Origin of the sequence: Streptomyces lanatus, assembly GCF_014655715.1 — a bacterium.
Lineage (GTDB): Bacteria > Actinomycetota > Actinomycetes > Streptomycetales > Streptomycetaceae > Streptomyces > Streptomyces lanatus.
On record NZ_BNBM01000007.1, the window covers coordinates 285,320 to 342,094 of the forward strand.

The window sequence follows — 56,775 nt, forward strand, 5'->3', positions numbered from 1 at the left end:
TGGTGGGGTTCACGCTCATCGCGGGCGGCGGGGTGCTGATCGGGCTGGCGCTGATTCCCTTCGGGGCGTTCCCGGCGGCGGAGGCATGGCCGTATCTGCTGGCCTCCGGGTTCGTCCACATCGTCTACTTCGCCCTGCTGATGAGGTCGTTCAGGCTGGGCGACTTCGGCCAGGCCTACCCCATCGCGCGCGGCACCGCTCCGCTGGTGGTCGCGCTGCTCGCCGCCGTGTTCGCGCACGAGGTGCCGGACGGCTGGGCGGCCGCCGGTATCGCCCTGTCCTGCGCGGGACTCACCGGCGTAGCGCTGTGGGGGCTGCGCGGGCGCCGGCCCAACTGGGCGGCGATCGGCGCCGCGTTGGCGACGGGGCTGAGCATCGCGGTGTACACCGTCCTGGACGGGCTCGGCGTCCGGGCCTCCGGGTCGTCCCTCGGGTACATCGCCTGGCTGATGGTGATCGAGGGCCTCGTCATCCCGCTGTACGCGATCCGGCGCTGGCGGGGCGACACGCTCACCGTGCTACGGCCGTTCGCCGGGCTGGGACTGCTGGGTGCCGCGCTGTCCGTGGCCGCGTACGCGCTGGTGCTGTGGGCCCAGACGAAGGCGGAGCTGGCGCCGATCGCCGCGCTGCGGGAATCGTCGATCATCGTGGGGGCCGCGATCGGGGCGGTGTTCTTCAAGGAGCGCTTCGGCGTGGGCCGGATCGCCGCGGCGGCGCTGCTGGTGGTGGGCATCGGGCTGATGCTGCACGCCGGCTGACACCGCGACGGGCGGCCGGCCATGCGCCGACCGCCCGTCGCCCGCTACTAGAACGCGGTGTTGCTGCAGCCCATCGTCGAACCGAGGTGGTTGCTCTGGGCGCCCGAGTTGCCCTCGCCGTTGAGGCCGTTGCCGAGCACGCCGTTGAGGATGCCGACGACGCCGAGGATGTCGAGGTTCAGGTCGTGCGACTTGCACTGGGTGCTCTGCGTGACGCTGTAGTTGTTGCCCCCGGGGCCCTGGTCGGCGTGGGCGGTGCCCGCGCCGACGAGTCCGACGGTGCCGAGAGCGGCGACCAGGACGGCCGCCTTGCGAAGCTTGTGCATGTCATCTCCGGTGGAGTGGGTGGATGCGACGAAGGGAGATTAAGTAGGAAATGCTCCAAATAATCCCGTGGCGCGCCGAGTTTCGTGATCCTGCACCGGGATGATGGTGTGCGGCAGCCCGAACACCCGGACTGTCCTAGCCGTGTGCCGTTTTGCGCACGCGGAACGCGAACTGGCCGCAGTACGTCAGTTTCCGCAGGTTCACCAGGGCGGTTCTGCGGCGGCCGTCGCTCGCCCACTGGTCGATCTCGGTGTTGAGCGGGGACTGTTCGTCCCAGTAGCGGCTGTACTCCGGTGGCCGGCCGAGATAACTGCGCATGATCAGCGCCACCCCGTCCAGCGAGGGCCGGATCTCCTCCAGCGCCAGTCCCGCCTCCTCGACCAGCACCCGGAACCCGTACGGCGTGTAGTTCCACAGGCTGAAGGAGTGGTACGGCTCGAACTGGGATGTAGATCCGATGAAATGGCCGCCGGGTGCCAGCACCCGGGCGATCTCCGCGAGGAGTTCGCGCGGACGGGCCACATGTTCGAAGACCTGGTGGGAGTAGACCAGCGGGGTCGAGCCCGAGCCGAGCGGGAGGTGCACGCCGTCGTAGTGCACCACCGGATCACCGCCGGGGGTGCGCTGGCCGGCCTCCGGTGAGTCACGGATGTCGACGCCGACCCACCGCACCTCGGGGGCGTGCCTGCGGAACAGCGCGGCCGAGGTGCCGCGGCCGCACCCCAGGTCGACGACCAGGCCGGGCGCGCCCGGGGCGGCCATCACCTCGTCGACGTAGTAGCGCGAGGTGACCTGCCGGGCGTGGTCGTCGGGGATGCAGTCCTGCATGAGGTCCCACAGGGTGGCCATGCTTCGAGGCTACGAGCACGCACGGTGACGCGCTATTCGCGGCCTGTGACACCCGACAGGTCATGTGCTCGCATGCTGTTGCGGTCCGTGACCGAGCGGCCCAGCGCGTGATGCGGCCACAGCCCCGCGGCGACCCGCCGGCTGCGCTCGCTCCACTGCCGCGCCGCCATGTCGCCGGCCTTGTAGTGGTTGAGGGCGTAGCCGCCGGAGTGGATGCGCAGCAGGGTGAATCCGCCGGGGTACTCCTTGGCGGCGGCGACCTCCTGATGGGTGACGTGCGGGGCGCGCGTCAGCACGGTGCGCTTGTTGCGGTGGGTGTGGCCGGCGTGATGGAGGAAGACACCGGGCGCGGCGGCGTAGGCGTCGACGATCGCGCGGGCCTGGCGGCGGTCCAGCTGCTGGCCGCGCGTCACCGGGAACACCGAGTCCCGCACGGTCAGCGGATGGTGCCCGAAGACGACGGTCGGCTGGTCCGGCGCCTCTCTCAACTTCCCCCGGAACCAGGCGAGTTGCTCGTCGCCGAGCCCGCCCGCGTCGGCGCCGTTGCCGGACTTGGCGTAGGTGTCGAGGCCGATGACGCGCAGGCCGCCGAGGTCGTGGGAGAAGTGGCCCTGCCCACTCGGGAACGCCGTCAGGAAGGAGCCGTCCGGTGAGCGGTCGTGGTTGCCGCGTACGACGAAGTAGTCCTGTCCGTGGGTGCCGAAACCGTCCAGGATCCGCCGGGCCTCGCCCAGGTCGTGCGCGCCTCCGCCCGCCGAGATGTCGCCGCCCGCCAGCAGCAGGTCCGCCCCGCGGCGCCGGGCCTCCGCCACCAGGGCGCGGCTCATCAGCTCCGGGTACGGCGCCCGGCCCGGCTGCTGGACCACACCGCGCAGCAGGGGCAGGCCGCCCACGAGACCGGCGGTGGTCTCGCCCAGGTGCAGGTCGTTGCAGAGCGCGACGGACAGCAGATGCCGGCCGGGCGGGGGCTGCGGGGTGGTGAAGGAGTACGGTCCGCCGGCCGAGCCCAGCCCGAAGGCCGAGGTGCCGAACGCGTTGCCGCGCACCAGGTGCAGGGGGGTGGGCGAGGCGGCCACGCCGCGTGAACGGGCCTGGTAGTAGTACGTCTGCCCCGGCTCCAGGTCGGTCAGTTCGACCTGGTGGTGGGCGGTGCGCCGGCCCTCGGAGGCGGTGCGGTTGAGGCGGGCGGGGTGGGTGCCGTAGACGATCTCGCCCTCGGTGAGCGCGGGGAGGGGGTGGCCGAGGCCGTCGTGAGTGCCCGGGATGCCGGTGAACCAGGTGATGACGGCGCGGTCCTCGGTCAGCGTGACCAGTTCCAGATCAACGGCGGCCAGATCGTCGGGGTGCGCGGAGGCCGCCCGGCGCATGGCGGCCGAGGCCGACCGCAGCAGGGCGGGGGCGAGGCGCGCACCGGAGCGCAGCACCTCGCAGGGGCCGGGGAAGGCCGAGAGTGCCGCCAGAGCGGGGAGATGGGCGGAGAAGCAGCAGCGCATGTCCTTCTCATGGCCCGGAGGGGTTAACGGGGGACGTGGCCGTGGCGGCGGGGCCAGGGCCGGCGCGCGACATCTCCATGGAAGCAGGGCGGAAGCGGTCATCGCGGGGAGTGTGCCGAGTCTCACCTGATCCCGAGTCGCGGTGTTCGTCCCGACCTGGGTACCCGACTAGGCGCGGGTGCCCCTGAGGGAGCACCCTGGAAGCAGTCGTTCCGGAGGTGATCGTCATGATGCAGACCGCAGTGGGATGGCATGTCGAGCTGGAGTTCCTGGAGGACGCCGAGCACACCCGGGCGGCCGCGATGGTGCGGCTGCCCGACGGCACCGAGGTACGGGCCCACGGACACGCCACACGCCACCACACCGACTCCAATCAGCCACGTGTGGGGGAGGAGATAGCCGCTGCCCGCGCCCTGAACGAGCTGGCGATGCAGATGCTCACCAAGGCGCACGGCGAGATCGACGCGGCGTCAGGACGCACGTCCCACCCGATCCACGTGTGAACGTGAACCGGCCCTCCTAACCGGCGAGGGACGCCCTCACCGCCCGCACCAGCGCCTGCGCCCTCGGATCCGCCGTCACCGTCTTGCGGAAGCCGTTCGTCACATAGCCGAACGCGATTCCCGTCTCCGGGTCGGCGAAGCCGAGGGCGCCGCCGCGGCCGGGGTGGCCGAAGGAGCCAGGGCCGAGCAGCGGGGACGCGGTGCCGTGCAGCATGTAGCCGAGGCCGAAGCGGGTGTTCACGACCAGGACGCGGTCCGGTCCCGCCGACTCCTGCGTCCGCGCCAGCTCCACCGTCTCCGGGTCGAACAGCCGGACGCCGTCGACCTCGCCGATCAGCGCCGCGTAGACACGGGCCAGACCGTCGGCCGTGGCGATGCCGTTCGTCGCGGGGAGGGCGGCGGCGCGGTAGGCGGGGTCGTTCTGGTCGGGGAACGGGGTGATCGCGGCGAAGGCGCGGCGGGTGAGGGAGTCCGGGTCCTCGTAGGCCTCGGTGACCGAGCGCTTCGGGCGCGCACGCAGCCCGCCGGCGGGCTCGGGGCCGTCGACCCGGCCGGCCCGGCCCACCCGGGGCACCTCCGACTCCGGCAGCCCCAGCCACAGGTCCGCGCCCAGCGGTCCGGCGACCTCCGCCGCGAGCCACTCGCCGGCCCAGCGTCCCGTCACCCGCCGCACCAGCTCGTCAAGGAGCCAGCCGTACGTCAGCGCGTGATAGCCGTGGTCGGTGCCCGGCTCCCACGTAGGCGTCTGCGCGGCGACCGCCGCCGGTCCGCGGTGCGGGTCCAGCGCGGCCTCGGGCGTGAGCGGGCGGTCCAGGACCGGCAGCCCGGCGCGATGGTTCAGCACGTGCCGCACCAGCAGCCGCTCCTTGCCGTGCGCCTTGAACTCCGGCCAGTACTCGCCGACCGGTGCGTCCAGGTCCAGCTCCCCGCGCTGGTGCAGGATCAGGGGTACGGCGGCGGCGACGCCCTTGGTCGCCGAGCGCACGACCTGTGCGGTGCCGTGCTGCCAGGGCTCGGTGCCGTCGACGTCCTTGGTGCCGGCCCACAGGTCGACGACCTTGCGTCCGCCGAGGTACACGGCGACGGCGGCACCCCGCTCGCCGAGCGCGTCGAAGTTCTTCGCGAACGCTTCCCCGACCGGCTCGAAGCCCTCGGCGACCACGCCGTTCACGTCCACGTCCGTCTCCTCGTCCTGCCTCGTGCGGGTGCCCTTCTACCCAAGCAGGATGGTGACGTCGATGTTCCCGCGGGTCGCGTTGGAGTACGGGCAGATCTCGTGCGCGGCGTCCACCAGCTTGGCCGCGAGGTCGGCGTCCAGCACCGGCAGGGAGACGCTGAGGGCTACCGCGAGGCCGTAGCCGCGGTGCTTGTTGGGGCCGATGCCGACCTTCGCGGCGACCGTCGATCCGGTCAGGTCGTAGCCCTCGCGGTTGCCGACGAGGATCAGCGCGTTGTGGAAGCAGGAGCTGTACCCGGCGGCGAACAACTGCTCGGGATTGGTGCCGTTGCCGTCGCCGCCCAGCTCCAGCGGCATCGCGACCTTCAGCTCGATCTGGCCGTCCTGACTGGTGACATAGCCGTCCCGACCGCCGTGCGCGGTGGCCTCGGCGACATACATGATCTTCGTCGGACGGGTGTCGACGACGACGCCCTCGTCGGTCATGGGTGGCCCTCCCCCCGGAACGGTGCGCCCCCAGGAAAGGTGCGCACAAGTACATCGTGCACAAGGTACTGGGCGGTAGGTCGGTCGCCGTTACCAGGGGGTAGCAACCGTGGGTAACCCGAGTTCAGGGGGTGTGGCCCGCGGCGGGATGCGCTTGATGTGCGAGACGCCACAGTTCCTCGCGCAGCCGCGCGACCTCCGCGGCGTCCAGCCCCGTCGCGGTGAGCAGCGAGCCCGGCACGCACTTCGCGCGCTCCCGCAGCTCCGCCCCGCGCCCGGTCGCGGCCACGAGCACGGACCGCTCGTCGTGCGCGGACCGCTCCCGGCGCACCAGCCCCGCCGACTCCAGCCGCTTGAGCAGCGGCGAGACGGTGCCGTAGTCCAGCTTCAGCGCGCCCGCCAGCTCCTTCACCGTCGTCTCGCCGCGCTCCCAGAGGACCAGCAGCACCAGGTACTGCGGGTAGGTGAGGCCGAGTTCGTCGAGAAGCGGGCGGTAGGCCGCCGTCACCGCGCGCTGGGCGGCGTACAGAGCGAAGCAGAGCTGGTCGTCCAGGAACAGCGACCCCGCGTCCTCTTGATGCGTCACGCGCCCTCCCCCACGCTCGAACCGGCTTCGCTCGGCTCGCGCGGGGGCACCCCCATCACGGAACGCGGATCGAAGCCGAACGGCAGCTCCAGTCGATGGGCGCGCATCAGGTCGTCGTCCGCGAGGAGTTCGCCGGTCCTGCCGTCCGCCGCGATCACGCCCTCGCTGAGGATCAGGGAGCGCGGGCACAGCTCCAGGGCGTACGGCAGGTCGTGGGTGACCATCAGGACGGTCACGTCCAACGAGCGCAGGATGTCGGCCAGTTCACGGCGGGAGGCCGGGTCGAGGTTGGAGGACGGCTCGTCCAGGACGAGGATCTCCGGCTCCATGGCCAGTACGGTCGCCACGGCCACCCTGCGACGCTGGCCGAAGGAGAGGTGGTGCGGCGGACGGTCCTTGAACTCCGCCATGCCGACCCGCGCGAGGGCCTCCTCGACCCGCCGCTCCAGCTCCGGGCCCTTCAGTCCGGCCGCCGCGGGACCGAAGGCCACGTCCTCCCGGACCGTCGGCATGAACAACTGGTCGTCCGGGTCCTGGAACACGATGCCGACCCGGCGCCGGATCTCGGCCATGTGCCGCTTGCCCACGGGCAGCCCGGCGACCGTCACCGTCCCGGCGCCGCCGGTCAGGATGCCGTTGAGGTGCAGCACCAGCGTCGTCTTGCCGGCGCCGTTCGGGCCGAGCAGCGCGACCCGCTCACCGCGCGCGATGGTGAAGTCCACGCCGAACAGGGCCTGATGACCGTCGGGGTAGGCGAAGGCGAGGCCCGAGACCTCAAGGGAAGCGGTGCTCATAGGGTCCATCCCAACACGCAGACGACAAGGGCGGCGACCGGCAGCGCGAAGGCGTACGACCACTGCGCCCGGGACGCGGTCACCTCGTCGATCACCGGCATCGAACCGGCGTACCCCCGGCTGACCATGGCCAGATGCACCCGCTCGCCGCGCTCGTAGGACCGGATGAACAGGGCGCCCGCCGACTTCGCGAGCACGCCCCAGTGCCGTACGCCCTTCGCCTCGAAGCCGCGCGACTCCCGCGCGATCCGCATCCGCCGCATCTCGTCCGCGATGACATCGCCGTAGCGGATCATGAAGGAGGCGATCTGCACGAGCAGCGGCGGCAGCTTCAGCCGCTGCAACCCCAGCAGGAGTTCCCGCAGTTCCGTCGTGGAGGCGAGGAGCACGGACGCGGCGACGCCCAGGGTCCCCTTCGCCAGCACGTTCCACGCGCCCCACAGTCCGCTGACGCTCAGCGACATCCCCAGCACCTCGACCCGTTCGCCCTCCGCGACGAACGGCATCAGCACGGCGAACGCGACGAACGGCACCTCGATCAGCAGCCGCTTCAGCAGAAACCCGGCGGGCACACGGGCCGCGTACGCGACGAGCGCGAGCAGCACGGCGTACAGGCCGAACGCCCACATCGCCTCCCGCGGCGTCGACACCACGACCACCACGAAGGCGAACGTCGCGGCCAGCTTGGTGTGCGGCGGCAGACCGTGCACGGGCGAGTGCCCGTGCCGGTAGAGCCTGTGCGCGTGCCCGGCCCCCATGCCGTCAGACGTTCTCTACGACGGTGGGTGACGCGTCGTCCGTACGGCGCCTGCGCACCGCCCAGAAGACGCCGGTGCCCGCGACCACCGTCACGCCGACACCGATCACCCCCGCGAGACCGCCGGACAGCCGGGCGTCCGTGATGTCCTTCACGCCGTAGTCGGCCAGCGGCGAGTCGGCGTTGGCGTGGTCCTCGGTCTTCTTGTCGATGCCCTGGTCGGCGGCGACCTTCTCCAGCCCGTCGGGGCTCGCGGAGGCGTAGAAGCTGACGAACCCGGCGAGCACCAGCGAGGTGACGAGGCCCACGGCCCACACCTTGCGGGAGGAGCGGGCGGCGACCGGGACGGCCGGCTCGGCGGCGGGCGCGTCGACCAGCTCGCCGCCCACCCGCAGCTGGAGCCGCTGGCGCAGATCGCGGGCGCCGTACACGAGGTCCGGGCGTACGGCGACGACCGCGCCGACGGTCAGCGCGGTGATCGCTGCCTCGCCGATGCCGATCAGGATGTGCACCCCGACCATGGCGGTGGCGACCTTGCCGATGGAGACGTCGGTGGTGCCGCCGACCGCGTACATGAGGGTGAAGGCCAGCGCCGCCGCCGGTACGGACAGCAGGGCGGCGACGAAGGAGGCGACGGTGATCGAACGACGGCTGCGGGGGAGGATCTTCACCAGGCCGCGGAAGACGGCGTAGGCGACGACGGTCGTGACGATCGCCATGTTGGTGATGTTCACGCCGAGGGCGGTCAGACCGCCGTCCGCGAACAGGATGCCCTGCATCAGCAGGACCACCGACACGCACAGGACACCTGTGTAGGGGCCGACGAGGATGGCGGCGAGGGCGCCGCCCAGGAGATGGCCGCTCGTCCCCGCCGCGACGGGGAAGTTCAGCATCTGCACCGCGAAGATGAACGCCGCCACCAGTCCCGCCAGCGGCGCCGTCCGCTCGTCGAGCTCACGGCGCGCGCCGCGCAGGCTCACGGCGACGGCGGCAGCGGCGACCACGCCGGTCGCGACCGAGGTGGGGGCGTCTATGAATCCGTCAGGTACGTGCACCGTTCGATGATAGTGGCTTGTTGCGAACCCCTTGCAAGAGCGAGGAGCTCGGAACTGCGTCCGGACTTCTTGTGCCCGAAGGGGCGGTATCCGGGAAATATGCGACATTGGAGGGGGAGCGGAAGCACAGCTTTCGCACAGGTTGCGCAGCGTAAGGGGTCGACCGATGTCCGTAGTCGAGCAGTACGCGCGAGCCCATATCGTCACCGACGCGGACAGCCTCGCGCAGGACCAGGACGCGGTACCGGTGGTGCTGCGGTACGACCCGGACTCCGATCCGCGCGCGGTGCGGGTGCGGTTGCCCGGGCATGAGACGCATGAGTGGACGTTCTCCCGATCCCTGCTGGAGCAGGGGCTGCGGGCGCCGGCCGAGAGCGGCGAGATCCGGGTGTGGCCCTGTGGCCGGGTGCAGGCCGTCGTGGAGTTCCACTCGGCACAGGGCGTTGCCGTGGTGCAGTTCGAGACGAAGGCGTTGATGCGGTTCCTGCGGCGGACCTATCTGGCCGCCGCGCAACCCGTGGCCCGCTGAGGCTCAGCCGCCCATCTTCAGCAGCGCCGCCACGATCGGCCCCGCCGTGTCGCCGCCGTGGCCGCCCGCCTGGACCACGCCCGCCGCCGCCAGGTCGCCCCGGTACGCGGTGAACCAGCCGTTGGGCTTCTTCTGGCCGTCGACCTCCGCCGAGCCGGTCTTGGCACCGACGTTCCCGGTGACCCCGGACATCGCCTCGGCCGCCGTGCCGTAGGCCGCCGTGTAGGCCATCAGCTCGCGCAGCTGGGACAGCGCCGACGCGGACATGGTGCGCGAGGCAGTCGCCAGCTGCCGTCCGTCGACCTCCGGGGAGACCAGGTACGGCTGCTTGAAGGTGCCCGTCTGCACGGTCGCCGACACCGACGCCATGTTCAGCGGGTTCATCCGGACCGCGCCCTGGCCGATGAGCGAGGCCGCCATCTGGGCCTGCGACTGGACCGGGACGGCGCCGTCGAAGGTGGGGACGCCGACGGACCAGTTGTTCAGGGCGAGGCCGAAGACCTGCTGGGCCTGCTTGGTCAGGCTGTCGTCGTCCAGCTCGGGCGCCTGGCTGATGAAGGCGGTGTTGCAGGAGCGGGCGAAGCTCGCCTTGAAGGTGCCGTTCTTGATCTCGAACTTGTCGTCGTTCTGGAACTTCCAGTGCCCGTAGGTGAAGTACTTCGGGCAGGGGTGCTCCTTGTCCGCCGACGCCAGGCCCTTCTCCAGCAGCAGCGAGGAGGTGATGACCTTCATCGTGGAGCCGGGCGCGAGGGAGCCCTGGAAGGCGGTGTTGAAGCCGTGCGAGGAGTTGGCGACCGCGAGGATCTCACCGGTCGAGGGCCGCAGCAGGACCACGGACGCCTTCTCCTTCGAGGCGACCTGCTTCTCCGCGGCGGCCTGCATCGCCGGGCTGAGCGTCGTCTTCACCGTGCCCGGCGTGCCCTTGCTCAGCTCCAGCAGGGTCTTGTCGGACAGCTCGGCCTTCTTGGACTCCTCGCCCCGGATCACCTGGAGCTCGACGCCCGCCTTGCCGCCGGCCTTCTCGCCGTACTTCTCCCGCAGTCCGTCCAGGACCGAGCCCAGCGACGGGTACTCCTTCTCCGTCAGCTCGCCCCCGTCCCGGTCCAGGGCCTTGACCGGCGGGGTGCCGGACTCGCCGGTGACCAGGGTGTCGCCGTCCTTGAGGTCGGGGTGGACGACCGCCGAGTGCCACTGGACCAGCGGCTTGCCGTCCTCCGCGCGCCGTACGACGGTCAGCGAACTGTCGTACGCCAGCGGCTTGGTGGTGCCCTTGTACGACACCGTGCCCTTCACGGAGAAGGGGACCTCGGCGCCGGTGCGGGTGCCGGCGGTCACGGTGACGTCCTTGATGTGGGCGTCCTTGGTGTAGCCGGTCAGCAGGGCCTTCGCGGCCGCCGTGTCGTCGGTGACGGCGGCCGCCTCGGTGACCTTGCCCTGCTGCCAGGCGGTGAGGAACGTCTCGGCCGCGCCGGTGACCTCCTTGGCGGACAGCGGGCCGGTCTTGACGGCCTTGGCCTTGTCGTCACTGCTGGACGACGTCGACCCCGTGCCGTTCTCCGCCGCCGCGCCGCTGCCGAGCAGGGCGTAGACGCCGAGCCCGGCGCCACCGATGACCACGGCGATCATCCCGCCGAGCATGGCGGGGTTGGTCTTCCGTCGCTCGGCGACGCGCCTTCTGTTACCCACTGCTTTCCGTTCCCTCGCGTATTTCCGGGGCCCCCGCCCACCCCACCGACCTCACCCACACCAACGACGACGACCACCCTAGAGTCCCGTGCCGCGAGGGATAAGTTCAGCCGGACGCTCGTAGCACGGCTGCGACAATCGGGCCGGCCGCGTCGCCGCCGTGGCCGCCCTTCTCGGTCATGGCCGCCGCCGCCACATCATCACGGAAACCCGTGAACCAGCTGTCGGAGGTGGCCTGTCCGTCGACCTCCGCCGAACCGGTCTTGGCGCCGATGTCGCCGCCCAGCCCGGACATGACCCCGACGGCGGTGCCCTGGGCCGAGGTCGCGGTCAGCCGCATCATCTGCTTGAGCTGGGCCGAGGTGCTCGACGTGAGCCCCTTGGCGGTGGCCAGTTGGCGGTCGTCCAGGTCGGGCGAGACGAGATACGGCTGGCGGAAGTCGCCGGTGATGGCGGTGGCCGTCACCGACGCCATGTTCAGCGGGCTCATCTGGACCTGTCCCTGCCCGATGGCGTTGGCCGCGCGATCCGGGCCCGCGGAGGCGGGGACGCTGCCGTCGAACGAGACGATGCCGGTCTTCCAGTCACCGCGGCCGAGCCCGAACCGCTCCTCGGCCTCCGCCGTCAGCGAGGCGTCCGTGAGCGGATCCTCGTCGACGAGCTTGATGAAGGCCGTGTTGCAGGAGCGCATGAAGCCGGCCGCGAGGGTGGCGTTCGCGCTCTCGTCGGGCTCCATGCCCTTGAGGTTCTTGAAGGTCTGGCTCCGCCACACGGCGCTCGGCGGACAGGGCGCCGGGCCGTTCATCGTGGTCACGCCGTTGTCGATGAGCATCGCCGCGGTGATGATCTTCATCGTGGAGCCGGGGGCGACGCGTCCCTCGAAGGCCGCGTTGAAGGCGTCCTCGCGGTGGTTGGCCACGGCCAGCACCTCGCCGGTGCCGGTCTTGAGGGCCACGACGGAGGAGTTGGCGTATTTGCCCACGGCCTTCTCGGCCGCCGCCTGCACACTCGCGCTCAGCGTCGTCTCCAGCTTGCCCGGCCTGCCCTTGGCCAGGGTCAGCAGCGAGGTGTCCGGTGAGTCGTCGGCATGCCGGATCGACAGCTCGATGCCGGCCTCGCCGCCCGCCTTGTCGCCGTACCGCTCGCGCAGCGTGTCCAGGATCGGGCCGAGCGAGGGGTACTTCTCCTTCGTCAGCACGGTGCCGTCACGGTCGACGGCCTCGATGGGCGGGCTCGCCGCCTCGCCGGTGACGAGGGTGTCGTTCCGCCTCAGCTGCGGATGGATCACGGTGGGCTGCCAGTCGACGAGGGCCCGCCCGGTGGTGCGCCCCCTGACGACCTTCAGCTCGCTCTTGTAGGTGAGCGGCTTGGACTTCCCTTCGTACGACACCTTGGCGCTGACGGTGAAGGGCACGGTGGCGCCCTTCACCGCGCCGGGCGTGATCTTCACGCCGGTGATGTGGGCGTCCTGGCCGTAGGAGGACAGCACGGCCTGGGCCGCCGCGTCGTTGTTGGTGAACGTCGAGGCCTGTGCCGCCTCGCCCTTCTCCCAGGCCGCGAAGAACTTCTTCGTGGTGTCCTCGACCTCGTCCGCGTCCGGCGGCCCGGTCCTCGCGGGCGCGGGCCCCGCCGCCCCCGTAACGCCGCCCCCGTTCAAAGCGGAGACGATGTTGTAGGCGCCGTACCCGGCCCCACCCACCATCACCGCGAACACGCCGCCTATGACGGCGACTCTGACCCCCTTGGCCATGGTCCCCTCCCCGTTAAGTCCCCCGCACTGTAAGTGACAGGTGGGAAACCTGGCGGAGTTGTTTTCTTTTGTTGTCCGAATGTGTGACCGATTCTTGGCCGAACGGTCGGGAAATGCGGACAGGGTGGGGCGGGCAACCCGGCGTGGATGCCGTGAGTCGGATGTGTCGTCGGACACCACCTCCGGAGGTCAGCCGTGTCCTCTCCGTTCACCGGACGCCGTACGTTTCGCGTCGCGTCCGCAGTTGGCCTGGCGCTGGCCACGGCTCTTGCGCTCGCGGTGGTGCTGAGCCCTGGGCGGGGGTATGAGGGGCCACCTGCCACGGCCGGTGGCGGGAACAACGTCGGGTACCGGGCGGCCCCGGGCCAGAACAACAGGGTGACGGTCACCGAGTCGTCGGCCGGTCGGTACGCCATCAGGTATGTGATCGACGACGTGGTTCCCATCGACCCGGGGAAGGGCTGTGCCTACGTCAGCGACGCTGATCACACCAAGGTCTCCTGCATCGCCCGGTACCACGAGATGACCACGGACCCGGTCCGCACACTGTTCGTGGAACTCGGCGACGGTGAGGACACCATCAAGGGTCACCGGACCGGCGAAGCCGGCTTGGGCTACTCCGTGTTCAGCCTCGGCTCCGGCAACGACACCTGGACCGGCACCTCGGAAGAGGCCATGACGGTCTACGGCGGCCCCGGCGACGACACCCTCACATCGCGCTACGTCACGACGATCTGGGGCAATGACGGTGACGACACCCTCACGGCGATGAACGGGGGCTCTGTCGACGGCAACGACGGCGACGACACGATCCACGCCGGCCCCAAGGTCACAGCCGTGGGCGGCCACGGGAACGACGTGCTCCAGGGGGACGAGGGAACCCAGATCCTCCTCGGCGAACTGGGCGATGACACGATCCACGGCGGCCTGGGCGACGACCGGCTGTACGGCAACGAGGGCAATGACCTCCTGTACGGCGACGACGGTGACGACGCGATCTGGGGCGAGGACGAAGACCTGTCGGTGGGCGAGAAGCTCGGCAAGAAACGCGACGACAAGCTCTACGGCGGCCCCGGCACCGACAACCTCCAGGGCGGCCCGGGCCCCGACGAGTTGTACGGCGGCCCGGGTACCGATCAGCTGGACGGCGGGACCAGTCCGAACACCCTCGTCCAGGACTGATCCCCGCCCGCTAGACCCACGTATCCAGCCACATCCGTGACCGCCAGTCATCGATCGGGATCGCCGTGCCGGTGTGGATCGGCCAGAAGTAGATGAAGTTCCAGGCGATCAGCAGCACCAGTACGCCCGCGCCCGTGGCCCCCGCGACCCGGCGGGTGTCGCCGGAGCCCGGTGGGCCGATGATCGCGCCTAGGAGCATGGCGACGGCCAGGCAGAGGAAGGGGAGGAAGACGACGGCGTAGAAGAAGAAGATGGTGCGTTCCTGGTAGAGGAACCAGGGGAGGTAGCCGGCGGCGACGGCGCAGGCGATGGCGCCCGCGCGCCAGTCGCGGCGGAAGAGCCAGCGCCAGAGGATGTAGAGGACGGCGAAGGCGGCCACCCACCAGAGGAGCGGGGTGCCGAGGGCCAGGACCTCACGGGCGCACTTCTCGCCCGCGTCGGCGGGGCAGCCGTCCTTGCCGGGGGTGGGGGACTCGTAGAAGTACGAGACCGGGCGGCCGACGACCAGCCAGCTCCAGGGGTTGGACTGGTACGTGTGCGGGGACGACAGGCCGACGTGGAACTCGTACACCTGGTGTTCGTAGTGCCACAGGCTCAGCCACCAGTCGGGGAACAGCCAGGACCAGCTGCTGCTGCGGCCGTTCGCGGTCGCCCAGTCGCGGTAGTAGCCGCCGCTGCCGTCCGTGGCGGAGAGGATCCAGCCGGTCCAGGACGCGATGTACGTGACGATCGCGACCGGGACCGTGGCCAGGAAGGCCAGGCCGAGGTCGTGCCTGAGCACCGCCGTGTAGGGGTGGCGGGCGCCGGCCACCCTGCGCGCGCCCACGTCCCACAGCACCGTCATCAGGCCGAAGGCGACCAGGAAGTACAGGCCGTTCCACTTGGTGCCGAAGGCCAGGCCCAGCATCAGCCCGGCGAGCCAGCGGTAGGGGCGCCAGCCGAGGCGGAGGGTCTCGGCGATCTCGGCGTTGGGGCGGACCAGGCCGTCCGGGTCGGCCGGCAGTGCGGCGGCGAGTTTCGCACGGGCCCGGTCCCGGTCGAGGACGAGGCAGCCGAACGCCGCCAGCACGAAGAACATCAGCACCCCGTCGAGCAGCGAGGTGCGCGCCATCACGAAGGCCAGCCCGTCCACCGCCATCAGCGTGCCCGCGAGACAGCCGAGGAACGTCGAGCGGAAGATACGGCGGCCGATGCGGCACAGGAGCAGGACCGCCAGGGTGCCCAGCAGTGCCGTCATGAAGCGCCAGCCGAACGGGTTGAACCCGAACATCAGCTCGCCCAGGCCGATGACGTACTTGCCGACCGGCGGATGCACCACGTACGCCGCGTCCGTCGGGATCTGTACCTGGTCGCCGAGCTTCAGGACCATGTCGTTGGCGTTCTTGTCCCAGCTGACCTCGAAGCCGCGGTGGACCAGCGCCCAGGCGTCCTTGGCGTAGTACGTCTCGTCGAATATCACCGCCTTGGGGCTGCCCAGGTTCCAGAACCGCAGCACCCCGGCGAGCAGCGTGACCAGCAGCGGACCGACCCAGGCCGACCAGCGCGCGATCCGCTCGGCGAGCGGCCCGGGGACGCCGAGGAACTGCCACATCCGCGGGCTGGGCTCGACGTACGGCGGCACGAGCCGGTCGCGTACGTCGCTTCTCGGCGCCGCCACGTGGCCGAATCGGCGCAGCCGCTGCTGCCACGACGGCCGCTGGTCGTGGGGTGCCTGGCCCTGCCGGGTGTCCGTGGAGTCCATGGACGACGCTGTACTGGTCACCGCGCCATCGTAGGGAACACGTCTGTGACAGTCGCGTGGATGCGCCCTGCGAGGATGGAAACGTGACAGGAACCCTTGTTTTGGCAGGCACCCCCATCGGCGACGTCAAGGACGCCCCGCCGCGGCTGGTCGAGGAACTCGCCGGCGCGGATGTGATCGCCGCCGAGGACACGCGCCGGCTCAAGCGCCTCACCCAGGCGCTGGACGTGCAGCCGACGGGGCGGGTCGTGTCGTACTTCGAGGGCAACGAGTCGGCGCGGACGCCCGAGCTGGTCGAGGCGCTGCTCAACGGTTCGCGGGTGCTGCTGGTGACCGACGCGGGGATGCCGTCGGTGTCCGACCCCGGGTACCGGCTGGTCGCGGCGGCCGTCGAGAAGGACATCAAGGTCACCGCGGTGCCCGGTCCTTCCGCCGTGCTGACCGCGCTCGCACTGTCCGGGCTGCCCGTCGACCGGTTCTGCTTCGAGGGGTTCCCGCCGCGCAAGGCGGGGGAGCGGATCTCGCGCCTGAAGGAGGTCGCGGAGGAGCGGCGCACGCTCGTGTACTTCGAGTCGACCCACCGGATCGAGGACACGCTCGCCGCGATGGCCGAGGCGTTCGGCGCGGACCGCCGCGCGGCCGTCTGCCGGGAGCTGACCAAGACCTACGAGGAGGTCAGGCGCGGCACGCTGGGGGAGCTGGCCGCGTGGGCGGAGGACGGGGTGCGCGGGGAGATCACCGTCGTCGTCGACGGGGCTCCCGAGAAGGGGGCCGAGGAGGTCGACGCGGCCGAGCTGGTGCGCCGGGTTCGCGTCCGCGAAGAGGCGGGGGAGCGGCGCAAGGAGGCCATCGCGGCGGTGGCCGCGGCGGTCGGGGTGCCCAAGCGCGAGGTCTTCGACGCCGTGGTGGCGGCCAAGAACGCGGGGGCGTGAAACACCGGGTGAGCAGGGCGTATATCGCATGAGCGTGCGCCCCATGCCGGGGTAAAGCGACCCGGCCCTTTCGGCAAGGAACGTCCAAGTCGGCGCCAACACTGGACAGATCCCGTGCGTTCACTCCTGCGGGGGAGTCCACTGGGTTGTGGGACGCGACCCGTCCCACCCAGCGGACCACAGGAGCTGGCATGAGTGAGATCGCACAGCAGACCACGGGCCTTCGCAGCGCCGCGACCGCCGTCGTCCACGAGTCGTATTCGTTCGCCTGCATGCGCTGCGGGCATGGCTGGGAGCAGTCGTACGAGATAGAGCACCACGTCGACGGCGACGGCCATGAGTTCGTGATGTACGTCGCGAACGGCCAGGTCGTGCCGTCCCCGCTGAGCCGTCCCGCCTGTCAGAACTGCGACGGGCACATAGTGCGGATCATGCGCGCCGGCCAGGTGTCCTCCGTGCAGAACTCCCTGCATCGCCCGAGCCCCGTCCCCCGGCAGACGGAACCGGAGTCGGCGGCTCCCGCAGAACCGCACCACCACTGGCATCTGTCGGATCTGCTGCACGTCTTCCACCGCAAGGCGAGCTGAGCCGGGCTCCCGGCCGGCGGGGCATGCCCCTTTCGTAGGATCGGGGCATGCCTTCCAAAGCCGCCGACGTCGCCGACAAGCACGCCTCCCCTCCCCTCCCCGAACCCCTCCGGGTGCCGGTGGCCGACTCGCACACCCATCTGGACATGCAGTCCGGCACGGTGGAGGAGGCCCTGGCCAAGGCGGCGTCGGTCGGGGTGACCACGGTCGTGCAGGTCGGCTGTGACGTACGGGGCTCGCAGTGGGCGGCCGAGACGGCGGCGGCGTACGACGCCGTGCACGCCACCGTCGCGCTGCACCCGAACGAGGCCCCGCGCATCGTGCACGGCGACCCCGACGGCTGGTCGCGACAGGGGGCGCGCGAGCCGGGTGGCCCGCCGGCGCTCGACGAGGCGCTCGCGGAGATCGACCGCCTCGCCGCACTCCCCCAGGTGAAGGGCGTCGGCGAGACCGGCCTCGACTACTTCCGCACCGGGCCCGAGGGCAAGGAGGCCCAGGAGGCCTCCTTCCGCGCCCACATCGAGATCGCCAAGCGGCACGGCAAGGCCCTGGTCATCCACGACCGCGAGGCCCACGCTGATGTGCTGCGGGTGCTCAAGGAACAGGGCGCGCCCGAGCGCACCGTCTTCCACTGCTACTCCGGCGACGCCGAGATGGCCGAGTTGTGCGCCCGCGCGGGCTACTACATGTCCTTCGCGGGCAACGTCACCTTCAAGAACGCCCAGAATCTGCGGGACGCGGTGGCGGTGGCCCCCCTCGAGCTGCTCCTCGTGGAGACGGACGCGCCCTTCCTCACGCCGGCGCCGTACCGCGGACGGCCCAACGCGCCGTATCTCATTCCGATCACGGTGCGTGCCATGGCGGCCGTACGGGGGATCGACGAGGACGCGCTGGCGGCGGCCCTCGGCTCGAACACGGCACATGCCTTCGGTTACTGACCGATAACCGACGGATAACGCCCACGACGGTTCACAAGGGTCCATCTCGGACCGACCGCAACACTGCGTAGTCGCGTCGCTTTGGAGAGTCCCGACCCCTCCGCTAGGTTCTGGGGGCTTTGAAAAGGACCCCGAACGGACCCCTCGCTGGAGCGTGTCGTCGTGAGAAACGCGCAGTTCGAGACGTACGGCCCGAGCCAGGCCCAGGAGCCACCGGCTTACGGCGGCTTCGACCCGTACGGCGCTCAGACGCTGGCGTACGGGGTGCCGAGGCCCTATGAGCCGCGTACGGACAGTTACGGAACCGGCACCGCTCATGGGGCGGCTTATGAGGCATATGAGTCCTATGAGGACACGTACCGGCCCGCGTACGAGATCTCCGATACGGCGCACACGCCCGTCGTGCGCCCCAGGAGTGGCCGCCGGGCCGCGCACCGGCGCAGGGCGCGGGCGGCCGAGCGGGGCGACGGGACCATGCGCAAGCTGGTCCCGCAGGCGCTGGTCGTCGCGTTCCTCGCGGGCGGCACCAGCGCCTTCGTCGCCAAGGACAAGGGGATCGAGCTGAACGTCGACGGCAAGCCGCGCAGCCTGCACACCTTCGCCGACGACGTCTCCGAGCTGCTGACCGACGAGGGCGTCGAGGTCGGGGCGCACGACGTGGTCGCACCCCCGCCGGACACCGGTATCGCCAACGGCGACGAGGTCGCCGTACGTTACGGGCGCCCCGTGCGGCTCACCATCGACGGCCAGAAGCGCGAGGTGTGGACCACCGCGCACACCGTGGAGGAGGCGCTCACCCAGCTCGGAGTGCGGGCGCAGGGCGCGTATCTGTCGGCGGCGCGCTCCCGGCGCATCGGGCGCGAGGGGCTCACGCTGGATGTGCGCACCGAGCGGGCCGTGACGGTCATGGCGGACGGCCGCGCCCGCACCATCCGCACCAACGCCGCGAGCGTGAGCGAGGTCGTGGAGCAGGCGGGCGTCACCCTGCGCGGCCAGGACACCACCTCCGTCGCCCTGGACAGCTTCCCGCGCGACGGGCAGACGGTCACCGTGCTGAGGATCACCGGCCACAAGGAGATCCGCGACGAGGCGCTCCCGTTCGCGGTGGAGCGCATCGAGGACCCCTCGGTGTTCAAGGGCACCGAGGTCGTCGAGCGGGCGGGACAGGCCGGGCTGAAGCGGGTCACCTACTCCCTGCGCACGGTCAACGGCGTCAAGCAGAAGCCGCGGCGGATCGGGTCCGAGGTGGTGCGCGAGCCGCAGACCCAGGTGGTGAAGGTGGGCACCAAGCCCCTGCCGACGTCCGTGAGCGGCGCGGGCCAGCTGAACTGGGAGGGCCTGGCGGCGTGCGAGTCCGGGGGACAGGCGGACGCGGTGGACTCCTCGGGGAACTACGGCGGCCTGTACCAGTTCGACACGGACACCTGGCGGAACCTCGGCGGGAAGGGACGCCCGCAGGACGCGCCGGCGGAGGAGCAGACGATGCGCGCGAAGAAGCTGTACGTACGGCAGGGGGCGAGTCCCTGGCCGCACTGCGGGGGGCGCCTGCACAGGTGAGCGCCGGGCGCGGGCCGGGCCGGCGGCGCCCCGTACCCTTGTCGGGTGAGCAGCCCCACCCCCGACGCCCTGCTGGGCCCCGCCGACGTCCGTGAACTGGCGACCGCCCTCGGCGTACGCCCCACCAAACAGCGCGGCCAGAACTTCGTCATCGACGCCAACACGGTCCGCCGTATCGTCCGCACCGCGGAGGTCCGCCCCGACGACGTGGTGGTGGAGGTCGGCCCGGGACTCGGCTCCCTCACACTGGCCCTCCTGGAGGTGGCCGACCGCGTCACCGCCGTCGAGATCGACGACGTACTGGCCGGCGCGCTCCCCGCCACCGTCGCGGCCCGCATGCCGGAGCGCGCCGACCGTTTCGCGCTGGTGCACACCGACGCCATGCACGTCACCGAGCTCCCCGGCCCGCCGCCGACCGCGCTGGTCGCCAACCTCCCCTACAACGTGGCCGTCCCGGTCCTCCTCCACATGCTCGCCACCTTCCCGAGCATCGAACGCACCCTCGTCATGGTGCAGTCGGAGGTCGCCGACCGCCTCGCCGCCGCACCCGGCTCGAAGGTGTACGGCGTGCCGTCCGTGAAGGCCAACTGGTACGCCGAGGTCAAGCGGGCCGGCGCCATCGGCCGCAATGTCTTCTGGCCCGCACCGAACGTCGACAGCGGCCTGGTATCCCTGACCCGCCGCACCGAGCCGATCAGGACCACCGCCGCCAGGCACGAGGTCTTCGCCGTCGTCGACGCCGCCTTCGCCCAGCGCCGCAAGACGCTGCGCGCCGCCCTCGCCGGCTGGGCGGGTTCCGCGGCGGCGGCCGAGGCGGCACTCGTCGCGGCCGGTGTCTCGCCGCAGGCGCGTGGAGAGGCGCTGACGGTGGAGGAGTTCGCACGCATCGCGGAGAACAAGGAAGCCGCCGCCCAGCCCAAGGAGTCCGAGTAAGTGAGCGCGAGCGTCACCGTACGGGTCCCCGCCAAGGTCAACGTCCAGCTCGCGGTCGGTGCCGCCCGCCCCGACGGCTTCCATGACCTGGCCAACGTCTTCCTCGCCGTCGGCCTCTACGACGAGGTCACCGTGACCCCCTCGCCCGACGGGATCCGCGTCACCTGCGACGGCCCCGACGCCGACCAGGTCCCGCTCGACCGCACCAACCTCGCCGCCCGCGCCGCCGAGGCGCTCGCCGCGCGGTACGGCCGTACGCCCGATGTGCACCTCCACATCGCCAAGGACATCCCGGTCGCCGGCGGCATGGCGGGCGGCAGCGCGGACGGCGCGGGTGCGCTGCTGGCGTGCGACGCGCTGTGGGGCACCCAGGCCTCGCGTGAGGAACTCCTCGACATCTGCGCCGAGTTGGGCAGCGACGTGCCGTTCAGCCTGGTCGGCGGCGCGGCCCTCGGCACCGGACGGGGCGAGAAGCTGCGCGTGCTCGATGTCGGCGGGACCTTCCACTGGGTGTTCGCGATGGCCGGGCGCGGGCTGTCGACCCCGGCCGTCTTCCGGGAGTTCGACCGGCTCGGCGAGGGCAGCGACATCCCCGAGCCCGTCGCCTCCCAGTCACTGCTCGACGCGCTCGCCAAGGGCGACCCGGACGCCCTCGCCGCCGCCGTCTCCAACGACCTCCAGCCCGCCGCGCTCTCCCTCTTCCCGGAGCTCGCCGGCACCCTCGACGCCGGTCTCGCCGCGGGCGCCCTCACCGCGCTGGTCTCCGGCTCGGGCCCGACCACGGCGTTCCTCGCCCGCGACCCCGAGTCGGCGGCGAAGGTGGCCGACACCCTGCGCTCCTCCGGCACCTGCCGCACGGTGCGCACGGCGTCGGGACCCGCGCCGGGCGCCACCGTGCTGGACCGGGCCGGAGCGTGACGCCGTACTCGCAAGTACGCGTTCTTCGCTCGATCTCCACACGGATGTACTGCGATCGCAGTACACGCGGGGCGGTTGGGGCGATTAGGGTCGCTTGACGATTCAAGCGTCGGGTCATGGCGTCGGGCCATGAGTCTGCCCGCGCATCGCCACATGCACCTCTGGAAGGGGACACACCCGTGTCCGAATCCCCCACACCCGCCGAGCCGTCCCACCGTAGAAAGCGCTCCCTGTCCCGTCGCGGCATGATCGCCGCCGGCGGTGCCGTGGCCGCCGGAGCCGCGCTCACCCCCGTGGTGTTCGCCACCACCGACTCCGGCGAGAGCGACAACTCCGCGTCCGGCTCCGGCGATTCCGGTACGACGCCGGAGAAGTTCCCCGCCACCCGGACCGAGGCCGCCACCGGCACCGGCGAGGCCACCACCGCCTTCGCCGCCTCCTACGTCGGGGTGCGCTGGTCCGGCGCGAAGGACGGCGCCGCCATCCGGCTCGCGGACGGCGGCTGGCAGAACCTGGCGAGCGGCTGCGCCCACGTCGAGGACGGCGGCACGGCCCTGGTCGCCGCCGACAACTCCAAGGCGTACGAGGTGAAGGCCGCCGCCGGCGTCGACGGCGTGCACTCCCTCGCGATCGACACCACCGACGGCCCCAATCGCACCGTCCAGGTGCCGAGCGAGCCCACACGCGTGCGTGGCGTCGGCTACCTCTCGCGCGCCGCCTGGGGCGCCGACGAGTCCAAGCGGTTCAAGCCGGACGGCTCGGTGAACTCGCCCGAGACCTACTACCCGCTGCAGATCATCACGGTCCACCACACCGCGACCCCGAACAACGACCCCGACCCGGCCGCGACGGTACGCGCGATCTACGAGTACCACGCGATCACCAACGACTGGGGCGACATCGGCTACCACTTCCTCATCGACGAGGCGGGCGCCGTCTACGAGGGCCGCTACTCCGGCGACGACGGCATCCCCGCCTTCAACCCGGACGGCGACCTCGTCACCGGCTTCCACTCCGTGGGCTACAACTCCGGCGCCCTCGGCATCGCCCTCATCGGCAACCTCGACACCCAGGCCCCCACGGACGCCGCCAAGGCCTCCCTGATCCGCCTCATCAAGGTCATAACCCGGTTCAAGGGCCTCGACCCGCAGGCGGAGGTGACGTACACCAACCCGGTCAACGGCACCAAGAAGGACACCCGCACCGTCGGCGGCCACCGCGACTACTTCGAGACCGAGTGCCCCGGCCAGATCATGTACGACCTCCTCGGCGAGGTCCGCGAGGCGGCCGCCCGCCGCTGACACCGGGTCCGCGGGCGCGTCCCGGGGACTACGGGGGGTTCCCGGGCCGGTCCGTGGACGGGCGTGCCGGGCTGTCGGTGGGCGCGACTACCCTGGAGGGTCGATCGTCCCCCTGGGCAGGAGAGAAATGGCCGTCAACCTGGTCAATGTCGAGAACGTCAGCAAGGTGTACGGCACCCGTGCCCTGCTCGACGGTGTCTCGCTCGGCGTCTCCGAGGGCGACCGCATCGGCGTCGTCGGGCGCAACGGCGACGGCAAGACGACGATGATCCGGATGCTGGCCAAGCTGGAGGAGCCCGACACCGGCCGGGTCACCCACTCCGGCGGGCTGCGCCTCGGCGTGCTCACCCAGCACGACTCGCTGGACCCCGAGGCCACCGTCCGGCACGAGGTCATCCGGGACATGGCCGACCACGAGTGGGCGGGCAACGCCAAGATCCGGGACGTACTGACCGGGCTCTTCGGCGGCCTGGACCTGCCCGGCTTCCCGCAGGGCCTCGACACCGTCATCGCCCCGCTCTCCGGCGGCGAGCGGCGCCGTATCGCGCTCGCCAAGCTGCTCATCGAGGAACAGGACATGATCGTCCTCGACGAGCCCACCAACCACCTCGACGTCGAGGGCATCGCCTGGCTCGCCCAGCATCTGCGCGAACGCCGCTCGGCGCTCGTGTGCGTCACCCACGACCGCTGGTTCCTCGACCAGGTCTGCACGCGCATGTGGGACGTACAGAAGGGCGACGTCTACGAATACGAGGGCGGCTACTCCGACTACGTCTTCGCCCGTGCCGAGCGCGAGCGCATCGCCGCCACCGAAGAGGTCAAGCGGCAGAACCTGGTCCGCAAGGAACTGGCCTGGCTGCGCCGCGGCGCCCCCGCGCGTACGTCCAAGCCGCGCTTCCGCGTCGAGGCCGCCAATGAGCTCATCAAGGACGTGCCGGAGCCCCGGGACAGCAGCGAGCTGATGAAGTTCGCGTCGTCCAGGCTCGGCAAGACCGTCTTCGACCTGGAGGACGTGACCATCCAGGCCGGCCCCAAGGTCCTGCTCAAGCATGTGACCTGGCAGCTCGGCCCGGGCGACCGGATCGGCCTCGTCGGCGTCAACGGCGCAGGGAAGACCTCACTGCTGCGCGCCATGGCGGAGGCGGCCTACAGCGAGGGCGAGACGCAGCCGGTGGGTGGCCGGGTCGCCGTCGGCAAGACCGTCAAGCTGGCCTATCTGTCCCAGGAGGTCGCCGAACTCGACCCCGACTGGCGGGTGCTGGAAGCCGTCCAGCGGGTGCGCGAGCGCGTGGACCTGGGCAAGGGCCGCGAGATGACCGCCGGTCAGCTGTGCGAGACGTTCGGCTTCGGCAAGGAGAAGCAGTGGACACCGGTCGGCGACCTGTCGGGCGGTGAGCGCCGCCGCCTCCAACTGCTGCGCCTGCTGATGGACGAGCCCAACGTCCTCTTCCTCGACGAGCCCACCAACGACCTCGACATCGAGACCCTGACCCAGCTGGAGGACGTCCTCGACGGCTGGCCCGGCTCGATGATCGTCATCTCCCACGACCGGTTCTTCGTCGAGCGCACCACCGACCGTGTGTTCGCCCTCCTCGGTGACGCCACCCTGCGGATGCTGCCGCGCGGCATCGACGAGTACCTGGAGCGCCGCCACCGCATGGAGGCCCAGGTCGCCGCCACGGCCTCGACTACGGCCGCCGACAAGGCCGTACCGGAGCGGAGCGCGGCCGATCAGCGCGCCGCCAAGAAGGAGTTGCAGAAGATCGAGCGACAGCTCGACAAGCTCTCCGAGCGGGAGACCAAGCTGCACGCCCAGATCGCCAAGCACGCCACGGACTTCGGGAAGGTCGCCGAACTGGACGCGGAGCTGCGGGACTTGGCGGGACAGCGGGACGAGCTGGAGCTGCGGTGGCTGGAACTGGCCGAGGACGCGTAGCGGTTACCGGGCTCACGGGGGCGCCTCCACCTGCCGTGTGTGGAGGCTGTGAAGGTGGATAACGGCCGTATCACAGGGCGGTGCTCCCTTGGGAACAGGGGCGGATGCGGGACGGTGGGCTGTCGGTGGCGGGTGATAGAAAGGGCCGCCTGAGAACAGTCTGAGAAACGCTGGTGTGGCCAGAACGCGACGACACAGAACGTGGCACCACACCGGTCTCAAGGGGGAACCGCTCATGAGCCAGCCGCCCAACCAGCCGCCGCAGGGTGGTTTCGGCGCACCACAGGATCCGCGGCAGGGCGGTTTCGGTGCTCCGCAGACCCCGCCTCCGCCGCAGGGCGCCCCCCAGACACCCCCGCCGCCACAGGGTCCACCGCAGATGCCGCCGCCCCCGCAGGGCCCGCCTGTCGGCACCCCGCAGCCGGGGTACGGCTACCCGCAGCAGCCGGGTCAGCCCGCTCAGCCGGGCCCGTACCAGTCGGGGCCGTACGGCTATCCGCAGCAGCCCGCGCCGGGCTACGGCTACCCGCCCCAGCCGCAGTATCCGGGCGCGCCCGGCACCCCGCCCGGTGGTTCGGGCAACCCCTTCAAGGGCAAGCCCGCGCTCATCATCGGTGCCGCCGTCGCGGCGCTGCTCGTCATCGGCGGCGGCGTGTACGCGGTGACGGCGGGCGGTGACGACAAGAAGGACGACAAGCCGGTGGCCCAGGAGAGCGACGGGCCCAAGAGCTCCGAGTCGCCGTCCGAATCCAGTGGTGGCGACGACCCGGAGAACCTCAACTCCGGTCGCCAGGCGGGCGAGTCGAAGGTGCTCTGGTACAAGTCGGCACCCGACGCGCCCAAGTCCGGCGCGGACGCCGCCGGCCTGTGGGTCACCGACAAGACCGCGGTGAAGGCGGCGTACAAGCAGCTCTTCGCCTACAACGTCGCCGACGGCGCGGACGCTTGGGACCCGATCTCCTTCCCGGAGAAGATCTGCGCGGTCACCCCGCAGAAGTCGGCCGACGACAAGATCGTCGTCGCGTACATGAACGGCAGCAGCCAGCGCGCCAAGTGCAACCAGATGCAGCAGGTCGACCTCAACACCGGTGAGAAGGGCTGGAAGGGCGATGTCGCCGACGGCGCGCTGTTCGACAGCACGCTCGACGTCGAACTGGCCATCACCGGCAATACGCTGACGGTGGCCCGCTCGCAGTCCGGCACCGGGTACGACATCGCCACCGGCAAGAAACTGTGGGACAAGAAGCGGTTCGGCGACAAGTGCTTCCCCGACTCGTTCGCGGGCGGCGACCGGCTGATCGCCGTCGCGTCCTGTGACGCCTCCGGTTCCAACGAGCACGACGAGATGCAGGAGCTCGACCCGGCGACCGGCAAGGTGAAGTGGACCTTCGCCTACAAGAGCGGCTGGAAGATCGCGCGCGTCTTCTCCCTCGACCCGCTGATCGTCTACAGCAGCGACAAGGACAAGAAGACCGGGAACATCGCCACGTTCGACTCCTCCGGCAAGTTCCGCTCGCAGGTCGGCGTCAAACTCGAGATCGGCGCCGAGTGCGGCTGGGCCATCCTGCAGCGTGACCTCACGGGCTGCTCCGGCGTGGTCGCCGACGAGGACACGCTCTTCATGCCGACCAAGGCGATCGGGAGCGCCAACGAGATCGTCGCCATCGGCCTCGGCGACGGCAAGGAGAAGTGGCGCGTGAAGTCCCCGGCGGACGAGACGATGCTGCCGATCAAGGTCGAGGACGGCAAGCTCATCGCCTACGTCCAGCCCTCGTACGACGCGGGCGGCCAGGTCGTGTCGATCCCGGTCACCGGCAGCAGCCACGAGCCGACGAAGCTGCTCCAGAACCCGGCGAGCGTCGCGAGCATCGAGAACGGCTTCTTCTCCAAGGCGTACGCCTGGGAGGACGGGCGCTTCTATCTCTCCAGCACCCGGCTCAGCGGCAACGACGACGCCAAGGAGAAGATGCTGCTCGCCTACGGCAAGTGAGGCCCCGCGGGCCGGTACGGAAGCGCCGGCCCCTCACCTCGCCGTTCCCGTCGCGTCCGCCGCGCCGCCCGTCGTCCCCCTCCCCTGAGGTACCCACGCCATGACCCAGCCGCCGCCTCCGCCGCCCAACCAGCCCCCGCAGGGCGGGTTCGGCCCACCGCAGGACCAGCCGCCCCAGCAGCAGGGAGGCGGCGGTGCCTACGGTGCACCCCAGACGCCACCCCAGCCCCCGCAGCAGCCGCCCGCCGGACCGTCGCAGCCCGGCTATGGCTACCCCCAGGCACCTCAAGGCCCGCCCCAGGCCACCCCGCCCGGTTACGGCTACCCGGCCGCCCCCGGCCAGCAGTCCGCCGCTCCCTACGGCCAGCCGCCGAACCCGTACACCCAGTCCCAGCCCCACAACCCGTACACCCAGCAGCAGCCCGGCTACGGCTACCCGCAGCAGACCGTGCCGCTGCACGCCCAGCCCGGCCAGACCGCGGGCGGCGGGGGCAGGTCCAGCTCGCAGCTGGCCGTCATCGTGGCGGCGGCCGTCGTGGTGATCGCGCTGATCATCGGGGGTGGCGTCTGGTACGCGAATTCCGCTGACAAGGGCGGCAAGGACGACACCGCCAGCTCCAGCGGCGGCACCGGTGGTGGCGGGGGCGACGACGCGGGAGGCGGTGGCTTCGACGCCCCCGACGGCACGGAGAAGGTGCCCGGGAACCCCGCGTCGCAGGTCCTCTTCCAGGTTCCGGCGCCCGATGTCGACGACGACTCCAGCATCGTCGTGTCCGGCTCGTGGCTGACCGACAAGGCGTACGTCAAGAGCGGCGTCGCGGAGATCGTCGGCTACGACCGCGACAAGGGCAGCAAGCTGTGGTCGGTCAAGCTGCCCGGGCCGGTCTGCCAGGCCACCAAGCACATCACCGAGGACGACGTGACGGCGGTCGCGTTCGAGCCCGCGATGCCGACCAAGGACAAGCCCTCGCACGGCTGCACGCAGGTCGCGGCGATCGACCTCGACGCCGGCAAGAAGCTGTGGACCAAGAGCGCCGAGGGCAAGAACGGCCAGATCCGGTTCGACAACGTCACCCTCAGCGGGGGCACGATCGCGGCGGGCGGCACCAGCGGCGGCGCCGCGTGGGCCATCGACTCCGGCAAGTCGCTGTGGGTGCCGAAGGCCAACGACAGCTGCTACGACCTCGGGTACGCGGGCGGCCCGAAGATGGTCGCGGTCCGCAAGTGCGGCACCTATCAGCAGCCCCAGCTGAACATCCAGACCATCGACCCGGCGACCGGGAAGGTGATCTCCGAGTACCAGATGACCACAGGCGTGGAGTACGCCAGCGTGATCTCCACCGATCCGCTGGTCGTGGCGGCCGAGGTCGGTCAGTCCCAGGACGCCGTCGGCATCACGGACGCCTTCTCGATCGACAACAAGACCGGAAAGCTGCGCATCCGCATCTCCGTGCAGGGCGACAAGTTCGAGGCCCGCTGCTCCGGCGTCACCACCATCGAGACCTGCACCGGCATCGTGGTGGGCAACGACCGGCTCTATGTGCAGACCGCGCAGCACGCGGGCGGTGGCGAGTACGGCCAGACCAACGAGATCGTCGCCTTCGACCTGGCCACCGGCAAGCAGACCGGACAGCGCGCGGACGCGGGCGACCGGTACACGATCACGCCGCTGCGCATGGACGGCGGCAACATCATCGCGTACAAGCGTCCGCCGTACGACAAGGGCGGGCAGATCGTCAGCATCGACGGTGGCACCTTCGAGGAGACGAAGCTGCTGGAGAACCCGGCCACGCGGTCGGTGCGGGACGTGGAGACGCGGATGTCGCCGGAATACTCCGAGCTCATCTATTCGCAGGGGCATCTGTACATGTCCGCCAAGTTCGCCAGCGAGCTGGGGAGTTCCGAGACCCGCAAGGCCCACGTCATCGCGTTCGGCGCGACCGGCTGACGGACCTGAAGGCCTGGGCGTACGGCCCCCTTTCCGAACTGGGAAGGGGGCCGTACGCATACCGCCTCCCGTGCTGCCCCGCGTACTGCCTCAACATCGCCGAATGCACGGAAAGCCAGAAAATCCGCCGTTCCGGGGCACTTATCGCCGGTAGGGGGAGCGCAACGTCGAACAAGCGTGTAGCTTCCGGGGGCATGAAGGGCGGGGGAGCCGGGTGGGGGCTTCTGTCCGCGCGGACCAGTGGGCATCCATAGTGGGGCATTGATGGGGATCCATTGGGGGGACTGGGGGGTTGCTCGATGGGAGTGCGGCTCATGGTGGTCGACGACCACCGATTGCTCGCCGAGGCGCTGGCCTCGGCACTGAAACTGAGGGGGCACCGGGTGCTGGCCGCGGCGGCGCCTGCCGCGGGGGCGGCGGAGCTGGTGATCACGCGGGCACCGGAGGTGTGCCTGCTGGGGACGGGGACACCGGCGGAACCGGGCATCTTCGACCCGGTGGCGAAGATCAAGCGAGAGCGTCCGCAGGTGGCGGTGCTGGTCCTCGGCCCCGTGCCGAGCCCGCGCGGTATAGCGGCGGCGTTCGCGGCGGGTGCGTCGGGCTATGTCCGGCACGACGAGCGCATAGAGGGCGTCGAACGGGCGATCATGAAAGCCCGGGCCGGGGAGGCGGCAGTGGCCCCCCAACTCCTCCAGGGCGCCTTCAGCGAACTCCTCAACCCGGCCGCCCAACCGGACGACGAGGGCCAACGCCTGCTCCAGATGCTCACCCCGCGCGAGGTCGAGGTCCTGGTCCGCGTGGCCGACGGCGAGGACACCCGCCTGATCGCGGCGGGCATGGGCATCGCACCGTCCACCGCCCGTACCCATGTCCAGCGGGTGCTGATGAAGCTGGGGGTCGGTTCGAGGCTGGAGGCGGCTGCGCTGGCGGCGCGTACGGGGTTGTTGGATCGGGCGGGGCCGGTTCAGCAGGCGGAGACGCATGAGGAGCCGTGACGCCTGGTTCAGCCAGCTGTAGGAGGGGCTGCGCGCTCAACGCGGGATGGGACGGGTAGGGGCGGAGGGGCGAGGAAACACACCCGGCCCGCCCCCACCCGGCGTCAGCCCTTCGGCTGCTCCTCCCCCGCCTCCACGACCGGCGGCGGCGGAGCCGTAGGCCTAAGCTTCAGCCACGCCAGGAAGAAGATGCCCAGGAGCAGCATCCCCAGCCCGGTCCAGAGGTTGATGTTGACGCCCTCCGCCTTGTCGATCGCCGCGTCGTCGTCCGTGAGGCCGGCGATCGTGACGATGACGCCGTAGAGGACGAAGAGGCCGCCGATGATGCGGCGGATGTCGAAGAGGCGGGCGGCGGTGGTGGACTTCTCCTGGAGTTCGGTGACCTCCCGCTGGACGTCCTTCTCGGAGTAGCCGGAGTGCTCGGCGGGCGTGGGGTGTTCGGAGTTGTCGCTCATGGTCGGTCAAGCCTCCTGCGTCAGAACGAGAACGAGAACGGGATGTAGCAGGCGGCCGCCAGCACCACCGCGCCCCACCCCAGCAACGCCGGCCTGCGGTACCACGCGTCGTCGCCCTCGGCCGGCGGCTCGGCCATTCCGGGGGAGCGGGTGCCGTAGACCAACCCCTGCAACTCGTCTGCCGGTTTGGGGGAGGTGAAGAGGGATACGGCGACCATGACTACCGCCCCTGCCACGAACCCCGCGATCGCGGAGACGAAGTTGGCGCCCTGGTCGGAGGGGATCGAGATGATGTCCTGCTTGTAGAGGACGAAGTAGTTCAGCATCGCTGCCGTTGTGCCTGCGAGTAGACCCCAGAAGCCGGACTTCATCGATGCCCGCTTCCAGAACATGCCGACGATGAAGACGACGAACATCGGCACGTTGAAGAAGGAGAACAGCGTCTGGAGGTAGCTCATGATGTTCGAGAACGATGACGCGAGGAACGCGGTGCCGATCGACGCCATCACGCCGATCGCCGTGATGAGGCGGCCGAAGCGGACGTAGTAGGAGTCCTCCCGGTCCTTGACCACGTACTTCGCCCAGATGTCCGTCGTGAACACCGTGTTGAAGGACGAGACGTTCGCCGCCATGCCCGCCATGAAGGCGGCGAGGAGGCCGGTCACCGCGATGCCCAGTACGCCGTTGGGCAGCAGGCCCTCCATGAGGTACGGGATGGCGTCGTTGTACTGGTAGCCCGATTTCTCGGTGCCGAAGCCGGGGACCAGGGCCGCGGCCGCCAGGCCCGGGATCATCACCAGGAACACGATGAAGATCTTCGGGAACGCCGCGATCAGCGGGGTGCGCTGGGCCGCCGAGAGGTTCTTCGCGGAGAGCGCGCGCTGGACCTCGGCGAAGTTCGTCGTCCAGTAGCCGAAGGAGAGCACGAAGCCGAGGCCGAGGACGATCGTCAGCCAGTTCGCGCCCAGCGGGTTCGCCTCGCCGATGCCGGTGCCGCCCCAGGCGGTGACGAAGTTGTCGCCGTGGCTCTGGGTCAGTTTGTCGGTGAGACCGTCCCAGCCGCCGACCTTCTTCAGCGCCAGGATCGTGATCGGGATGAGCGCCGCCAGGATCACGAAGAACTGCAGGACCTCGTTGTAGATCGCGGACGACAGGCCGCCGAGGGTGATGTAGGCGAGTACGAAGAAGCCCGCGACGACGATGGCCACCCACTGGGGCCAGCCGAGCAGGGCCTCCACCACGATCGCCAGCGCGTACAGGTTCACACCGGCGATCAGGATGGCCGCGAAGGCGAACAGGACCGAACTGAGCAGGTGTGCCCATCGGTCGAAGCGGAGGAGTAGGAACTCGGGGACCGAGCGGACCTTGCTGCCGTAGTAGAAGGGCATCATCACCAGGCCCAGGAAGACCATGGCCGGGATGGCGCCGATCCAGTACCAGTGGACGGTGTAGGCACCGTACTGCGCGCTGTTCGCGGCCATGCCGAGGATCTCGGTGGCGGCGAGGTTGGCCGAGATGAACGCCAGACCTGTGACCCAGGCGGGCAGGGAGCGCCCGGAGAGGAAGAAGTCGAGGGTGGTCTTCACCGAGCGGCGGGCCGCGAAGCCGATGCCCAGCACCACCACGAAGTAGATGCCGAGGAGCGTGTAGTCGAGCCAGTTCGTGGGGAGCCGGAGCTCGGCTGCCAGGTAGGTGGGGGAGGTGAGAGAGGCGGTGGGGGAAATTGTGGGGGTTTGCATGCGTACTCGCTTCGTCTCGCGAATCGATACAGAGCGGAACCTACGCCCCTGCGTTCAGTAATTGAACACGTCCGATGGTGCTCTTTGTTTGATTGTGATGTTGACCCCCGGTGGTGAGTTGTGTTTCTCTATGTTTAGTTCTGTTTGATGGGAGTCCGGCGTGAAGAAGACCTCGACCCGACTGGCCGACGGTCGTGAGCTCATCTACTACGACCTGCGCGACGACACCGTGCGGGACGCGGTCGATCGCCGCCCCCTGGACCGGACCGTCACGTCGTCCGAGGTCCGGCATGACGTGCTGCTCGGGGACTCCGTCGCCATCGCCTCGCACCGGCAGGGGCGCACCTATCACCCCCCGGCCGACCAGTGCCCGCTCTGCCCCTCCGAGGGCGACCGGCTGAGCGAGATCCCGGACTCGTCGTACGACGCCGTCGTCTTCGAGAACCGGTTTCCCTCCCTCGCCGGCGACTCCGGGCGCTGCGAGGTCGTCTGCTTCACCTCCGACCACAACGCCTCTTTCGCCGACCTGACCGAGGAACAGGCCCGGCTGGTCCTGGACGCCTGGACGGACCGGACCTCCGAGCTGTCCTCCCTGCCCTCCGTCGAGCAGGTGTTCTGCTTCGAGAACCGCGGCGCCGAGATCGGTGTCACCCTCGGCCATCCGCACGGGCAGATCTACGCCTACCCCTTCACCACCCCGCGTACGGCCCTGATGCTGCGGTCGGCCGCCGCGCACAAGGACGCCACCGGCGGGGAGAACCTCTTCGACGCCGTCCTGGAGCGTGAACTCGCCGACGAGCGAGTCGTCCTGGAGAGTGAACACTGGGTGGCCTTCGTGCCGTACGCCGCGCACTGGCCGTACGAGGTCCACCTGTACCCGAGGCGCCGGGTGCCCGATCTGCTCGCGCTCGACGAGGAGGCACGCTCAGAGTTCCCCAAGGTTTATCTGGAACTCTTGAGGCGCTTCGACCGGATCTTCGGTGACGGTGAGCCTCCGACGCCGTACATCGCCGCCTGGCATCAGGCGCCGTTCGGTGCGCTGGAGGACTTCGAGGGCGTCGTGCGGGACGATTTCGCGCTTCACCTTGAGCTTTTCACCATCCGCCGCACTTCCGGCAAGCTGAAGTTCCTCGCGGGTTCCGAATCCGGCATGAGTGTGTTCATCAACGACGTGCCGCCGGAGCGCGCGGCCCAGCGACTGCGAGAGGTAGCGAGTTGATGAAGTACCTGGTGACGGGCGGGGCGGGTTACGTCGGCAGCGTGGTCGCCCAGCATCTGCTGGAGGCGGGCCACGAGGTCGTCGTACTCGACAACCTCTCCACCGGCTTCCGTGAGGGTGTGCCGTCCGGGGCGTCCTTCATCGAGGGCGACATCCGCGACGCCGCCAAGTGGCTGGACTCCTCCTTCGACGCGGTGCTGCACTTCGCCGCGTTCTCGCAGGTCGGCGAGTCGGTCGTGAAGCCCGAGAAGTACTGGGACAACAACGTCGGCGGCACCATGGCCCTGCTCGGCGCCATGCGCGACGCGGGCGTGCGCAAGCTGGTCTTCTCCTCCACGGCCGCCACCTACGGCGAGCCGACCGAGGTGCCGATCGTGGAATCCGCGCCCACCTCGCCGACCAACCCGTACGGCGCCTCCAAGCTCGCCGTCGACCACATGATCACCGGCGAGGCGGCGGCCCACGGCCTGGGTGCCGTGTCGCTCCGGTACTTCAACGTCGCGGGCGCCTACGGCGACTGCGGCGAGCGCCACGACCCCGAGTCGCACCTCATCCCGCTCGTCCTCCAGGTCGCCCAGGGCAGGCGCGACGCGATCTCCGTCTTCGGCGACGACTACCCGACGCCGGACGGCACCTGCGTACGCGACTACATCCATGTCGCCGACCTCGCCGAGGCCCACCTGCTCGCCGTGCAGGCCGCCACCCCGGGCGAGCACCTCATCTGCAACCTCGGCAACGGCGAAGGCTTCTCCGTGCGCCAGGTCATCGAGACCGTCCGCCAGGTCACCGGGCACCCGATCCCCGAGGTCGTGGCCCCGCGCCGGGGCGGCGACCCGGCGGCCCTGGTCGCCTCCGCCGACACCGCCCGCGAGCGGCTCGGCTGGAACCCGTCCCGCGCGGACCTCGCGGGGATCGTCGCGGACGCATGGGAGTTCGCGCAGCGGCGCGGCAACTAGAACGCAGGCAGGGAAAGGTCAGGGTCAGGGGATGAGCGTCGACACGGCAGCCACGGTCGCCGAGCGGTTCAGGGAGCTGTACGGGGCCGAGCCGGAGGGGGTGTGGGCCGCGCCGGGCCGGGTCAACCTGATCGGCGAGCACACCGACTACAACGACGGCTTCGTGATGCCGTTCGCACTGCCGCACACCGCGGTCGCGGCGGTCTCGCGGCGGGATGACGGTGTGCTGCGGCTGCACTCGGAGGACGTCGAGGGCGGCGTGGTCGAGCTGCGGCTCGATGACCTCGCGCCCGAGTCGGACAAGGCCTGGACGGCATACCCGGCGGGCGTCGTCTGGGCCCTCGGCCAGGCCGGGCACGCGCTGACCGGCGCTGACATCCACCTTGCCTCGACGGTCCCGGCGGGCGCGGGCCTGTCGTCGTCGGCGGCACTGGAGGTCGTGGTCGCCCTCGCGCTCAACGAGCTGTACGGGTTCGGACTCAAGGGCTGGCAGCTGGCCCGGCTGTGCCAGCGCGCCGAGAACGTCTACGTCGGCGCCCCGGTCGGGATCATGGACCAGACGGCGTCCGCGTGCTGCGAGGCCGGCCACGCCCTGTTCCTCGACACCCGCGACCTCTCCCAGAAGCAGATCCCCTTCGACCTCGCCGCCGAGGGCATGCGCCTCCTCGTCGTCGACACCCAGGTCAAGCACTCCCACAGCGAGGGCGAGTACGGCAAGCGCCGCGCGGGCTGCGAGCGGGGTGCGGCTCTGCTCGGCGTCGACGCGCTGCGCGACATCCCCTACGGCGAGTTGGACACGGCGCTCGCAAGGCTCGGCGACGACGAGGAAGCGGTCCGCCTGGTCCGCCACGTCGTCACCGAGGACGAGCGGGTCGAGAAGACGGTGGCCCTGCTGGAGGCGGGCGAGCCCCGCGCCATCGGCCCGGTCCTGGTGGCCGGCCACGCCTCCCTGCGCGACGACTTCCGCATCTCCTGCCCCGAGCTGGACCTGGTCGTGGACACCGCCCTGGCGACCGGCGCCCTGGGCGCCCGTATGACGGGCGGCGGCTTCGGCGGCTCGGCGATCGTGCTGGCCGAGGCGGCCGACGTCGAGACCATCACCAAGGCCGTCGAGCAGGCCTTCGACACCGCGGGCTTCACGGCACCGCGGGTGTTCGAGGCGGTGCCTGCGGCGGGGGCGCGACGGGTGAGCTGACCAGGCGCCCTCCTAGACGTATCCCCACTCCCGGCACATCGGCCGCAGCACCTCCGCGATCTCGTCCCGCGTCGGTGCCGGCCGGTCCGGCTGGACGCGGCCCGAGCGGATCTTGTCGTTCCAGTCCCCGAAGCCACCGCCCAGGACGGCGCCCTCCAGGCTGCCGCCGTAGTCGAGCATGCCGGGTTCGAAGTCGAGGTCCAGGAAACGGCAGATGGCCCGGAGTTCGGTGGCGGGGTCGGTGGTGAGGTCCTCGTAGCGCAGGATGTGGCCGCCGACCTCGGCATGGGCCTCCTCCATGGCCTCCATGTACTTCAGGACCCGCTCGGCCGCGTCCTCGCGGGTGCGGTCGGGGACGGCTTCGTGCCAGGAGCGGGCGACCGCGGCCGGGTGCCGGCGCAGGAAGACGAAGCGGGCGTCGGGCCAGGCCTCGGCGATGCGGCGCCAGGCGAAGGCGTTGCCCGGGGTCTTCTCCACGATGAACGACTTGCCGGACTTCACCAGTTCCCGGTGCAGGGTCCGGTCCCACAGCAGCGCTTCGAGCTCCTCGTACCCGAGGCCGAGCGCCCGCATCGACTTCTCGGTGGGGCTGTGGGTCTTGAAGTACACCTCCAGGCCGGTCAGATGCAGCTCGTGCGCTGCGTGCAGCCGGGAGTGAGCGCCCAGCATCATGCGCAGCAGGGTCGAGCCGGAGCGGACGGAGGTGAGGATGAACACGGGCTGTTCGAGCAGCCGGTCCACGGCCGGGTCCACGTGGCTCATGGGTACGGCCGCCGGGCGCTCGGGGCGTGGACCTCGCGGCTTCGGTATGGCGTTGAGACTGCCCGGCGCCGGCTCCCGGACCGGCGGCACCTTGCGCACTTGGTACCCGGTCGTCGCGCCGATCTTCGAGTTCAGCTTCCGCAGCATGCTCATGGGGCGGAGGGTAGGGGACGTGTCTGAGACAGCACTGAGACTCAGCTCGCCGCCAGCTGTTTGGTCAACGTGTACTCCGTGATGCCCGGCGGATAGTCCGGGATCACGCAGACCACCTCGTATCCCTGCTTCTTGTAGAAGTCCGGCGCCTGGAAGTCCCAGGTCTCCAGGCGCACGGAGGTGCAACCGCGCTCGGCGTGGGCCACGCGCTCCGCGTGGGCGAGCAGTCGTGAACCGAGGCCGGAGCCGCGATGGCGCTCGTCCACCCAGAGGTAGGTGACATGGAGCCAGGTGGTCCAGGTGTGGCCGACGAGACCGCCGGCCAGTGCGCCGGAGTCGTCCAACGCCCATACCTGGAGCGGGAGTTCGCGTTCACCTGGGGTTCCGCGCAGGGCGCGCAGGACCGGGGAGGCCGCCGTGTTGGTGGCCAGCAGCCGTCGGCGGAGCAGATCCTGGCGCGATTTGTCGACTTCTGTCTCCAGACGAAACATGCGGCTCACCATAAACGCGTCGGCCAACCAGTTCTGCAAATTACCTTCCGCTCCTGCCCCCCGGCCGTACCCTGATGAACAGCACCGGTGGGGGCCGGTGCTGATCAGGGGGCGAGACACGCGGGTTCGACGCCCGATGTGGGGGGTAGCAGTTCCTGCACGGCGGCGGCCGTGCGCGCATCCTTCGCGTTTCGGGCGTCGTCCCCGTGACGGTCTTCGTCTCCCGGTGTCGTCCTCACGACGATGGGGTATCCCCTGCTCTTCGAGAGCCTGGGGAAGGGGGTTTCGTGGTTCGCATCCGAGTGCTGGTCGTCGACGACCATCGAATCTTCGCCGAGTCGCTCGCCGCCGCCCTGGCCGCCGAGCCCGATGTCGACGTCTCCGCCGCCGGCAGCGGTCCGGCAGCTCTGCGCAGCCTGGAGCGCGCGGCCGCCGAGGGGCGGCGGTTCGATGTCCTGCTCGTCGACGCCGATCTGGGCGGCAGTGTGCCGGGGGTCCGGCCGGCCGTGCCCGTGCAGGAGGTGGGCGAGGACGGGCTCGTGGACGGTATCTCGCTGGTCGTCGGGGTCCGCTCGGCGCAGCCCGCCGTACGGATCGTGGTCCTGGCCGAGAAGGACGATCCGCGCCGGGCCGCGCTCGCCCTGCAGGCGGGGGCGTCGGGCTGGGTGGCCAAGGACTGCTCGCTGTCCCGGCTGCTCACGGTCATCCGGGGGGTCCTGCGTGACGAGACGCATCTGCCGCCCGCCCTGCTCACGGGCGTGCTGCGGGAGCTGACGGCGGCCCGTAAGCACCGCACCGAGAGCGAGCGGCTGGTGGAGTCGCTGACGCCGCGCGAGCGGGAGGTCCTACGCTGCATGGTGGCGGGACTGGGGCGCAAGGCGGTCGCCGAGCGCCTGTTCCTCTCCCCGCACACCGTCCGCACCCATATGCAGAACGTCCTCGGCAAACTGGGCGTCCACTCCACCCTCGCCGCCGTCGCCCTCGCGCGCCGGGCCGGGGTCGGGCCCGTCGACCTAGCCGGGGATGTTGTCGAACGGGGCGGTCAGCTGGCGTAGCAGTCCCGCCAGTTCACCGCGCTGGGCACGCGACAGCTCGGCGAGGATCGCGCGCTCCTGGTCCAGCAGACCGGCGAGCGCCTGGTCCGCGCGGTCGCGGCCCTCGTCGGTCAGCCGTACCAGCACACCGCGTCGGTCGCTGGGGTCGGGGAGGCGCTCCACCAGGCCCTTCTTGGCCAGACGGTCGATGCGGTTGGTCATCGTGCCGGAGGTGACCAGGGTCTGCGTCAGCAACTGTCCCGGGGAGAGCTGATACGGCGTTCCCGCGCGCCTGAGCGCGGTCAGCACATCGAACTCCCAGGGCTCCAGGGCGTGCTCGGAGAAGGCCAGCCGACGTGCGCGATCCAGATGCCGGGCCAGTCTGCTGACCCGGCTGAGCACTTCGAGCGGTTCCACGTCGAGGTCCGGGCGCTCCCGGCGCCATGCTGCGACCAGCCGATCGACCTCGTCCTCCATGGCGATCAGTGTAGTGGTTGTGTCGACGTGAAGTCTCTTGACGTCAAGATATCGAGGAGGGCAGGCTGGAGAGCGAGCGAGAGACAGGAGATCTCCAGCATGTCCGCTGCCACCACCCCCACCTGGGATCCCGCCCAGTACCTGCGCCATGCCGGCCACCGCGCCCGCCCCTTCATCGACCTCCTCGCCCGCGTCCCCGACCTCCCCGGCGACCGGCCCCGCATCGCCGACCTCGGCTGCGGACCCGGCAATGTCACCGTCCTGCTCGCCGAGCGCTGGCCCACCGCGCACATCACCGGCCACGACAACTCCACCGAGATGCTCGACAAGGCCCACGTCGAGCACGAGGGGCCGACGGCGGGCGGCGGCCGCATCGACTTCGCCCACGCCGACGTACGGACATGGACGCCACGGGAGCCGTACGACCTGATCGTCAGCAATGCCACGCTCCAGTGGGTGCCGGGGCACGCCGACCGTTTCGCGGACTGGGTCGCGGCCCTCCGGCCCGGCGGCACCTTCGCCTTCCAGGTCCCCGGCAATTTCGACGCCCCCAGCCACCGCCTGATGCGCGACCTGGCCCCCCGCCACGGCCTCGCCGACACCCTCCGCCACGACGACGCCGTACTCGCCCCACAGGCCTACCTCGCCCGGCTGGCCGACCTGGGCTGCGCCGCGGACGTCTGGGAGACGACGTACGTCCACCTCCTGACCGGCGAGGACCCGGTGCTGGACTGGGTGAAGGGCACGGGGCTACGTCCGGTCCTGACCGCCCTCGCCGACGACCCCGAGCGGCGGGAGGCATTCCTGGACGAGTACCGGTCGGCCCTGCGCGAGGCATATCCGGCCGGGGCGCACGGCACGCCCTTCCCGTTCCGCCGGATCTTCGCGGTGGCCGCCAAGGAGGCGTGATGCTGACAGCCGTCGATCATGTGCAGCTGGCGGCACCGGCCGGTTCGGAGGACCGACTGCGGACGTACTACGTGGACACCCTCGGCATGACGGAGATCCCCAAGCCACCGGCACTGGCCGCGCGCGGGGGCTGCTGGTTCCGGTCGGGCGGCGTACAGCTGCACCTCGGCATCGAGGCGGACTTCTGCCCGGCGAAGAAGGCGCATCCAGGGCTGCGGGTCACCGGGATCGAGCGGTACGGCGCCCGGCTGGCAGCCCACGGGGCGCACGTGGAGTGGGACGAGGACCTGCCGGGACACCGGCGGTTCTACTCGTACGACCCCGTGGGCAACCGGCTGGAGTTCCTGGAGCCGGTGGAACTCAGGACGTGCGGCCCAGGTGAGTGACGAGGATGTGGATCACTGCTTCGTCGATGACGTACAGGACGCGGTGTTTCGGCGAGTGCGTCTTCGAGATCCTCCATCACCCGCGGCGATACGAGGAGAGCGGCGGCTTCTCCTCCGTCAGTGAGGGCGATGGCCTCGCGGTTGTGGGCGACGTACCGAACGAGATCCCCAAGCTGGGAACCGGCCTCGCTGACCGTGATTTCCATCATGCAGCGCTGCTTTCGTGGCCCTCGGTTCAGCTCTTCCGTCGCCCTATCAGGTGCGGCTTCGCCTCCAGCCCGTCCAGCCCGTGCCACGCCAGATTCACCAGATGGGCCGCCACCTCCGCCTTCTTCGGGCGGCGGACGTCCAGCCACCACTGGCCGGTCAGGGCGACCATGCCGACCAGGGCCTGGGCGTACAGGGGGGCCAGCTTGGGGTCGAAGCCGCGGCTCTTGAACTCGCGGCCCAGGATGTCCTCCACCTGGGTGGCGATGTCCGAGATGAGGGAGGCGAAGGAACCCGTCGACTGGGGGATGGGGGAGTCGCGGACCAGGATGCGGAAGCCGTCCGTGTACTCCTCGATGTAGTCGAGGAGGGCGAAGGCCGCCTGCTCGCAGAGTTCCCGGGGGTGGCCGGCCGTGAGGGAGCCGGTCACCATGTCCAGCAGGCGGCGCATCTCGCGGTCCACGACCACCGCGTACAGCCCCTCCTTGCCACCGAAGTGCTCGTACACCACCGGCTTCGAGACGCCCGCCTTCGCGGCGATCTCCTCCACCGACGTGCCCTCGAAGCCCTTCGCGGCGAACAGGGTGCGACCGATCTCCAGCAGCTGCTGGCGGCGCTCCGCACCGGTCATCCGGGTACGGCGGGCCCGCCGCTGCTTCTCATTGCCGGGGGTGCTGCTGGAGTCGGTCGCCACGGCGTCAATCATGCCGCCTTTACGGGTTCCTTCCGGCGCCGGGAGCCGCCTTCCCCGGTGTTCCGGCGCGAATCGATACGCGAGCGTGACGGCCAGCGCACGTCGTACGCCCAGCCGAGCTGCTCGCACCAGCGGATGATCCGCGCCGAGGAATCGATCTGCCCGCGCTCCACACCGTGCCGCGCCGACGTCGGGTCGGCGTGGTGCAGGTTGTGCCAGGACTCGCCGCAGGACAGGATCGCCAGCCACCACACGTTGCCGGACATGTCACGCGACTTGAAGGGGCGCTTGCCCACCGCGTGGCAGATCGAGTTGATCGACCAGGTGACGTGGTGCAGCAGGGCCACCCGCACGAGAGAGCCCCAGAAGAAGCCCGTGAACGCACCCCACCAGGACATCGTCACCAGACCGCCGATCAGCGCCGGCAGGGCCAGGGACAGCACCGTCCACCAGATGAACTGACGCGAGATCGTACGGATCGCCCGGTCCTTGATCAGATCCGGCGCGTACTTCTCCTGCGAGGTCCGCTCCTCGTCGAACATCCAGCCGATGTGCGCCCACCACAGGCCCTTCATCAGCGCCGGAACGGTCTCCCCGTAACGCCACGGCGAGTGCGGGTCACCCTCCGCGTCGGAGAACTTGTGATGCTTGCGGTGGTCGGCGACCCACCGCACCAGCGGGCCCTCCACCGCCATCGAACCGGCGATCGCGAGCGCGATGCGCAGCGGCCGCTTCGCCTTGAAGGAACCGTGGGTGAAGTACCGGTGGTAGCCGATCGTGACGCCGTGGCAGGCGAAGAAGTAGAAGAACACCAGCAGACCGAGGTCCACCCAGCTCACGCCCCAGCCCCAGGCCAGCGGCACCGCGGCGGCCAGCGCGAGGAACGGGACGACGATGAACAGAAGGAGCGCGAACTGCTCGAGCGACCCCTTCTTCTCGCCGCCGAGCGTGGCTGAGGGAACTGGGGTGTCGTCGTTCGCCTTCGGGGCGTCTTCGATCACATCGGAGCTCGTGGTCATGGGGCGTCCCCTGTGGGGTCGAGGGTTTTGGCAGGTGCCGGGGTCGCGGGAACCATTCCCGGGTTTCGTTACATCGTTCCCTACGGTTCCGTAACCTACGGCGTCGTAAGTATGGCAGTGCGTCGCCCGGCGGCAAGAGCCCGAGAGACTGCGCGTCCGCGTCGACACCTATCCTTGAAGCCGGTCGGACAGCGCGGTCCGCTCTGATTTCTTCCCGGATGTCAGGAGCCGTATGCGGTACCCGCCGCGCGCGGCACCTGCGCCGGGTTCCCTCCCGGACGAGCTTCAACACTGCAAGGAGCCGCACCTGTGAGCAGTGCCGACGACCAGACCGTTTCCCAAGAGACCACCAGTACCGAGTTGCGCGCCGACATCCGCCGACTGGGTGATCTCCTGGGCGAGACCCTCGTCCGCCAGGAGGGCCCCGAGCTGCTCGAACTCGTCGAGAAGGTCCGCCGCCTCACCCGAGAGGACGGCGAGGCCGCCGCCGAGCTGCTGCGCGGCACGGAACTGGACACCGCCGCCAAGCTGGTCCGCGCCTTCTCCACCTACTTCCACCTGGCCAACGTCACCGAACAGGTCCACCGGGGCCGCGAGCTGCGCGCCCGGCGCGCCGCCGAGGGCGGACTCCTCGCCCGTACGGCCGACCGGCTGAAGGACGCCGACCCCGAGCACCTGCGCCAGACGGTGGAGCACCTCAACGTCCGCCCCGTCTTCACGGCCCACCCCACCGAGGCCGCCCGCCGCAGCGTCCTCAACAAGCTCCGGCGCATCGCCGCGCTCCTGGAGACCCCCGTCCTCGAAGGCGACCGCCGCCGGCACGACACCCGACTGGCCGAGAACATCGACCTCGTCTGGCAGACCGACGAGCTGCGCGTCGTACGCCCGGAGCCCGCCGACGAGGCCCGCAACGCCATCTACTACCTCGACGAACTCCACGCCGGCGCCGTCGGCGACGTCCTGGAGGACCTCACCGCCGAGCTGGAGCGCGTCGGCCACAAGCTCCCCGACGCCACCCGCCCCCTCACCTTCGGCACCTGGATCGGCGGCGACCGCGACGGCAACCCCAACGTCACCCCCCAGGTGACCTGGGACGTTCTCATCCTTCAGCATGAGCACGGCATCAACGACGCCCTGGAGCTGATCGACGAGCTGCGCGGCTTCCTGTCGAACTCCATCCGCTACACCGGCGCCACCCAGGAGCTCCTCGACTCCCTCCAGGCCGACCTCGGCGCCCTCCCCGAGATCAGCCCCCGCTACAAGCGCCTCAACGCCGAGGAGCCCTACCGGCTCAAGGCCACCTGCATCCGGCAGAAGCTGGAGAACACCAAGCAGCGCCTCGCCAAGGGCATCCCGCACGAGGCCGGCCGCGACTATCTCGGCACCGGCGAGCTGCTGCACGACCTCACCCTGATCCAGACCTCCCTCAGGGAACACCGCGGCGGCCTCTTCGCCGAAGGCCGTATGAACCGTACGATCCGCACCCTCGCGGCGTTCGGCCTCCAGCTCGCCACCATGGACGTACGCGAACACGCCGACGCCCACCACCACGCCCTCGGCCAGCTCTTCGACCGCCTCGGCGAGGAATCCTGGCGCTACGCCGACATGCCCCGCGAGTACCGCGCCAAGCTGCTTGCGAAGGAACTCAGGTCGCGGCGCCCCCTCGCGCCCACCCCGGCACCCGTGGACGCGGCCGGTGAGAAGACCCTCGGCGTCTTCCAGACCGTCAAGCGGGCCCTGGAGGTCTTCGGGCCCGAGGTCATCGAGTCGTACATCATCTCCATGTGCCAGGGCGCCGACGACGTCTTCGCCGCGACCGTGCTGGCCCGCGAGGCCGGCCTCATCGACCTGCACGCCGGGTGGGCGAGGATCGGCATCGTGCCGCTCCTGGAGACGACGGACGAGCTCAAGGCCGCCGACACGATCCTGGAGGACATGCTCTCCGACCCGTCGTACCGCAGGCTCGTGGCGCTGCGCGGGGACGTCCAGGAGGTCATGCTCGGCTACTCCGACTCCTCGAAGTTCGGCGGCATCACCACCTCCCAGTGGGAGATCCACCGCGCCCAGCGCCGCCTGCGTGACGTGGCGCATCGGTACGGGGTGCGGCTGCGGCTGTTCCACGGCCGGGGCGGCACCGTCGGCCGCGGCGGCGGCCCCTCGCACGACGCGATCCTCGCCCAGCCCTGGGGCACCCTCGAAGGCGAGATCAAGGTCACCGAGCAGGGCGAGGTCATCTCCGACAAGTACCTCGTGCCGTCCCTCGCCAGGGAGAACCTGGAGCTGACCGTCGCGGCGACGCTGCAGGCCTCCGCGCTGCACACCGCCCCGCGCCAGTCGGTCGAGGCGCTCGCCCGCTGGGACGCGGCGATGGACGTGGTCTCCGACGCCGCCCACGCCGCCTACCGCGAGCTCGTCGAAGACCCCGACCTGCCGACGTACTTCCTCGCCTCCACGCCGGTCGACCAGCTCGCCGACCTGCACCTGGGCTCGCGGCCCTCCCGCCGCCCCGGCTCGGGTGTCTCGCTCGACGGACTGCGCGCCATCCCGTGGGTGTTCGGCTGGACCCAGTCCCGCCAGATCGTGCCCGGCTGGTTCGGCGTCGGCTCCGGCCTCAAGGCGCTGCGCGAAGCCGGCCTGGACACTGTGCTCGACGAGATGCACGAACAGTGGCACTTCTTCCGCAACTTCATCTCCAACGTCGAGATGACGCTCGCCAAGACCGACCTGCGGATCGCCACGCACTACGTCGACACCCTCGTGCCGGACGAGCTCAAGCATGTCTTCGACACCATCAAGGCCGAGCACGAGTTGACCGTGCGCGAGGTGCTGCGGGTGACCGGGGAGGACGAACTGCTCGACGCACAGCCGGTGCTGAAGCAGACCTTCGGCATCCGCGACGCCTACCTGGACCCGATCTCCTACCTCCAGGTGACGCTCCTCAAGCGCCAGCGCGACGCCGCCGCATCTGGCGCCGAGCCCGACCCGCTGCTGGCCCGCGCGCTGCTCCTCACCGTGAACGGCGTGGCGGCCGGCCTGCGCAACACCGGTTGATCTGCGAAAAAGGGTGCCCCCGTGCTTCGTACGAGCACGGGGGCACTCTTTGTTTGTTGTCGACCGTCAGGCCTTGCGGCGCCGGAACGCCAGGTAACCGCCCGCGCCCAGCAGCGCCAGGGCGGCGGCGGACAGCAGCTCCACCGGGGCACCGTTTCCGGTCTCGGCGAGATCGCCCTCGGCGCCGCCCTGCGCGGACGGGGACGGGGACGACGACGGAACGGCAGCCGGCGTTTCGGTCTCGGAGGGAGAGGTCTCGGAGGGGGAGGCGGTGGGAGTGGCCGTCGTACCGCCGCCCGGTTCCTCCTCGTCCTCGCAGTCCGTCCAGAACACCTTGTGCTTCGCGGCCCCGTTCTCGCCATCGAAGTTCCAGAACAGCTTGTAGTGCCCATCGGGCAGCGTCATGTCCGCCGTACGGCCATGACCCTCGCCGTCCAGCGTGATCGCGCCGGACTTCACGGTCTCGCCCTTGACGGCGGCCGTCGGCGCCCAGGCCTCGATATGCCAGGAAACCTGCTGCACGCTGTCGAAACCGAACGCGTCGAGATAGAACTCGCACACATGCGGCTCGTTCTTGCGCAGTTCTTCGCCGGTGGTGGCGTCATGGATCTTCACGGTGCCGTTGTCACCGGGAGCGGTGGCGTGCGCGGCGGCCGGAGCGGACAGCAACGCTGCCGCGGCGACGGCGGACAGGGCGCCGACGCGATTGAGGGTACGCATGGGGCAGTAGTCCATCTTCGAGAAGGAACGGGAAGATGTGGAGGGGGCGGCTCAGCTTCCAGCCGGGACTGACTCCAGGTCAATCACGAACCGGGAACGAACCTCGGAACCTCAGCACCCCGGCACCTCAGACCACCACGAAAGCCGCAGTGAGCAGCACCATCCCCGACCCCGCCATCACCCACGCCAGCCGCGTCCGCCGCAACCCGCCCGCGACCACCACCGACGCCAGCAACAGCGCCCCGCCGAGCGGAACCCACGCGTACAGCACGCCCGCAGGACCGGACCGTACGACATCGTCACTGCCCGGCTTCACGACGACCGTGTACGTCTCCCCCTTGCGCACGGCCACGTTCTTCTCGATCACGACCGACTTCCGCGCCCGCGAACCCTCGGAGATCGGCGTGAAGGGACCGGTGCAGGTGTCCGCGCCGCACCGAGTCACCTCGATCGTGCCGCTCTCCCGCCCCTTGGTGAGCATCACATGATGAGCGGTGCCCCACGACGCCCACACCCCCGCGATCAGGATCAGCACCGCGACCGTACCCATCGCCGCGAACCGCCCGAACCGCAGCGCCGAGACAGCGCCCTGACTGGAGACAACGGCAGAAGGCATGGCCGCGATCCTTGGCCATGCCCCTGCACCCGGTCAACCTCGGTCCGCCACGGCGGGCGGACAAGTCACGAGTTGTACGTGCTTTGCGCCCGCTCCAGGCCCTCGATCACCAGACACTCCACCGCGTCCGTCGCACGGTCCACGAAGTAGTCCAGCTCCTTGCGCTCCGCGGCGGAGAAGTCCTTCAGCACGAAGTCCGCGACCTGCATACGGCCCGGAGGACGCCCGATGCCGAACCGCACCCGGTGATAGTCCGCACCCATCGCCTTCGTCATCGACTTCAGACCGTTGTGCCCGTTGTCCCCACCGCCGAGCTTCAGCCGCAGCGTGCCGTAGTCGATGTCCAACTCGTCATGCACGGCGACGATGTTCCCGACCGGCACCTTGTAGAAGTCGCGCAACGCGTTCAGGGGACCGCCGGAGAGATTCATGTACGACATCGGCTTCGCCAGGACCACCCGCCGGCTCAACGGCCCCGGCGGCCCGATCCGCCCCTCGACGACCTGAGCCTGAGCCTTCCCCGCCCGCTTGAACTTCCCCCCGATCCGTTCGGCCAGCAGATCCGCCACCATGAAGCCGACGTTGTGCCGGTTCATGGCGTACTCGGGCCCCGGATTGCCGAGGCCGGCGATCAGCCAGGGGGCGCTCGGGTCGGTCGTCACGTCCATGTCTCCTTGATACGCGCCAGCCGCTGCCCCCAGTGGGAACAGCGGCCGACGAAACGATGACCGGTGAGGATCAGGCCTCGGCGACTTCCTCGCCCTCGGCGGCCTCGCCCTCCGGGGCCTCCTCGGCCTGCGCGGCCAGGACCTGGAGGACGACGGTGTCCTCCTCGACGGCCAGCGTGGTGCCCTTCGGCAGGGTGATGTCCTTCGCCAGGATGGAGGCACCGGCCTCCAGGCCCTCGACGGACACGGTGACGGACTCGGGGATGTGCGTGGCCTCGGCCTCGACCGGCAGCGCGTTCAGGACGTGCTCCAGCAGGTTGCCGCCCGCGGCCAGCTCGCCCTCGGCGTGGACCGGGACCTCGACGGTGACCTTCTCGCCACGCTTGACCAGCAGCAGGTCGACGTGCTCCAGGAAGCCCTTGATGGCGTCACGCTGCACGGCCTTCGGGATGGCCAGCTCGTTGGTCTTGCCGTCGATGTCCAGGGAGATCAGGACGTTCGGCGTACGCAGCGCGAGCAGCAGGTCGTGGCCCGGGAGGGTCAGGTGCAGCGGGTCCGCGCCGTGGCCGTACAGGACGCCGGGGACCTTGGAGTCACGACGGATACGGCGGGCGGCACCCTTGCCGAACTCGGTGCGGGTCTCGGCGGAGATCTTGACCTCGGACATGATCACTCCTCGTAGAAGCTAGATACGGACGTGGTCACCCGGCCACGAACGGCCTGCTACGAAGAGCGCGTCGATAACGGAGCGCCGACACCTGAACGAACAGGTACGGCCTCCCTCGCCGAGCAACTGAAGCAGTCTACTCGGAGGGGGAGGCCGTACCAAAAGGATCTCTGGCCGCTCGCTGTTACTGCTCGTCGAACAGGCTCGTCACCGAACCGTCCTCGAACACCTCACGCACCGCGTTCGCGACCGTCGGCGCGATCGATAGCACCGTCAGCTTGTCCAGGTCACGGCTCAGCTCACCCGGCGTGGGCAGCGTGTTCGTGAACACGAACTCGCTCACCCGGGAGTTCTTGAGGCGGTCCGCGGCCGGACCCGACAGCACACCGTGCGTCGCCGTCACGATGACGTCCTCGGCGCCGTGCGCGAACAGCGCGTCGGCGGCCGCGCAGATGGTGCCACCGGTGTCGATCATGTCGTCGACCAGCACACACACCCGGCCCTTGACCTCGCCCACGACCTCGTGGACGGTCACCTGGTTCGCCACGTCCTTGTCACGCCGCTTGTGCACGATGGCGAGCGGCGCGCCCAGCCGGTCGCACCAACGGTCGGCGACCCGCACCCGGCCGGCGTCCGGAGAGACCACCGTCAGCTTGTCCCGGTCCACCTTGCGGCCCACGTAGTCCGCGAGGAGCGGAAGGGCGAAGAGGTGGTCGACGGGGCCGTCGAAGAAGCCCTGGATCTGGTCCGTGTGCAGATCGACCGTCAGGATCCGGTCCGCGCCCGACGTCTTCATCAGGTCCGCGATCAGACGCGCCGAGATCGGTTCACGTCCACGGTGCTTCTTGTCCTGACGGGCGTAACCGTAGAACGGCACGATGACCGTGATGGAGCGGGCCGACGCACGCTTCAGCGCGTCGATCATGATCAGCTGCTCCATGATCCACTGGTTGATCGGAGCCGTGTGGCTCTGGATCACAAAGCAGTCCGCGCCACGCGCCGACTCCTGGTAACGGACGTAGATCTCACCGTTCGCGAAGTCGAAGGCCTTCGTCGGAACGACCCCGACCCCCAACTGCTGGGCGACCTCCTCGGCAAGCTCGGGGTGGGCGCGGCCGGAGAAGAACATCAACTTCTTCTCGCCGGTCGTCTTGATCCCGGTCACAGCACTGTCTCCTCAGAGGTGTCTCAGCTGGGTGTGCGAGTGTGCACTTATCACGGTACGCCGTGTTTGACGCGCCCGTTTCCGGTCAGTCCTCGCTCTCGACCTGCCGCGAAGCCGCCTCAGCCGCCTTCGCCGCAGCACTGCCCGGACGCTTTCGAGCCACCCAACCCTCGATATTCCGCTGCTGACCACGGGCCACGGCCAGCGAACCGGGCGGCACGTCCTTCGTGATCACGGACCCGGCGGCGGTGTACGCACCGTCCCCGACCGTGACGGGAGCCACAAACATGTTGTCCGAACCGGTACGGCAGTGCGACCCGACGGTGGTGTGGTGTTTGTCCTGCCCGTCGTAGTTGACGAACACGCTCGCCGCACCGATGTTGGTCTGCTCGCCGATCGTCGCGTCACCGACGTAGGAGAGGTGCGGAACCTTCGTTCCCTCCCCGATGGAGGCGTTCTTCGTCTCGACGTAGGTGCCGATCTTGCCCTTCGCGCCGAGCCGGGTCCCCGGCCGCAGATAGGCGTACGGCCCGACACTCGCCTCCGTCCCGACCACCGCACCGTCGGCCACGGTGTTGTCGACCCGCGCCCCGGCACCGACCCGGGTGTCCGTCAGCCGGCTGTTGGGGCCGACCTCCGCGCCCGCACCGAGATGCGTGGTGCCGCGCAGCTGCGTACCGGGCTGGACCGTCACATCCTGCTCGAAGGTGACCGTCACATCGACCCAGGTCGTCGCCGGGTCGATGACCGTGACACCGGCGAGCATGGCATCGGTCAGCAACCGGTCGTTCAGGATCCGGCGGGCCTCCGAGAGCTGCACCCGGTTGTTGATCCCGGCGATCTCACGGTGATCGCCGGCCACGGAGGCACCGACGCGGTGACCGGCTTCGCGCAGAATCCCGAGTACGTCGGTGAGGTACTCCTCGCCCTGGCTGTTGTCGGTCCGCACCTTCCCGAGCGCGTCCGCGAGCAGCTGCCCGTCGAACGCGAACACCCCAGAGTTGATCTCCCGGATCGCCCGCTGCGACTCGGTCGCGTCCTTGTGCTCGACGATCGCGGTCACGGCCCCCGAGGCACCGTCCCGCACGATCCGCCCATAGCCGGTCGCGTCCGGGACCTCGGCGGTCAGGACGGTGACCGCGTTGCCGTCGGCGGAGTGCGTGGCGGCGAGATGCGTCAGGGTCGCGCCGGTGAGGAGAGGGGTGTCGCCGCAGACGACGACCACGGTCCCGTCGACCGCCCCGCCGAGCTCCTCCAGTGCCATCCGCACCGCGTGCCCGGTGCCGTTCTGCTCTGCCTGTACGGCGGTGCGTACACCGGGGTCGATCTCGCCGAGATGCGCGGTTACCTTCTCCCGGGCGTGGCCGACCACCACGACGAGATTCTCCGGGTCCAACTCACGTGCGGCGGCGAGCACATGCCCCACGAGGCTGCGTCCACAGATCTCATGGAGGACCTTGGGTGTGGCCGACTTCATACGGGTGCCCTCACCCGCTGCGAGAACGACGACGGCTGCCGGGCGATTGGCGCTCACGGTTTGCCCTTCGGATGTGGCGGGGGTGGGTGACATCCGCAGGATACCGGGGCGTTTCGTGGGGGATATGAGAGCGGGCCCTGACTGAGCTGTCGACAGTCAGGGCCCGAACCGGGCAGCTGCTCCCCCGCCAGGACTCGAACCCGGACAGATGGCACCAAAAGCCACAGTGCTGCCAATTACACCACGGGGGAAAGAAGCCGACGGAACCGGACATTTAGCCAGGTCGCCGAGCGGCGCCTCCTACTATGCCGTACCAGGCGCCCTCCACGCGACGATACAAGTCGGTGCCCCGGAGCGCTCACGCTCGGTCACCGAATGTGGTGTAGGCCAGTCCGCAAAACTCGCCAGAAAACCACCGCCGCCCGCCCGTAGGCTGGAGGCATGACCACGACGGGGGAAGAGCGCGCCGAGGTCCCGCCGCCGGGGGTGGGGCCGTGGTGGTGGGACAGGACGCGCAGTGCGGTGCTGGACGTGAGTCTGGGGGTCGTGTCCGCGCTGGAGTGTGGGATCGAGGGCGTTCGGTTCGCGCGGGACGCCGGGATTCCGGTGGCCGCGGGCGTGGTGTTCGGAGTGCTGGCCGGGTCGGTGCTGGTGCTGCGGCGCCGGTGGCCGATCGCCGTCGTTCTCGTCTCCATCGCGGTGCTGCCGGCACAGATGGGGATGCTGCTGGGCATCGTCGGGCTGTACACGCTCGCCGCCTCCGAACTGCCGAGGCGCATCATCGCCTCGCTGGCCGGGATGTCGTTCGTCGGCACGCTGATCGTGATGTTCGTGTGGATGCGGCAGGGCGTGGACCGGGGGGATCTGAGCTTCGGTGACTGGGTGGTGCCGTTCGCCTCGGTGACCACGGCGCTCGGTGTGACCGCGCCGCCGCTGCTGCTCGGGCTGTATGTGGGGGCCAGGCGGCGGCTCATGGAGAGCCTTCGTGAGCGGGCGGACAGCCTTGAGCGGGAGCTTCAGTTGCTCGCCGAGCGGGCGGAGGAACGGGCCGAGTGGGCGCGGGGCGAGGAACGGACCCGGATCGCGCGGGAGATGCATGACGTCGTCGCGCATCGGGTGAGCCTGATGGTGGTGCACGCTGCCGCGCTTCAGGCGGTGGCCCGTAAGGATCCCGAGAAGGCCGTGAAGAACGCCGCGCTGGTGGGGGACATGGGCCGGCAGGCCTTGACCGAGCTGCGGGAGATGCTGGGCGTGCTGCGCAGTGCCGCGGCGCAGGCGGACCGGGCTCGGGGGGCTGTCGTACCGCTCGCCGCTGTCGGGGTCGCCGCCGCTGCCGCCGCTGATCGGGGGCGGCCCGGTGCGGACGAGGTGGCCGGTGAGGGGCCCTGTCTGTCCGAGTTGGAGGAGCTGGTCGGGCAGTCGGCGGCCGCCGGGATGGTGGTCGATCTGTCCGTGGAGGGGGAGACGCGCGGGTATGCGCCGGAGGTCGAGCAGACGGCGTATCGGGTCGTGCAGGAGGCGTTGACGAACGTCCACAAGCATGCGGCCGGTGCGAAGACCCATGTGCGGCTCGCGCATCGCGTGTCCGAGATCGCGATGCAGGTGGAGAACGAGCCGCCGCCGGAGTTGTCGTCGGCATCGGCGGCGGGGCTGCCGTCCGGGGGCAATGGCCTGGTGGGGATGAAGGAGCGGGTCGTGGCGCTGGGCGGGGTGTTTGTGTCCGGGCCGACGGACGCGGGGGGTTTTCGGGTGTCGGCGGTGATTCCGGCGGCGTAGGCGGCGCCCGTGTGCGGTGCTGTCAGCCCGCTGTGAGGCGTACCGGTTCTATGCCGGCGACGAGGCCGGCGAGGGCCTGGTCGATGTCGGGGCCGAGGTACCAGTCGCCGGTGTGGTCGAGGGCGTAGATCCGGCCCTCGGTGTCGATGGCGAGCAGCGAGTGGGTGTCGGTCTCGGTGCCGAGGGGACAGACCTCGGTGTCGAGGGCGCGGCCGAGGTCGCCGAGGGTGCGGGCCATGTGGAGGCCGTGCAGGGGGTCGAAGTGGACGGTGGCGGGGGCGACCTGGCGGCCGGGGCCGGTGGGCGCGATGTGCAGGCCGCCGAACTCGGCCCAGGCCTCCACCGCGGCCGGGAAGACGGCGTGCCGGTGTCCCGCTGGTGAGGTGTGCTCGCGCAGGGCGTCGGCCCAGACCTCGGCCTGCTTGATGTCCCAGCGTCCGGGTTGCCAGCCGGCCGCGCGCAGGGCGGCGTCGACGGGGACGGGGAAACGGGTGGTTGAGGTGCGGTCGGTGTGCATCTGCCCTTCGATCGTCGAGTACGCCGGGTCGCGGCTGCGCCTGGCCGGCCCGGCGGGGTGCGGCCGTACTGGTTGGTCCGGTTGGTAGGGACGTGCGGGGGTCAGCTCTCGGTTGCCGTCGGGTCCACGACGCGGACGCCGAAGTGGGCGCTGAGGGCGGTGCAGGCGCGGCAGGGGGCCGCGAAGCTGCCGTGCAGGGGGTCGCCGTCCTCGCGGATGCGGCGGGCCGTGAGCTTGGCCTGTTTGAGGGCTTTGCGGGCTTCGCCGTTGGTCATGGGTTTGCGGGCGGCGCGTTTGCTGCGGGTGGCGTCGGCGGCGGCGATATGGCGCGAGATGAGGATGGTCTCGGCGCAGCGGCCGGTGAAGCGGTCGCGTTCGGAGCTGGTCAGGGTGTCGAGGAAGTCCTGCACGAGGTGGTGCAGCTCGGGGGGCTGGTCGCCGCGGGCGGCGGTGCCGGTGAGCGTGGCGCCGCGGACGGAGAGGGCGGCGGCGACGGTGGGGAGTATGCCGTCGCGGCGGTGGTGGAGGGCGGGCGCGTGCGGCGTTTCGGTGGCGCTCCAGCCGATGCGGGGGTCGCCGGACCTCGCGGTGTGCGGCCCTGTTTGCGTCGCGTTCATGATCATCATCCCCTCCTGAGCATCCCCCGGGCATGCTCTCGGACGTCACAGAGTGCCAAATGCCGTGGCGGGTGCGGAAGCTGGGGCGACGCGACACGCCCGGGTTGGGGCACGCTGTCACGGCGGGGTGACGGCTGGTCACGGAAGCGGAGGGGGTCATGACCGGCGCCGGTGACCGCGATCGTCGTACCGCATAGGCTGTCGGCACCGCTTTCCATGCGGTGACGCGTGGACGCAGACGAGACAGTCGATACGTGGCGTTGTGACCGAGAGTGGTCGTGGCGGCGCGTATCAGAACGCCGCAGGGGGCAACCGCCATGACGACAGGTCGGCTCGGGCTGGGGGCACCTCCCGGCCGCCAGGCTGGGGGACAAGCCGCGCCGCCGAACGCGGCCTACGCCGGGCAGGTCGTGCATTTCCCGGATCCGGTACGGGCGTCCCGTCACCCGAGAGGAGTACGGGTCGACGAGCGTGGTTACCCCGACTTCTCGCCGTACGCGCGCGCGGCGGCGGAGATCGCGGAGCCGCCGGAGGGTTTCGGCGTCGACGAGTTGCGGCTGACGGACTATGTGTCGGCGAACGCGGCGCTGGCGGCCACGGGGCACGAGCTGTGGGACACGATCCCGTCGGTGGCGACCCCGCACGGCTGGACGTGGCATCACGCGATGGGCACGCGGCGGCTGGAGTTGGTTCCGGTCGAGGTCAAGGCGCTGTTGCGGCATCACGGAGGTATCGCGACGTCGGCGGTGGCCCACGACAAGCGCGGGACCCGGCCGTTGCAGGAGACCCGCCCGGCGCACTTCCGGCTGCCGAAGTCGGGTGTGGCGGTGACGGAGACCCAGGCGCTGGGGGTCGAGGAGGAGCTCGGGTACCGGCTGCCGGGTGCGTATCGGTCGTTCCTGAAGGCGGCGGGCGGGTGCGCGCCGGTGGGGACGGCGCTCGACGCGGAGCTCGGACTGCTGGTCGACCAGCCGCTGTTCACGGTGCGGGACGAGGCCGCGGTCAATGACCTGGTCTACGTCAACAAGTGCCTGCGCGACCATCTGACCAAGGACTATCTGGGCGTCGGCTTCGTCCAGGGCGGGCTGCTGGCCGTGAAGGTGAAGGGCGAGCGGATCGGTTCGGTGTGGTTCTGCGCCTACGACGACGCGCGGGACGTGGATCCCTCGTGGCCGCCGGCGGAGCGGGTGGAGCGGCTGCTGATGCCGTGCGGTGAGGACTTCGACGCGTTTCTGTCCCGGCTGGCGGGTTCTCCGCCGGAGTTGGAGACGGTGGCGAATCTGATGGTGGACGGTGGGTTCGCGCGTGCGGTGCCCGTCGCGGCCGCGGCTGTGGGGGAGTGAGCTTCGCGATGGTGACGTTCGCACAGGCGCAGGAGCGCGCCGAGGAGTGGATCAACGGGGACCTGCCGTCGTATCAGCATCGTGAGGTGCGGGTGCGGGAGTTCGAGCGCGGGTTCGTGGTGTGGGCCGAGGACCGCGAGGACGGGCCGCGGTCGGACGGCGGCGCACAGCGGCTGGTGATCGCCCGGGACAGCGGGGAGGCCACGCTGTGGCCCGCGTTGCCGGTGGGTGAGGTGATTCGCCGGTACGAGGAGGAGTACGGGCGTGGGGACGCGGTGGCGGATGCCGTGCCGGCGGCTCCGGCGCGGGTGGATCTGAACCAGACGTCGTTCTTGCTGACGCCGCCGGAGTGGTTGCAGGAGGCGGCCAATCAGTTGGGTGGGGCGGATCGGCGGGGTGGGGGCGCGGGTTCGGGTTCGGGGGCGGGCTCGGACTCGGGTGCCGGTTCTGGCTCCGGTGCGTCCGGTGCGTCCGGGGATGCGGGGCTTCCTGAGACTCAGGGTGGGGTTCCTGTTGGGGGTGGCTCGGGTGCGGGTGCCGATGGCGCTCCATCGCCTGCGGTGCCTGACGGGGCTACTCCCTGGGCCGGGACGGACACCAACGCGGATGCCGGTGAGGACCGTTCCGTGCCGTTGCCCGAGACGGTTTTCGCGCCTCCGTTGAGTGGTGACGACGGTGGGCTGCCGGATGCCCAGACGGCCCTGATGTCGGGGGGCAGCCAGCTTCCGCCTACTGCGGTGTCGCGGGCGGTGGAGGACGGGGACGGGGCGGGTGCGCCGTCTTATGGGTATCCGCAGGGGCCGGTTGGGCCGGGTGGCACGCCTCCTCCGCCGCCTGGTGCTCCCGCGCCCTCCTATGGCTATCCGCAGGGCGGGCCCGCTGGTGCCCCGGGTTCTCCGGGGGTGCCCGGGCAGGCGGTCGCGCCGAACGCCGGGGACATCGCCGATGCCGCGACCAGCAAGGCGGAGCCTCCTCGGGCGCGGGGTGGGGCTACGCCGCCTCCGCCGCCGTCGGCTCCGGGTGTGCCGGGTGCGTCCGGTGGTGGTTACGTGCCTACGCAACTCGTGTCATCGCTCGGGCCCGATGGGCCGGAGGGCACCGCAGGGCCGCCCGGGGCTCCGCAGGGTCCCGGTGTGCCGAACCCGCCTGGCCTGCCGCAGCCGCCCGGTGCTCCGGGTGCGCCCAACCCGCCTGGTACGCCTGGTGGTACGCCCCCCGGCGGGGTCCACCATGCCGCGACCGTATTTGCCGACCCGAGCGGGATGGGCGGCGCGCCGCAGCCTCCTGCTCCTCGTGCACCCGGTGCTCCGGGCGCCCCTGGTGCCCCGGGTGCGCCCAATCCGCCTGGCCCTCCGAACCCGCCCGGCGCCCCTGGCATGCCTCCGCCTCCAGGCGCCCCGAACCCGCCGGGTGCCCCGGGTGCGCCCGGTACCCCCGGCTCCTCGGGTGGTACGGGAGGCGCCGTGCACCACGCGGAGACCGTGCTGGCCGCGCCCCCGGTGGGCGGCCCCGGCGTACCTCCGCCACCGCAGACGCCCGGTGCCCCGCAGGCCCCTGGTGCTCCGCAGGCTCCTGGCTTCCCGGCCCCCGGCGCCCCGCAGCCTCCGGGCGGCCCCGGCATGCCACCCGGCGCTCCCGGCATGCCCCCGGCAGGCCCGGGCATGCCGCCTCCCGGTGCTCCCGGTGCTCCCGGTGCCCTTGGCATGCCCGGCGCCCCCCAGCCCTCCATGCCCCCCGGCGCCGTCCAGCCACCGCCAGGCCAGCCAGGTCACCCCGGCCCGGCCCACCCCACCCCACCCCAGCCCGGCCACCCCGGTCAGGCCCACCCCGCCCCGCCCCAACCCTCGTACGGCTACCCCCAACCACCCACCGGTCAGCCCACCGTCGGCCCCGGCTACCAGGCCGTACTCCGCTATCGCGCGCAGGACGGTTCGGAGCAGCAGCTGATTCGGCGTTCGGCGCCGGGTACTCCGCACCCGGAGTGGCAGATCTTCCATGAGCTGCGCGGTATGAACGTGCCGTCGGATCAGGTCCTGGAGCTGCACACCGAGTTGGAGTCGTGCGAGCTGCCGGGTGCTTACTGTGCGCGGATGATCCGGGAGCAGTGGCCGCAGGCGCGCATCACCTCCATCGCGCCGTACGGCACGGATCACGCGAGCCGTCAGCAGGGCATGCAGCAACTGCTCGCCCATCAGGGTGAGTTGCACCAGGTCGCCGACGGTCCCGCCCGCCCGGCCCCGGTGCGTGCCCCGCTGCCGCAGGTGCCGCCGACGCCGCCGATTCCGCCGGAGGGTGTGGCGCAGGAGCTGGCGGGGGCGTTCGGGCCGGGGCTCTTCCGGTTCGAGCAGGCCGCCGTGTCTCGGCAGGGCGTGCCGCCGGTCGTGGCGCACAGTCTGGTCGTCGGTGGGCTGCCGATGGACATGGGCCCGTTCTTCTGGGCGCAGGCCCAGCCGGGGCGGCCCGTTCCGACGCTGGCGGAGCTGGCGCAGGAGCGCGGGGTGCAGCCGGCGTCGGACGCGGGCTCGTATCTCGTCATGGGCAGTGACTTCGGCAAGGCGCTGTGCGTGCAGTACGGGACGGCGCACATCGTCGCCGTGCCGGTGGAGGCGGGCCCGGGCGGCGCGCCCGTACCGCCGCAGTTCGTGAACACCGGTCTGCCCGAGTTCCAGCGCTGCCTGGCGCTGCTCGGCCGGATGTGGCGGCTTCGCTTCGGCCTCAACCAGGAGCAGGCGGGCCGCTGGACCGTCGACTTCC

At 70.5% G+C, this 56,775-nt stretch carries 52 protein-coding genes and 1 tRNA gene (2 of these 53 only partly in view); 25 read left to right on the forward strand and 28 right to left on the reverse strand.

Features of this window, described 5'->3' with window-relative positions; genetic code table 11:
* Positions 1-758 carry the 3' portion of an EamA family transporter gene (locus IE325_RS20960; RefSeq protein WP_190071494.1) on the forward strand. The gene continues 88 nt to the left of window position 1, outside the view, so 758 of the gene's 846 nt are visible here — the last part of the coding sequence; its start codon lies beyond the left edge, outside the window; the stop codon is at positions 756-758.
* 47 nt (positions 759-805) lie between these two features.
* On the opposite strand, the gene IE325_RS20965 is transcribed toward IE325_RS20960, so the two are convergent.
* The 3 genes from IE325_RS20965 to IE325_RS20975 all read right to left on the reverse strand — a co-directional run bounded on the left by IE325_RS20965 (position 806) and on the right by IE325_RS20975 (position 3,427).
* Positions 806-1,084, reverse strand: coding sequence for a hypothetical protein (locus IE325_RS20965; protein WP_190071495.1), 279 nt, complete (start codon positions 1,082-1,084; stop codon positions 806-808).
* Between the two features lie 136 nt (positions 1,085-1,220).
* On the reverse strand, positions 1,221-1,934 hold the full coding sequence (locus tag IE325_RS20970; RefSeq protein WP_190071496.1) for a class I SAM-dependent methyltransferase: 714 nt from the start codon (positions 1,932-1,934) through the stop codon (positions 1,221-1,223).
* A 32-nt stretch (positions 1,935-1,966) separates the two neighbouring features.
* Positions 1,967-3,427, reverse strand: a complete 1,461-nt coding sequence (locus IE325_RS20975; RefSeq protein WP_190071497.1) for a purple acid phosphatase family protein — start codon at positions 3,425-3,427, stop codon at positions 1,967-1,969.
* Between the two features lie 227 nt (positions 3,428-3,654).
* On the opposite strand from IE325_RS20975, the gene IE325_RS20980 reads away from it, so the two are divergent.
* On the forward strand, positions 3,655-3,930 hold the full coding sequence (locus IE325_RS20980; protein ID WP_190071498.1) for a DUF1876 domain-containing protein: 276 nt from the start codon (positions 3,655-3,657) through the stop codon (positions 3,928-3,930).
* A gap of 16 nt (positions 3,931-3,946) precedes the next feature.
* On the opposite strand, the gene IE325_RS20985 is transcribed toward IE325_RS20980, so the two are convergent.
* From IE325_RS20985 to IE325_RS21010, 6 genes are all read right to left on the reverse strand, one after another.
* Positions 3,947-5,107, reverse strand: a complete 1,161-nt coding sequence (locus IE325_RS20985) for a serine hydrolase domain-containing protein (RefSeq protein WP_190071499.1) — start codon at positions 5,105-5,107, stop codon at positions 3,947-3,949.
* 36 nt (positions 5,108-5,143) lie between these two features.
* Positions 5,144-5,593, reverse strand: coding sequence for an organic hydroperoxide resistance protein (locus IE325_RS20990; RefSeq protein ID WP_190071500.1), 450 nt, complete (start codon positions 5,591-5,593; stop codon positions 5,144-5,146).
* A 124-nt stretch (positions 5,594-5,717) separates the two neighbouring features.
* On the reverse strand, positions 5,718-6,179 hold the full coding sequence (locus tag IE325_RS20995) for a MarR family winged helix-turn-helix transcriptional regulator (RefSeq protein WP_190071501.1): 462 nt from the start codon (positions 6,177-6,179) through the stop codon (positions 5,718-5,720).
* Entirely contained in the window at positions 6,176-6,982 is an 807-nt protein-coding gene (locus tag IE325_RS21000; protein ID WP_190071502.1) for an energy-coupling factor ABC transporter ATP-binding protein, read from the reverse strand. Before IE325_RS21000 ends, IE325_RS20995 begins: the two co-directional genes overlap by 4 nt.
* Positions 6,970-7,731, reverse strand: coding sequence for a cobalt ECF transporter T component CbiQ (gene cbiQ / locus IE325_RS21005; protein WP_176576743.1), 762 nt, complete (start codon positions 7,729-7,731; stop codon positions 6,970-6,972). Before cbiQ ends, IE325_RS21000 begins: the two co-directional genes overlap by 13 nt.
* Before the next feature lie 4 nt (positions 7,732-7,735).
* Positions 7,736-8,785, reverse strand: coding sequence for an energy-coupling factor ABC transporter permease (locus IE325_RS21010; protein ID WP_190071503.1), 1,050 nt, complete (start codon positions 8,783-8,785; stop codon positions 7,736-7,738).
* 166 nt (positions 8,786-8,951) lie between these two features.
* Here IE325_RS21010 and IE325_RS21015 point away from each other — a divergent pair, with 166 nt between their 5' ends.
* Positions 8,952-9,314 (forward strand): SsgA family sporulation/cell division regulator, encoded by a 363-nt coding sequence (locus IE325_RS21015; RefSeq protein ID WP_190071504.1) that lies wholly within the window; start codon positions 8,952-8,954, stop codon positions 9,312-9,314.
* Between the two features lie 3 nt (positions 9,315-9,317).
* On the opposite strand, the gene IE325_RS21020 is transcribed toward IE325_RS21015, so the two are convergent.
* Positions 9,318-11,000: a penicillin-binding transpeptidase domain-containing protein gene (locus tag IE325_RS21020; protein WP_190071505.1), complete on the reverse strand. Its 1,683-nt coding sequence runs from the start codon at positions 10,998-11,000 to the stop codon at positions 9,318-9,320.
* A gap of 106 nt (positions 11,001-11,106) precedes the next feature.
* The gene (locus tag IE325_RS21025) at positions 11,107-12,750 is read right to left on the reverse strand and encodes a penicillin-binding transpeptidase domain-containing protein (RefSeq protein ID WP_190071506.1); all 1,644 of its coding nucleotides are present in this window, start codon (positions 12,748-12,750) and stop codon (positions 11,107-11,109) included.
* 195 nt (positions 12,751-12,945) lie between these two features.
* Here IE325_RS21025 and IE325_RS46670 point away from each other — a divergent pair, with 195 nt between their 5' ends.
* Positions 12,946-13,932 carry a calcium-binding protein gene (locus IE325_RS46670; RefSeq protein WP_268256362.1) on the forward strand — a complete coding sequence of 329 codons (987 nt, stop codon included), beginning with the start codon at positions 12,946-12,948 and terminating at the stop codon, positions 13,930-13,932.
* A 10-nt stretch (positions 13,933-13,942) separates the two neighbouring features.
* Here the strand turns inward: IE325_RS46670 and IE325_RS21035 are convergent, their stop codons facing one another.
* Entirely contained in the window at positions 13,943-15,694 is a 1,752-nt protein-coding gene (locus IE325_RS21035) for a dolichyl-phosphate-mannose--protein mannosyltransferase (RefSeq protein WP_190071507.1), read from the reverse strand.
* A 62-nt stretch (positions 15,695-15,756) separates the two neighbouring features.
* Here IE325_RS21035 and rsmI point away from each other — a divergent pair, with 62 nt between their 5' ends.
* The 11 genes from rsmI (at position 15,757) to IE325_RS21090 (ending at position 29,708) form a co-directional block, all read left to right on the forward strand.
* The gene (rsmI, locus tag IE325_RS21040; protein ID WP_190071508.1) at positions 15,757-16,605 is read left to right on the forward strand and encodes a 16S rRNA (cytidine(1402)-2'-O)-methyltransferase; all 849 of its coding nucleotides are present in this window, start codon (positions 15,757-15,759) and stop codon (positions 16,603-16,605) included.
* A gap of 191 nt (positions 16,606-16,796) precedes the next feature.
* Positions 16,797-17,192, forward strand: a complete 396-nt coding sequence (locus IE325_RS21045) for a hypothetical protein (protein ID WP_190071509.1) — start codon at positions 16,797-16,799, stop codon at positions 17,190-17,192.
* A gap of 47 nt (positions 17,193-17,239) precedes the next feature.
* Positions 17,240-18,130 (forward strand): TatD family hydrolase, encoded by an 891-nt coding sequence (locus IE325_RS21050; RefSeq protein WP_190071510.1) that lies wholly within the window; start codon positions 17,240-17,242, stop codon positions 18,128-18,130.
* A 162-nt stretch (positions 18,131-18,292) separates the two neighbouring features.
* Complete coding sequence (locus tag IE325_RS21055) at positions 18,293-19,687, forward strand: resuscitation-promoting factor (protein WP_190071511.1); 1,395 nt, start codon at positions 18,293-18,295, stop codon at positions 19,685-19,687.
* Positions 19,688-19,732: 45 nt separating this feature from the next.
* The gene (gene rsmA / locus IE325_RS21060; RefSeq protein ID WP_190071512.1) at positions 19,733-20,620 is read left to right on the forward strand and encodes a 16S rRNA (adenine(1518)-N(6)/adenine(1519)-N(6))-dimethyltransferase RsmA; all 888 of its coding nucleotides are present in this window, start codon (positions 19,733-19,735) and stop codon (positions 20,618-20,620) included.
* Entirely contained in the window at positions 20,621-21,538 is a 918-nt protein-coding gene (locus IE325_RS21065) for a 4-(cytidine 5'-diphospho)-2-C-methyl-D-erythritol kinase (RefSeq protein WP_190071513.1), read from the forward strand.
* A gap of 179 nt (positions 21,539-21,717) precedes the next feature.
* Positions 21,718-22,839 carry an N-acetylmuramoyl-L-alanine amidase gene (locus tag IE325_RS21070; protein WP_308437671.1) on the forward strand — a complete coding sequence of 374 codons (1,122 nt, stop codon included), beginning with the start codon at positions 21,718-21,720 and terminating at the stop codon, positions 22,837-22,839.
* A 127-nt stretch (positions 22,840-22,966) separates the two neighbouring features.
* The gene (locus IE325_RS21075) at positions 22,967-24,775 is read left to right on the forward strand and encodes an ABC-F family ATP-binding cassette domain-containing protein (RefSeq protein WP_190071514.1); all 1,809 of its coding nucleotides are present in this window, start codon (positions 22,967-22,969) and stop codon (positions 24,773-24,775) included.
* Positions 24,776-25,010: 235 nt separating this feature from the next.
* Positions 25,011-26,765, forward strand: a complete 1,755-nt coding sequence (locus IE325_RS21080) for an outer membrane protein assembly factor BamB family protein (protein WP_190071515.1) — start codon at positions 25,011-25,013, stop codon at positions 26,763-26,765.
* Between the two features lie 100 nt (positions 26,766-26,865).
* Entirely contained in the window at positions 26,866-28,713 is a 1,848-nt protein-coding gene (locus tag IE325_RS21085; RefSeq protein ID WP_190071516.1) for an outer membrane protein assembly factor BamB family protein, read from the forward strand.
* A gap of 299 nt (positions 28,714-29,012) precedes the next feature.
* Positions 29,013-29,708 (forward strand): helix-turn-helix transcriptional regulator, encoded by a 696-nt coding sequence (locus IE325_RS21090; RefSeq protein ID WP_190071517.1) that lies wholly within the window; start codon positions 29,013-29,015, stop codon positions 29,706-29,708.
* A gap of 104 nt (positions 29,709-29,812) precedes the next feature.
* On the opposite strand, the gene IE325_RS21095 is transcribed toward IE325_RS21090, so the two are convergent.
* Positions 29,813-30,163: a hypothetical protein gene (locus IE325_RS21095; protein WP_190071518.1), complete on the reverse strand. Its 351-nt coding sequence runs from the start codon at positions 30,161-30,163 to the stop codon at positions 29,813-29,815.
* A gap of 20 nt (positions 30,164-30,183) precedes the next feature.
* Complete coding sequence (locus tag IE325_RS21100) at positions 30,184-31,902, reverse strand: sodium:solute symporter family protein (protein WP_190071519.1); 1,719 nt, start codon at positions 31,900-31,902, stop codon at positions 30,184-30,186.
* 160 nt (positions 31,903-32,062) lie between these two features.
* Here IE325_RS21100 and galT point away from each other — a divergent pair, with 160 nt between their 5' ends.
* Genes galT through galK form a run of 3 tightly spaced genes read left to right on the forward strand, consistent with a single transcriptional unit; the run spans position 32,063 to position 35,272 of the window.
* Positions 32,063-33,121, forward strand: a complete 1,059-nt coding sequence (gene galT / locus IE325_RS21105) for a galactose-1-phosphate uridylyltransferase (RefSeq protein ID WP_190071520.1) — start codon at positions 32,063-32,065, stop codon at positions 33,119-33,121.
* Positions 33,121-34,077 (forward strand): UDP-glucose 4-epimerase GalE, encoded by a 957-nt coding sequence (galE, locus tag IE325_RS21110; RefSeq protein ID WP_190071521.1) that lies wholly within the window; start codon positions 33,121-33,123, stop codon positions 34,075-34,077. Before galT ends, galE begins: the two co-directional genes overlap by 1 nt.
* A 31-nt stretch (positions 34,078-34,108) precedes the next feature.
* Positions 34,109-35,272: a galactokinase gene (gene galK / locus IE325_RS21115; protein ID WP_190071522.1), complete on the forward strand. Its 1,164-nt coding sequence runs from the start codon at positions 34,109-34,111 to the stop codon at positions 35,270-35,272.
* A 12-nt stretch (positions 35,273-35,284) separates the two neighbouring features.
* On the opposite strand, the gene IE325_RS21120 is transcribed toward galK, so the two are convergent.
* The gene (locus tag IE325_RS21120; RefSeq protein ID WP_190071523.1) at positions 35,285-36,187 is read right to left on the reverse strand and encodes a sulfotransferase family protein; all 903 of its coding nucleotides are present in this window, start codon (positions 36,185-36,187) and stop codon (positions 35,285-35,287) included.
* A gap of 41 nt (positions 36,188-36,228) precedes the next feature.
* Complete coding sequence (locus IE325_RS21125) at positions 36,229-36,690, reverse strand: GNAT family N-acetyltransferase (RefSeq protein ID WP_190071665.1); 462 nt, start codon at positions 36,688-36,690, stop codon at positions 36,229-36,231.
* Between the two features lie 275 nt (positions 36,691-36,965).
* Between IE325_RS21125 and IE325_RS21130 the strand changes: the two genes are divergently transcribed.
* A complete protein-coding gene (locus IE325_RS21130) occupies positions 36,966-37,733 on the forward strand; it encodes a LuxR C-terminal-related transcriptional regulator (protein WP_190071524.1) in 768 nt (255 codons plus the stop codon).
* Here the strand turns inward: IE325_RS21130 and tamR are convergent.
* Positions 37,692-38,189, reverse strand: a complete 498-nt coding sequence (gene tamR, locus IE325_RS21135) for a MarR family transcriptional regulator TamR (RefSeq protein ID WP_190071525.1) — start codon at positions 38,187-38,189, stop codon at positions 37,692-37,694. The genes IE325_RS21130 and tamR overlap by 42 nt on opposite strands.
* 99 nt (positions 38,190-38,288) lie before the next feature.
* Between tamR and IE325_RS21140 the strand changes: the two genes are divergently transcribed.
* Both IE325_RS21140 and IE325_RS21145 read left to right on the forward strand, forming a co-directional pair.
* Positions 38,289-39,098: a trans-aconitate 2-methyltransferase gene (locus IE325_RS21140; RefSeq protein WP_190071526.1), complete on the forward strand. Its 810-nt coding sequence runs from the start codon at positions 38,289-38,291 to the stop codon at positions 39,096-39,098.
* Positions 39,098-39,484, forward strand: a complete 387-nt coding sequence (locus IE325_RS21145; protein WP_190071527.1) for a VOC family protein — start codon at positions 39,098-39,100, stop codon at positions 39,482-39,484. The genes IE325_RS21140 and IE325_RS21145 overlap by 1 nt, the downstream gene beginning before the upstream one ends.
* Before the next feature lie 235 nt (positions 39,485-39,719).
* Here the strand turns inward: IE325_RS21145 and IE325_RS21150 are convergent, their stop codons facing one another.
* Positions 39,720-40,397, reverse strand: a complete 678-nt coding sequence (locus tag IE325_RS21150; RefSeq protein ID WP_190071528.1) for a TetR/AcrR family transcriptional regulator — start codon at positions 40,395-40,397, stop codon at positions 39,720-39,722.
* Positions 40,394-41,404 carry an acyl-CoA desaturase gene (locus IE325_RS21155; RefSeq protein ID WP_190071529.1) on the reverse strand — a complete coding sequence of 337 codons (1,011 nt, stop codon included), beginning with the start codon at positions 41,402-41,404 and terminating at the stop codon, positions 40,394-40,396. Before IE325_RS21155 ends, IE325_RS21150 begins: the two co-directional genes overlap by 4 nt.
* A 309-nt stretch (positions 41,405-41,713) precedes the next feature.
* Here IE325_RS21155 and ppc point away from each other — a divergent pair, with 309 nt between their 5' ends.
* On the forward strand, positions 41,714-44,455 hold the full coding sequence (gene ppc / locus IE325_RS21160) for a phosphoenolpyruvate carboxylase (RefSeq protein WP_190071530.1): 2,742 nt from the start codon (positions 41,714-41,716) through the stop codon (positions 44,453-44,455).
* 66 nt (positions 44,456-44,521) lie between these two features.
* On the opposite strand, the gene IE325_RS21165 is transcribed toward ppc, so the two are convergent.
* The 7 genes from IE325_RS21165 to IE325_RS21195 all read right to left on the reverse strand — a co-directional run bounded on the left by IE325_RS21165 (position 44,522) and on the right by IE325_RS21195 (position 50,019).
* On the reverse strand, positions 44,522-45,175 hold the full coding sequence (locus IE325_RS21165; RefSeq protein ID WP_190071531.1) for an LPXTG cell wall anchor domain-containing protein: 654 nt from the start codon (positions 45,173-45,175) through the stop codon (positions 44,522-44,524).
* A gap of 127 nt (positions 45,176-45,302) precedes the next feature.
* The gene (locus tag IE325_RS21170) at positions 45,303-45,791 is read right to left on the reverse strand and encodes a hypothetical protein (protein ID WP_190071532.1); all 489 of its coding nucleotides are present in this window, start codon (positions 45,789-45,791) and stop codon (positions 45,303-45,305) included.
* Positions 45,792-45,856: 65 nt separating this feature from the next.
* Positions 45,857-46,459: an aminoacyl-tRNA hydrolase gene (gene pth, locus IE325_RS21175; RefSeq protein WP_190071533.1), complete on the reverse strand. Its 603-nt coding sequence runs from the start codon at positions 46,457-46,459 to the stop codon at positions 45,857-45,859.
* A gap of 70 nt (positions 46,460-46,529) precedes the next feature.
* A complete protein-coding gene (locus IE325_RS21180) occupies positions 46,530-47,126 on the reverse strand; it encodes a 50S ribosomal protein L25/general stress protein Ctc (protein ID WP_190071534.1) in 597 nt (198 codons plus the stop codon).
* A 184-nt stretch (positions 47,127-47,310) separates the two neighbouring features.
* Entirely contained in the window at positions 47,311-48,291 is a 981-nt protein-coding gene (locus IE325_RS21185; RefSeq protein ID WP_190071535.1) for a ribose-phosphate diphosphokinase, read from the reverse strand.
* Positions 48,292-48,376: 85 nt separating this feature from the next.
* A complete protein-coding gene (gene glmU, locus IE325_RS21190) occupies positions 48,377-49,825 on the reverse strand; it encodes a bifunctional UDP-N-acetylglucosamine diphosphorylase/glucosamine-1-phosphate N-acetyltransferase GlmU (RefSeq protein ID WP_190071536.1) in 1,449 nt (482 codons plus the stop codon).
* 122 nt (positions 49,826-49,947) lie between these two features.
* Positions 49,948-50,019, reverse strand: a tRNA-Gln gene (locus IE325_RS21195).
* A gap of 190 nt (positions 50,020-50,209) precedes the next feature.
* Here IE325_RS21195 and IE325_RS21200 point away from each other — a divergent pair.
* On the forward strand, positions 50,210-51,544 hold the full coding sequence (locus IE325_RS21200) for a sensor histidine kinase (RefSeq protein WP_190071537.1): 1,335 nt from the start codon (positions 50,210-50,212) through the stop codon (positions 51,542-51,544).
* A gap of 22 nt (positions 51,545-51,566) precedes the next feature.
* Here IE325_RS21200 and IE325_RS21205 read toward each other — a convergent pair whose 3' ends face one another.
* On the reverse strand, positions 51,567-52,061 hold the full coding sequence (locus IE325_RS21205; protein ID WP_190071538.1) for an SUKH-3 domain-containing protein: 495 nt from the start codon (positions 52,059-52,061) through the stop codon (positions 51,567-51,569).
* A 101-nt stretch (positions 52,062-52,162) separates the two neighbouring features.
* Positions 52,163-52,687, reverse strand: coding sequence for a YwqJ-related putative deaminase (locus tag IE325_RS21210; RefSeq protein WP_190071539.1), 525 nt, complete (start codon positions 52,685-52,687; stop codon positions 52,163-52,165).
* 308 nt (positions 52,688-52,995) lie between these two features.
* Here IE325_RS21210 and IE325_RS21215 point away from each other — a divergent pair, with 308 nt between their 5' ends.
* Both IE325_RS21215 and IE325_RS21220 read left to right on the forward strand, forming a co-directional pair.
* Positions 52,996-54,021 (forward strand): SMI1/KNR4 family protein, encoded by a 1,026-nt coding sequence (locus IE325_RS21215; RefSeq protein ID WP_190071540.1) that lies wholly within the window; start codon positions 52,996-52,998, stop codon positions 54,019-54,021.
* Between the two features lie 8 nt (positions 54,022-54,029).
* Positions 54,030-56,775, forward strand: partial view of an SUKH-4 family immunity protein gene (locus IE325_RS21220; RefSeq protein WP_190071541.1) — the 5' portion only. Its footprint extends 95 nt past the window's final position; the window shows 2,746 of its 2,841 coding nt (coding positions 1-2,746); its start codon is at positions 54,030-54,032; the stop codon falls past the right edge of the window.

What these genes read in the sequence shown, in the direction of transcription:
- IE325_RS21215 (WP_190071540.1), top strand. Translation starts at nt 52,996, where the DNA reads ATGACGACAGGTCGGCTCGGGCTGGGGGCACCTCCCGGCCGCCAGGCT.
- IE325_RS21095 (WP_190071518.1), bottom strand. Translation starts at nt 30,163, where the DNA reads ATGAGCGACAACTCCGAACACCCCACGCCCGCCGAGCACTCCGGCTAC.
- IE325_RS20990 (WP_190071500.1), bottom strand. Translation starts at nt 5,593, where the DNA reads ATGACCGACGAGGGCGTCGTCGTCGACACCCGTCCGACGAAGATCATG.
- IE325_RS21000 (WP_190071502.1), bottom strand. Translation starts at nt 6,982, where the DNA reads ATGGACCCTATGAGCACCGCTTCCCTTGAGGTCTCGGGCCTCGCCTTC.
- IE325_RS21170 (WP_190071532.1), bottom strand. Translation starts at nt 45,791, where the DNA reads ATGCCTTCTGCCGTTGTCTCCAGTCAGGGCGCTGTCTCGGCGCTGCGG.
- IE325_RS20970 (WP_190071496.1), bottom strand. Translation starts at nt 1,934, where the DNA reads ATGGCCACCCTGTGGGACCTCATGCAGGACTGCATCCCCGACGACCAC.
- IE325_RS21150 (WP_190071528.1), bottom strand. Translation starts at nt 40,397, where the DNA reads ATGATTGACGCCGTGGCGACCGACTCCAGCAGCACCCCCGGCAATGAG.
- pth (WP_190071533.1), bottom strand. Translation starts at nt 46,459, where the DNA reads ATGGACGTGACGACCGACCCGAGCGCCCCCTGGCTGATCGCCGGCCTC.
- IE325_RS20965 (WP_190071495.1), bottom strand. Translation starts at nt 1,084, where the DNA reads ATGCACAAGCTTCGCAAGGCGGCCGTCCTGGTCGCCGCTCTCGGCACC.
- IE325_RS21090 (WP_190071517.1), top strand. Translation starts at nt 29,013, where the DNA reads ATGGGAGTGCGGCTCATGGTGGTCGACGACCACCGATTGCTCGCCGAG.
- IE325_RS20980 (WP_190071498.1), top strand. Translation starts at nt 3,655, where the DNA reads ATGATGCAGACCGCAGTGGGATGGCATGTCGAGCTGGAGTTCCTGGAG.
- IE325_RS21120 (WP_190071523.1), bottom strand. Translation starts at nt 36,187, where the DNA reads ATGAGCATGCTGCGGAAGCTGAACTCGAAGATCGGCGCGACGACCGGG.
- IE325_RS21125 (WP_190071665.1), bottom strand. Translation starts at nt 36,690, where the DNA reads ATGGTGAGCCGCATGTTTCGTCTGGAGACAGAAGTCGACAAATCGCGC.
- IE325_RS21200 (WP_190071537.1), top strand. Translation starts at nt 50,210, where the DNA reads ATGACCACGACGGGGGAAGAGCGCGCCGAGGTCCCGCCGCCGGGGGTG.
- IE325_RS21140 (WP_190071526.1), top strand. Translation starts at nt 38,289, where the DNA reads ATGTCCGCTGCCACCACCCCCACCTGGGATCCCGCCCAGTACCTGCGC.
- IE325_RS21100 (WP_190071519.1), bottom strand. Translation starts at nt 31,902, where the DNA reads ATGCAAACCCCCACAATTTCCCCCACCGCCTCTCTCACCTCCCCCACC.
- IE325_RS21080 (WP_190071515.1), top strand. Translation starts at nt 25,011, where the DNA reads ATGAGCCAGCCGCCCAACCAGCCGCCGCAGGGTGGTTTCGGCGCACCA.
- IE325_RS21180 (WP_190071534.1), bottom strand. Translation starts at nt 47,126, where the DNA reads ATGTCCGAGGTCAAGATCTCCGCCGAGACCCGCACCGAGTTCGGCAAG.
- IE325_RS21155 (WP_190071529.1), bottom strand. Translation starts at nt 41,404, where the DNA reads ATGACCACGAGCTCCGATGTGATCGAAGACGCCCCGAAGGCGAACGAC.
- cbiQ (WP_176576743.1), bottom strand. Translation starts at nt 7,731, where the DNA reads ATGGGGGCCGGGCACGCGCACAGGCTCTACCGGCACGGGCACTCGCCC.
- IE325_RS21205 (WP_190071538.1), bottom strand. Translation starts at nt 52,061, where the DNA reads ATGCACACCGACCGCACCTCAACCACCCGTTTCCCCGTCCCCGTCGAC.
- IE325_RS21015 (WP_190071504.1), top strand. Translation starts at nt 8,952, where the DNA reads ATGTCCGTAGTCGAGCAGTACGCGCGAGCCCATATCGTCACCGACGCG.
- IE325_RS21165 (WP_190071531.1), bottom strand. Translation starts at nt 45,175, where the DNA reads ATGCGTACCCTCAATCGCGTCGGCGCCCTGTCCGCCGTCGCCGCGGCA.
- IE325_RS21075 (WP_190071514.1), top strand. Translation starts at nt 22,967, where the DNA reads ATGGCCGTCAACCTGGTCAATGTCGAGAACGTCAGCAAGGTGTACGGC.
- IE325_RS21145 (WP_190071527.1), top strand. Translation starts at nt 39,098, where the DNA reads ATGCTGACAGCCGTCGATCATGTGCAGCTGGCGGCACCGGCCGGTTCG.
- IE325_RS20975 (WP_190071497.1), bottom strand. Translation starts at nt 3,427, where the DNA reads ATGCGCTGCTGCTTCTCCGCCCATCTCCCCGCTCTGGCGGCACTCTCG.
- IE325_RS21045 (WP_190071509.1), top strand. Translation starts at nt 16,797, where the DNA reads ATGAGTGAGATCGCACAGCAGACCACGGGCCTTCGCAGCGCCGCGACC.
- IE325_RS21210 (WP_190071539.1), bottom strand. Translation starts at nt 52,687, where the DNA reads ATGATGATCATGAACGCGACGCAAACAGGGCCGCACACCGCGAGGTCC.
- IE325_RS21050 (WP_190071510.1), top strand. Translation starts at nt 17,240, where the DNA reads ATGCCTTCCAAAGCCGCCGACGTCGCCGACAAGCACGCCTCCCCTCCC.
- IE325_RS21085 (WP_190071516.1), top strand. Translation starts at nt 26,866, where the DNA reads ATGACCCAGCCGCCGCCTCCGCCGCCCAACCAGCCCCCGCAGGGCGGG.
- IE325_RS21025 (WP_190071506.1), bottom strand. Translation starts at nt 12,750, where the DNA reads ATGGCCAAGGGGGTCAGAGTCGCCGTCATAGGCGGCGTGTTCGCGGTG.
- tamR (WP_190071525.1), bottom strand. Translation starts at nt 38,189, where the DNA reads ATGGAGGACGAGGTCGATCGGCTGGTCGCAGCATGGCGCCGGGAGCGC.
- galE (WP_190071521.1), top strand. Translation starts at nt 33,121, where the DNA reads ATGAAGTACCTGGTGACGGGCGGGGCGGGTTACGTCGGCAGCGTGGTC.
- galK (WP_190071522.1), top strand. Translation starts at nt 34,109, where the DNA reads ATGAGCGTCGACACGGCAGCCACGGTCGCCGAGCGGTTCAGGGAGCTG.